The sequence below is a fragment of the Variovorax sp. 3319 genome, assembly GCF_031456585.1.
GTDB lineage: Bacteria > Pseudomonadota > Gammaproteobacteria > Burkholderiales > Burkholderiaceae_C > Variovorax > Variovorax paradoxus_P.
In genome coordinates, this window is the sequence record NZ_JAVDUZ010000002.1 from 109,242 (window position 1) to 157,500 (window position 48,259).

At 66.3% G+C, this 48,259-nt stretch carries 40 protein-coding genes and 1 pseudogene (2 of these 41 only partly in view); 24 read left to right on the forward strand and 17 right to left on the reverse strand.

The window, feature by feature from the left end:
* The 3 genes from J2X67_RS04865 to J2X67_RS04875 all read left to right on the forward strand — a co-directional run.
* Positions 1-347 carry the 3' portion of a Glu/Leu/Phe/Val dehydrogenase gene (locus J2X67_RS04865; RefSeq protein ID WP_309951039.1) on the forward strand. 925 nt of this gene lie to the left of the window's left edge, so 347 of the gene's 1,272 nt are visible here — the last part of the coding sequence; its start codon lies off the left edge, out of view; the stop codon is at positions 345-347.
* 30 nt (positions 348-377) lie between these two features.
* Positions 378-1,031, forward strand: a complete 654-nt coding sequence (locus tag J2X67_RS04870) for a nucleoside/nucleotide kinase family protein (protein WP_309951041.1) — start codon at positions 378-380, stop codon at positions 1,029-1,031.
* 106 nt (positions 1,032-1,137) lie between these two features.
* Positions 1,138-1,821 carry a DUF2242 domain-containing protein gene (locus tag J2X67_RS04875; RefSeq protein ID WP_309951043.1) on the forward strand — a complete coding sequence of 228 codons (684 nt, stop codon included), beginning with the start codon at positions 1,138-1,140 and terminating at the stop codon, positions 1,819-1,821.
* A gap of 22 nt (positions 1,822-1,843) precedes the next feature.
* Here J2X67_RS04875 and rocF read toward each other — a convergent pair whose 3' ends face one another.
* Together rocF and J2X67_RS04885 are read right to left on the reverse strand one after the other, a co-directional pair.
* A complete protein-coding gene (gene rocF / locus J2X67_RS04880; RefSeq protein ID WP_309951045.1) occupies positions 1,844-2,767 on the reverse strand; it encodes an arginase in 924 nt (307 codons plus the stop codon).
* Positions 2,764-4,812 (reverse strand): prolyl oligopeptidase family serine peptidase, encoded by a 2,049-nt coding sequence (locus tag J2X67_RS04885; protein ID WP_309951047.1) that lies wholly within the window; start codon positions 4,810-4,812, stop codon positions 2,764-2,766. Before J2X67_RS04885 ends, rocF begins: the two co-directional genes overlap by 4 nt.
* A 188-nt stretch (positions 4,813-5,000) precedes the next feature.
* Between J2X67_RS04885 and J2X67_RS04890 the strand changes: the two genes are divergently transcribed.
* The 5 genes from J2X67_RS04890 (at position 5,001) to J2X67_RS04910 (ending at position 9,482) form a co-directional block, all read left to right on the forward strand.
* Complete coding sequence (locus J2X67_RS04890; protein ID WP_309951049.1) at positions 5,001-6,692, forward strand: wax ester/triacylglycerol synthase family O-acyltransferase; 1,692 nt, start codon at positions 5,001-5,003, stop codon at positions 6,690-6,692.
* Positions 6,693-6,827: 135 nt separating this feature from the next.
* A complete protein-coding gene (locus tag J2X67_RS04895) occupies positions 6,828-7,382 on the forward strand; it encodes a hypothetical protein (RefSeq protein WP_309951053.1) in 555 nt (184 codons plus the stop codon).
* 23 nt (positions 7,383-7,405) lie between these two features.
* On the forward strand, positions 7,406-7,939 hold the full coding sequence (locus J2X67_RS04900; protein WP_309951056.1) for a phasin family protein: 534 nt from the start codon (positions 7,406-7,408) through the stop codon (positions 7,937-7,939).
* Between the two features lie 40 nt (positions 7,940-7,979).
* On the forward strand, positions 7,980-8,615 hold the full coding sequence (locus J2X67_RS04905; RefSeq protein WP_126748319.1) for a TetR/AcrR family transcriptional regulator: 636 nt from the start codon (positions 7,980-7,982) through the stop codon (positions 8,613-8,615).
* Between the two features lie 93 nt (positions 8,616-8,708).
* The gene (locus J2X67_RS04910; protein ID WP_309951058.1) at positions 8,709-9,482 is read left to right on the forward strand and encodes an alpha/beta hydrolase; all 774 of its coding nucleotides are present in this window, start codon (positions 8,709-8,711) and stop codon (positions 9,480-9,482) included.
* A gap of 18 nt (positions 9,483-9,500) precedes the next feature.
* On the opposite strand, the gene J2X67_RS04915 is transcribed toward J2X67_RS04910, so the two are convergent.
* From J2X67_RS04915 to J2X67_RS04925, 3 genes are all read right to left on the reverse strand, one after another.
* Entirely contained in the window at positions 9,501-12,722 is a 3,222-nt protein-coding gene (locus J2X67_RS04915) for a cytochrome P450 (RefSeq protein WP_309951060.1), read from the reverse strand.
* A gap of 227 nt (positions 12,723-12,949) precedes the next feature.
* The gene (locus J2X67_RS04920) at positions 12,950-14,197 is read right to left on the reverse strand and encodes a branched-chain amino acid ABC transporter substrate-binding protein (protein WP_309951062.1); all 1,248 of its coding nucleotides are present in this window, start codon (positions 14,195-14,197) and stop codon (positions 12,950-12,952) included.
* A gap of 64 nt (positions 14,198-14,261) precedes the next feature.
* Complete coding sequence (locus J2X67_RS04925) at positions 14,262-14,966, reverse strand: TetR/AcrR family transcriptional regulator (protein WP_309951064.1); 705 nt, start codon at positions 14,964-14,966, stop codon at positions 14,262-14,264.
* A 113-nt stretch (positions 14,967-15,079) separates the two neighbouring features.
* On the opposite strand from J2X67_RS04925, the gene J2X67_RS04930 reads away from it, so the two are divergent.
* From J2X67_RS04930 to J2X67_RS04945, 4 genes are all read left to right on the forward strand, one after another.
* On the forward strand, positions 15,080-16,693 hold the full coding sequence (locus tag J2X67_RS04930) for an AMP-binding protein (protein ID WP_309951800.1): 1,614 nt from the start codon (positions 15,080-15,082) through the stop codon (positions 16,691-16,693).
* Between the two features lie 11 nt (positions 16,694-16,704).
* The gene (locus tag J2X67_RS04935; RefSeq protein WP_309951065.1) at positions 16,705-20,010 is read left to right on the forward strand and encodes a carboxyl transferase domain-containing protein; all 3,306 of its coding nucleotides are present in this window, start codon (positions 16,705-16,707) and stop codon (positions 20,008-20,010) included.
* A gap of 122 nt (positions 20,011-20,132) precedes the next feature.
* Complete coding sequence (locus tag J2X67_RS04940; protein WP_309951067.1) at positions 20,133-21,404, forward strand: GDSL-type esterase/lipase family protein; 1,272 nt, start codon at positions 20,133-20,135, stop codon at positions 21,402-21,404.
* Positions 21,405-21,524: 120 nt separating this feature from the next.
* On the forward strand, positions 21,525-21,905 hold the full coding sequence (locus J2X67_RS04945; protein ID WP_309951068.1) for a YXWGXW repeat-containing protein: 381 nt from the start codon (positions 21,525-21,527) through the stop codon (positions 21,903-21,905).
* Between the two features lie 40 nt (positions 21,906-21,945).
* On the opposite strand, the gene J2X67_RS04950 is transcribed toward J2X67_RS04945, so the two are convergent.
* The 4 genes from J2X67_RS04950 to J2X67_RS04965 all read right to left on the reverse strand — a co-directional run bounded on the left by J2X67_RS04950 (position 21,946) and on the right by J2X67_RS04965 (position 25,901).
* Entirely contained in the window at positions 21,946-23,223 is a 1,278-nt protein-coding gene (locus tag J2X67_RS04950; RefSeq protein WP_309951070.1) for a serine protease, read from the reverse strand.
* The gene (locus tag J2X67_RS04955) at positions 23,220-23,927 is read right to left on the reverse strand and encodes a DUF2846 domain-containing protein (RefSeq protein ID WP_309951071.1); all 708 of its coding nucleotides are present in this window, start codon (positions 23,925-23,927) and stop codon (positions 23,220-23,222) included. The genes J2X67_RS04950 and J2X67_RS04955 overlap by 4 nt, the downstream gene beginning before the upstream one ends.
* A gap of 84 nt (positions 23,928-24,011) precedes the next feature.
* The gene (gene purU, locus J2X67_RS04960) at positions 24,012-24,857 is read right to left on the reverse strand and encodes a formyltetrahydrofolate deformylase (protein ID WP_309951073.1); all 846 of its coding nucleotides are present in this window, start codon (positions 24,855-24,857) and stop codon (positions 24,012-24,014) included.
* A gap of 48 nt (positions 24,858-24,905) precedes the next feature.
* Entirely contained in the window at positions 24,906-25,901 is a 996-nt protein-coding gene (locus J2X67_RS04965) for a LuxR C-terminal-related transcriptional regulator (protein WP_309951076.1), read from the reverse strand.
* 329 nt (positions 25,902-26,230) lie between these two features.
* Between J2X67_RS04965 and J2X67_RS04970 the strand changes: the two are divergent.
* The 3 genes and pseudogenes from J2X67_RS04970 to J2X67_RS04975 form a co-directional block, all read left to right on the forward strand.
* Positions 26,231-27,700, forward strand: a pseudogene (locus tag J2X67_RS04970) (hypothetical protein); the annotation flags it as partial.
* A gap of 76 nt (positions 27,701-27,776) precedes the next feature.
* Entirely contained in the window at positions 27,777-27,959 is a 183-nt protein-coding gene (locus J2X67_RS27735; RefSeq protein ID WP_354328503.1) for a YadA-like family protein, read from the forward strand.
* A gap of 122 nt (positions 27,960-28,081) precedes the next feature.
* Entirely contained in the window at positions 28,082-29,416 is a 1,335-nt protein-coding gene (locus tag J2X67_RS04975; RefSeq protein ID WP_309951082.1) for an aminotransferase class III-fold pyridoxal phosphate-dependent enzyme, read from the forward strand.
* 17 nt (positions 29,417-29,433) lie between these two features.
* On the opposite strand, the gene J2X67_RS04980 is transcribed toward J2X67_RS04975, so the two are convergent.
* Positions 29,434-30,270: a ChaN family lipoprotein gene (locus tag J2X67_RS04980; RefSeq protein ID WP_309951085.1), complete on the reverse strand. Its 837-nt coding sequence runs from the start codon at positions 30,268-30,270 to the stop codon at positions 29,434-29,436.
* A 61-nt stretch (positions 30,271-30,331) separates the two neighbouring features.
* Here J2X67_RS04980 and J2X67_RS04985 point away from each other — a divergent pair, with 61 nt between their 5' ends.
* On the forward strand, positions 30,332-31,393 hold the full coding sequence (locus tag J2X67_RS04985; protein WP_309951088.1) for an AbrB family transcriptional regulator: 1,062 nt from the start codon (positions 30,332-30,334) through the stop codon (positions 31,391-31,393).
* A gap of 83 nt (positions 31,394-31,476) precedes the next feature.
* Here the strand turns inward: J2X67_RS04985 and J2X67_RS04990 are convergent, their stop codons facing one another.
* Together J2X67_RS04990 and J2X67_RS04995 are read right to left on the reverse strand one after the other, a co-directional pair.
* Complete coding sequence (locus J2X67_RS04990) at positions 31,477-31,788, reverse strand: DUF3567 domain-containing protein (RefSeq protein ID WP_093017097.1); 312 nt, start codon at positions 31,786-31,788, stop codon at positions 31,477-31,479.
* A 97-nt stretch (positions 31,789-31,885) separates the two neighbouring features.
* Positions 31,886-33,091, reverse strand: a complete 1,206-nt coding sequence (locus J2X67_RS04995; RefSeq protein ID WP_309951091.1) for a DUF3108 domain-containing protein — start codon at positions 33,089-33,091, stop codon at positions 31,886-31,888.
* A 133-nt stretch (positions 33,092-33,224) separates the two neighbouring features.
* Here J2X67_RS04995 and J2X67_RS05000 point away from each other — a divergent pair, with 133 nt between their 5' ends.
* The gene (locus J2X67_RS05000) at positions 33,225-34,322 is read left to right on the forward strand and encodes a fumarylacetoacetate hydrolase family protein (RefSeq protein ID WP_309951093.1); all 1,098 of its coding nucleotides are present in this window, start codon (positions 33,225-33,227) and stop codon (positions 34,320-34,322) included.
* 27 nt (positions 34,323-34,349) lie between these two features.
* Here the strand turns inward: J2X67_RS05000 and J2X67_RS05005 are convergent, their stop codons facing one another.
* On the reverse strand, positions 34,350-35,129 hold the full coding sequence (locus tag J2X67_RS05005) for a helix-turn-helix transcriptional regulator (RefSeq protein ID WP_309951096.1): 780 nt from the start codon (positions 35,127-35,129) through the stop codon (positions 34,350-34,352).
* Positions 35,130-35,207: 78 nt separating this feature from the next.
* On the opposite strand from J2X67_RS05005, the gene J2X67_RS05010 reads away from it, so the two are divergent.
* From J2X67_RS05010 to J2X67_RS05020, 3 genes are read left to right on the forward strand one after another with little or no spacing between them, the layout of a single operon-like run.
* Positions 35,208-36,962 (forward strand): FAD-dependent monooxygenase, encoded by a 1,755-nt coding sequence (locus J2X67_RS05010; protein WP_309951098.1) that lies wholly within the window; start codon positions 35,208-35,210, stop codon positions 36,960-36,962.
* Positions 36,959-37,189: a hypothetical protein gene (locus tag J2X67_RS05015; RefSeq protein ID WP_309951099.1), complete on the forward strand. Its 231-nt coding sequence runs from the start codon at positions 36,959-36,961 to the stop codon at positions 37,187-37,189. The genes J2X67_RS05010 and J2X67_RS05015 overlap by 4 nt, the downstream gene beginning before the upstream one ends.
* A gap of 5 nt (positions 37,190-37,194) precedes the next feature.
* On the forward strand, positions 37,195-38,169 hold the full coding sequence (locus J2X67_RS05020; RefSeq protein ID WP_309951101.1) for a tripartite tricarboxylate transporter substrate binding protein: 975 nt from the start codon (positions 37,195-37,197) through the stop codon (positions 38,167-38,169).
* A gap of 34 nt (positions 38,170-38,203) precedes the next feature.
* Here the strand turns inward: J2X67_RS05020 and J2X67_RS05025 are convergent, their stop codons facing one another.
* Both J2X67_RS05025 and J2X67_RS05030 read right to left on the reverse strand, forming a co-directional pair.
* The gene (locus tag J2X67_RS05025; protein ID WP_309951103.1) at positions 38,204-39,400 is read right to left on the reverse strand and encodes a hypothetical protein; all 1,197 of its coding nucleotides are present in this window, start codon (positions 39,398-39,400) and stop codon (positions 38,204-38,206) included.
* Positions 39,397-39,810 (reverse strand): VOC family protein, encoded by a 414-nt coding sequence (locus J2X67_RS05030; RefSeq protein ID WP_309951106.1) that lies wholly within the window; start codon positions 39,808-39,810, stop codon positions 39,397-39,399. Before J2X67_RS05030 ends, J2X67_RS05025 begins: the two co-directional genes overlap by 4 nt.
* Before the next feature lie 64 nt (positions 39,811-39,874).
* Between J2X67_RS05030 and J2X67_RS05035 the strand changes: the two genes are divergently transcribed.
* From J2X67_RS05035 to J2X67_RS05050, 4 genes are all read left to right on the forward strand, one after another.
* Positions 39,875-41,104 carry a TraB/GumN family protein gene (locus J2X67_RS05035; protein ID WP_309951107.1) on the forward strand — a complete coding sequence of 410 codons (1,230 nt, stop codon included), beginning with the start codon at positions 39,875-39,877 and terminating at the stop codon, positions 41,102-41,104.
* A 14-nt stretch (positions 41,105-41,118) separates the two neighbouring features.
* Positions 41,119-41,490 (forward strand): DUF2946 family protein, encoded by a 372-nt coding sequence (locus J2X67_RS05040; protein WP_309951108.1) that lies wholly within the window; start codon positions 41,119-41,121, stop codon positions 41,488-41,490.
* Between the two features lie 113 nt (positions 41,491-41,603).
* The gene (locus J2X67_RS05045) at positions 41,604-43,889 is read left to right on the forward strand and encodes a TonB-dependent receptor (protein ID WP_309951109.1); all 2,286 of its coding nucleotides are present in this window, start codon (positions 41,604-41,606) and stop codon (positions 43,887-43,889) included.
* Positions 43,890-43,924: 35 nt separating this feature from the next.
* Complete coding sequence (locus tag J2X67_RS05050) at positions 43,925-44,833, forward strand: copper chaperone PCu(A)C (RefSeq protein WP_309951110.1); 909 nt, start codon at positions 43,925-43,927, stop codon at positions 44,831-44,833.
* A gap of 8 nt (positions 44,834-44,841) precedes the next feature.
* Here J2X67_RS05050 and J2X67_RS05055 read toward each other — a convergent pair whose 3' ends face one another.
* Positions 44,842-46,575, reverse strand: coding sequence for a phospholipase D family protein (locus J2X67_RS05055; protein WP_309951111.1), 1,734 nt, complete (start codon positions 46,573-46,575; stop codon positions 44,842-44,844).
* Positions 46,576-46,668: 93 nt separating this feature from the next.
* Positions 46,669-48,259, reverse strand: the 3' portion of a protein-coding gene (locus J2X67_RS05060) for an ATP-binding cassette domain-containing protein (protein ID WP_309951803.1). 311 nt of this gene lie beyond the right edge of the window; the window shows 1,591 of its 1,902 coding nt (coding positions 312-1,902); its start codon lies beyond the right edge, outside the window; its stop codon occupies positions 46,669-46,671.

Here is a 48,259-nt window from a genome sequence, read left to right on the forward strand (position 1 = left end):
AGCGCGCGCAGAAAACATCGGCCAAGCTGGTGCTCGAAGGCGCCAACGGTCCCACGGTGCCGCAGGCCGACGACATCCTTGCCGAACGCGGCGTGCTGGTGGTGCCCGACGTGATCTGCAATGCCGGTGGCGTAACGGTGAGCTACTTCGAATGGGTGCAAGACTTCTCGTCTTTCTTCTGGGACGAGGACGAGATCAACGTGCGGCTCGACCGCATCATGATGAACGCGCTCAACCAGATCTGGGACACGGCCGACAAGCACAAGATCACGCTGCGCACGGCCACTTATGCAGTCGCCTGCGAACGCATCCTGATGGCTCGTCAAGAGCGCGGCCTGTACCCCTGATTCGCTGAGGCAAGGTTGTACGCTCGGGGGATGAGCACCACCCCCGAGCCACAACTCTCTACGATTCCCGCAGACGGCCTGGCCCGCCTGCAGGCCCTGATGGCCGGCGGCCAGCGCAAGCTGCTCGGCCTCGTCGGCGCGCCCGGTGCGGGCAAGTCCACCCTTGCATCGGCACTGCTCCGGGCCGTGGGCACCGATCGCGCGCAGGTCGTGCCGATGGACGGTTTTCACCTGGCCAATGTCGAGCTGCAACGGCTCGGCCGCGCCAGCCGCAAGGGCGCCCCAGACACCTTCGACAGCGCCGGCTACGTTGCGCTGCTGCAGCGGCTGCGCGAGCAGGGGCCGGGCGACCCCATCGTCTACGCGCCCGAGTTCCGCCGCGAGATCGAGGAGCCGATTGCCGGCGCCATCGCGGTGCTGCCTGAGACCCGGCTGGTCATCACCGAAGGCAACTACCTGCTGCACGATGCAGGCCCCTGGGCGGGCGCCACGGCCATGCTCGACGAGGTCTGGTATGTGGACATCGACGATGCGGTGCGCGAAGAACGCCTGCTGAAGCGCCACCAGCAGTTCGGCCGCAGCCCCGAGGCCGCGCGCGACTGGGTGGCCGCCACCGATGCACCCAACGCCCGGCTCATTGCCGCAACGCGCGGGCGCGCGCACTTCGTGCTGCACTGGTCCTGAAAATTCTCTTGCGTTGCCGGGAACACTGGCGCCGCGCAATGCTCGAAGCTTCGCCGGCGGCGCTGCAAGGCCAGCCGGTTAGCATTCGCCGCCCTTCTTGACGACCATGCATCCCAATCTCTCTTCCGCCTTTTCTGCCTTTCGTGTTCCGGTTCTCGTTCTCGGGTTGTTGTCTGCCCTGGTGCTCGCCGGCTGCGGCAGCAGCGGCTCGCGCCGCGTGTCCTACGAAACCGAGGAGTTCGACTCCACCACCACCCACACGCGCACCTACACGGCCACCGAAGCCCAGACCTGCGAAGCCGCGCGGCGCGCGCTGCTGAGCCAGGGCTACATGATCAACGCGGCCAACACCGACCTGGTGACGGGCCGCAAGAGCTTCCAGCCGGCGGCCGAAGTGCATGTGGAGGTCGAGTTTCGCGTGGTGTGCGCGCGCGAAGGCGGCAAGTCGGGCAAGCGCAGCACCGTGGCCTTTGCCACCGCGCTGCAAGACCGCTACGGCATCAAGAAGGTCAACAACTCGGCCAGCCTGGGCGTGGGCGCCATCGGCTCGCTCTCGCTGCCCTTTGCGGGCAGCGACGACGCCATGGTCAAGGTGGCCAGCGAAACCCTTACTGACGAGCTGTTCTACGACCGCTTCTTTGCATTGCTCGACCGCTTTCTTGAAGGCCAGGGCGGCGAAGAGCCCGAGGCGCCCAGCGTGGCACCCGAAGCGCCGCGGCCGGCTGCGCCGCTGAACCCCGGAGCGCCCGCCACCACCTTTCCGGTGAAGCCGGTGCCCAGCCCGGGCTGATCGCGGGCCCGCGCCAGCGCGGTCAGCGCACCAGCGTCGATTTTCCGAACAGGCTCTCGATCAGCTCCACGGCCACTTCCCCCGTCTGGTTGCGCACATCGAGTGCGGGGTTGAGTTCCACCACATCGAGCGAGCCGAGCCGGCCGGTGTCGGCGATCATTTCCATGCACAGCTGCATTTCGCGGTAGGTGGGGCCGCCGCGCACGCCGGTGCCCACGCCGGGCGCAATGTTGGGGTCGAGGCAGTCGAGGTCGAAGCTCACGTGCAGATGGGTGTCTTCGTCCACGTCCTGCAGCGCCTCGGTCATGGTGGTGCGCATGCCGTGCTCGTCGATGTGGCGCATGTCGAACACGTTGAGCCCCAGCGTGCGAATGGCCTCCTTCTCGTCGGCATCGACGCTGCGGATGCCGATGAAGCGGATGGCGTCGTGCTCCAGCGCCGCCCGCTCGCCGCTCCAGCCGGTGAGCACTGCCGGCCCGTGGCCCAGCAGGCATGAAACCGGCATGCCGTGCAGGTTGCCGCTAGGGCTGGTGGTTTCGGTGTTGACGTCGGAGTGCGCGTCCAGCCACAGCACGCGCAGCTTCTTGCCGCGTTTGCGCGCATGCCAGGCTACCGCGCTGATGGAGCCGATGGCAAGGCAATGGTCGCCGCCCATCATGAGCGGCACATGGCCGATGCCCAGCGCGGTGTCCACCGCGGCATACACCGAGCGGTTCCACGCAATCACTTCGTCCAGGTGCCGCAGGCCGTTGGCCGGCGCGGTCCACGGCGTGGCCGGGCCGGCGAGGTTGCCGCGGTCGAGCACCGCAAAGCCCTGGCGCGCCAACGCCTCCGGAAGGCCCGCCACGCGCAGGGCGTCGGGCCCCATGCCGGCGCCGCGCACGCTGGCGCCGATGTCGGTGGGTGCGCCGATCAGTTCGAGGGTGATTCCGTTGCCGTTGCTCATGTCGATGGCCCGATGTGCTTCCACAGGTAGGCGTAGCCCAAGGCGTCCATGAAGGCGGACTCCTTGTTGTCGGTGGCCGCGCTGTGGCCGCCTTCCATGTTCTCGTAAAAGCTGGCGTCGTAGCCCATGGCAGCCAGCTTTGCGTACATCTTGCGCGCATGCACCGGGCCCACGCGGTCGTCGCGGGTCGATGTGGTGAAGAGTGCGGGAGGGTAGGGCTGGCCCTTCTGCGCGTTCTCATACGGCGAGAAGGCCTTGATCCACGCCCATTCCTCCGGCTGGTCGGGATCGCCGTATTCGGCAATCCACGATGCGCCGGCCGAGAGATGCGTGTAGCGCTTCATGTCGAGCAGCGCCACCTCGCTCACGATGGCGCCGTAGAGCTGCGGGTACAGCGTGAGCATGTTGCCCATCAGCAGGCCGCCGTTGCTGCCCCCCATGGCGCCCAGGTGCGGCGGCGACGTGATGTTGCGTGCAATGAGGTGCTCTGAAACGGCCGCGAAGTCTTCGCAGGTGCGCAGGCGGTTTTGCTGCAGTGCGGCCTGGTGCCAGCGCGGGCCGTACTCGCCGCCGCCGCGGATGTTGGCGACCACGTACACGCCGCCCTGCTCGAGCCATGCGCGGCCGATGGCGCCGCTGTAGCTGGGTTGCAGCGATATCTCGAAGCCGCCGTAGGCGTATTGCAGCGTGGGGTTCTTGCCGTTGGCCTCAAGGTTCTTCGGAGCGATTTCGAAATACGGCACGCGCGTGCCGTCCTTCGACGTGGCGAAGTGCTGGCTCACGCGGTAGCGCGAGGCGTCGAAGAAACCGGGGCTGTCTTTCAGCGGTTCGGGCTCGCCCTTGCCGATGGTGCCCATGTAGAGCGTGGTCGGCTGCAGGAAGCCGCTCACGGTCAGAAAATAGTCGTCGTTCTCGTCTTCGTCGATGCCGCCGGCCGCAATGGTCGAAAGCTCGGGCGGGCCGCCCAGGCTCTCCCGCTTCCATTCGCCGGCTTGCGGGGTGAGCACTTCGAGCTTGTTCACCACGTCGTGCATCACGTTGAGAATCAGGTGGTTGCGCGTCCACGAATGGTCGTCGAGCGCGGTGGTGTCGTTGGGCTCGAACAGCACGGTGAGCTCGCGCTTGCCGGCCATGTAGTCGTCGAACCTTGCGGCCAGCAGCGAGCCCGGCTTGTAGGTGGTGCCGCCCACGGCCCAGGGGCTGCGCGGTTCGACCAGCATCCACTCGCGGGTGATGTCGGCGTTGGAATCGTCGGGCACGTCGATCTTCACAAGGCGGCCGTCGGCATGGCGCAGCCACGTCTCGCTGTCGTAGAAGTCCATCTGGCGCGAGACGAAGTCGCGCTCGAAGCCCGGCGTGTTGTCGCGCCAGGCGCTCACGGTCATGTCGTCGGCGCTGCCTTCGTACACGGTCGATGCGCTTTCGAGCGGCGTGCCACGCTTCCATTCCTTGACGATGCGCGGGTAGCTTGAACTGGTCATCGAGCCGTGGCCGAAGTCGGTGGCTACGTAGAGGTGGTCGATGTCCTTCCACGCCACGTTGCTCTTGGCCTCGGGCAAAGTGAAGCCGCCTTCGACAAACTGCTTGAGCTCCAGGTCGAACTCGCGCACCACGTTGGCGTCGGCGCCGCCTCGAGAGAGCGAAACCAGGCAGCGCTTGTATTCGGGCTGCAGGCATTGCGCGCCGTGCCACACCCAGTTCTCCTTGTCGGCTTCGGCCAGCGCGTCGAGGTCGATCACGGTTTCCCAGACGGGCTGCGGCTTGCGGTATTCGGCCAGCGTGGTGCGCCGCCACAGGCCCTTGGGGTTCTTCTTGTCGCGCCAGAAGTTGTAGAACAGCGGGCCGATCTTGCGCACCATCGGAATGCGGTCGTCCGAATCGAGCACTTCGAGAATGCCCTTCTCCAGACGCTCGAAGGCAGGCGACTGCGCATAGCGCTGCACCGTCTTCGCGTTGTGCTGGCGCGCCCAGTCGAGCTGTTCGGCGCCGTCGATGTCTTCGAGCCAAAGGAACTCGTCGGTCTGCATGGAAGAGGTTGAAGTCATTGCCGCAGTGTACGAATCCGGCGTGAAAGAAGAGATGTCCCTGGCGGCCCGTCGGAAGCTATTGAATTCATAGCGCAATGCACCGGGGGCTCGGGACAAACCCGCGTTCGACGGATTCGCCCCTGTGCGCAGGGCTGCCCACGGGTATCCTGCCGAACGGCGCCTGCGCACACAAGGAGACATGTCACATGAAACACCTGAGCGGTCTTGATGCCACCTTCCTGCACCTTGAGACCCCCGAGATGCCGATGCACGTGGGCTCGCTCAACGTGCTCGACCTGCCCAAGGGCTACAAGGGCGACTTCTACGAGGACGCCAAGCAGTTCATGGCCAGCCGCATCCACCTGGCCGACGTGTTCACGCGCAAGCTCGCGCTCATGCCCTTCGACATGACCAACCCGGTGTGGGTGGAAGACGACGATATCGATCTCGACTACCACGTGCGCCACATCACCCTGCCCAAGCCCGGCACCAACCGGCAGTTGCAGCAATACGTGGCGCGGCTGCATTCCACGCTCATCGACCGCAGCCGCCCGATGTGGGAGTTTTTCATCATCGACGGGCTCAAGAGCGGCCAGGTGGCGCTGTACACCAAGGTGCACCATGCGGGCATCGACGGGCAGGCCGGCGTGGCGCTCGGCAAGGCCATCTTCGACCTGGAGGCGACGGGGCGCGTGGTGAAGCCGCCGCGCGCACGCCCGCGCAGCAGCGGCTACCAGCTTGGCATGGCCGAGCTCGCGACCGCGGCGCTGCGCAACACGGCGCAGCAATACGTCAAGCTCTTCAAGATGGCGCCGGCCATTGCGCGGGCGCTCGGCGGCCTGGCCAAGCCCGACGAAAAAGCGGCCGAGAAAGACGCCGCCACCGCGCCGAAGAAGTTCAACCTGTTTGCGCCGCGCACATCGCTGAACGTGTCGATCACCAACCAGCGCACCTTTGCAGGCCGCACCATTTCGCTGGCCGAGACCAAGCACATTGCCAGGCACTTCGGCGTGTCGCTCAACGACGTGGTCATGGCCACGGTGGCCGGCGCACTGCGCCACTACCTGGCCGACAACAACGAGTTGCCCGCCAAGCCGCTGGTGGCGGGCGTGCCGGTGAGCCTGCGCGAAGCGGGCGACGACACGGCCAACAACCAGGCCAGCATGATCCTGGTGAGCCTGGCGACGGACATCACCGACCCGGTGCAGCGCCTGAAGGCCATCAATACCTCGTCGAACGCATCTAAGTCGACGATGAACCGCTTCAAGGCCATGATCCTGGACGACTTTCCGACCTTCGCGGCGCCCTGGCTGGTGTCGGGCATTGCGTCGATGGTCGGCCGCTCGGGCTTGGTGAACCTGCTGCCGCCGGCCGCCAACGTGGCCATTTCGAACGTGGCGGGCGCTCCGTTCCCCATGTACTTTGCGGGGGCACTGGTCACCAGTTACTACCCGGTGTCAATTGCGAGCCACGGCACGGCGCTGAACGTGACGGTGCAGAGCTACAACGGGCGCATGGACTACGGCCTCATCGCCTGCCGGCGGGCGGTGCCCGACATCACCGAGATTGGCGACTACATGCTGGCCGAGCACAAGCTGCTGATGGACCTGACTCAGACGCATCCTGCGGCTGCAGGCGCAGCGCCGGCGAAGGCGGCTGCTGCTCCCGAACCGGCGCCCGCGGTGAAGGCTGCGGCCAAGCCCGCTGCAAAGGCTGCCCCGAAGGCGGTGCCGAAGCCCGCGGCAAAAAAGGTGGCGGTGAAGAAGCCGGCGGCGGTAAAGACCGCGGCCGCCAAGGCCCCGGCCAGGAAAGCGCCAACCAAGACGCCCCCGGCCAAGGCTGCGCCCCGCAAGCCCGCCGCGCCGGCCAAGCGCGCCAGGGTGGTTGCTGCGGCATGATTGGCAGGCCTTTGGCCGGAATTGGGGCAGTTGGACTAGTTTTCCCACAGTTCTAGCTTTTCAGGCCTAGGCACTCCGGAAGAAGATCAACCCATCGCGAATCCCGCGAACGTTCAACTTCCAGGAAATCGACACATGACCACGCAAGCCTCTTTCTCTTCCGCCGCCATCCACGTCATCGGCCAGTACAACGACGCCGGCAAGACTCTGGTGGGTGCCTACCGCGCCGGCGTGCATCGCCTGCTTGGCGGCGCTGCTTCGCGCTACACCGAGTTTCTGGGCAGCCGCCAGATTCCGCTGGTGAGCGAACAGGTCAAGGCCAACCTGATCGGCGCGCAAGAAAAGATCAACGGCTTCCTGGCCAACCGCCTGGACATCGACACCGGCCGCATCGTCTCGGTGATGGACCGCATGGCCGCGGGCACCACCACCGGCATCGAAGCCGTGGCCGGCCGCGTGGCGGGCGTCGAGTCGCCAGTCGTCACCTCGGTGGTCAAGACCTTCAACGCGCTGAACCAGCCGATCGCCAACGTGTCGGTGCAAATTGCCGACAAGATCGTGGCCGGCGCCAAGCAGATCGAAGTGCGCGTGAGCGGCACTGAAGAAGCCAAGCCCGTGCGCACCGTGAAGGCCAAGGCGGCTGCCGCCAAGAAGCCGGTTCGCCGCACCACCGCCCGCAAGGCGGCCTGACCTGACCCTGGAGCAAACAACGCATGGCGACCCGACCCCGTTCGACCGATCCGACTGACGATCTGAAGAAGAAGAGGGCGGCGCCTGCGAAGAAAGCCTCCGCGGCCAAGAAGGTGCACGCAGTCAGTAAAACGGCTGCGGCAGCCAGAAAAAAACCTGCTGCCACCGCACCCAAGGCCCGGCCGGCCGAAAAGACCGGCGGGGCCGAGGGCCTGCTTCGCGCGGGCCTGAAGGCGCTCGGCAATGTGCGCGACGACGTCGCCAAGCGCCAGGCCAATGTGATCGAAGGCTTGCTCGGCATCGGCCAGGGCAAGCTCGACGCAACCGCTGGCGCTGCCAAGGCCCCGCTCACGCGCGGCTTTCCGAGCCTCGACAGTTTCGGCCTGCGCAAATTCGAGGACGTGTTCGACCAGCGCGTGGCTACCGCCCTGGAGCGGCTCGGCATGCCCAGCGCGCAAGAGGTGCAGGCACTGCGCGCCGAAGTGGCCCGGCTGCGCGAACGCCTTGCCGAGCTCGAACCAAAGAACGCCAGCCCGCGCGCCAGCGGCAAGCGCTGAGCCCCGGCCCAGCGAACACCGACGCACGCACCAGCCGGTTGTGGCCAGTTCCAACACCACGCGCGATCGCATCCTGCAGACCAGCCTTGCGCTGTTCAATGCGGAGGGCCTTGCGGCGGTGTCCACCCACAAGATTGCGGCCGAGCTCGGCATGAGCCCGGGCAACCTGCACTACCACTTCAAGGCCAAGCAGCTGATCGTCGAGTGGCTGTTCAGGCGCTTCGAGCAGCGGCTCGAAGTGCTCAATGGATCTTCGGATTCGATTGCGGCCATCGACGACCTCTGGCTTGCGCTGCACCTGCGCTTCGAGGCCATCGACGAGTACCGCTTCATCTACCGCGACATGGCTTTCCTGGCCGGCGAATACCCCGCGCTCGGACAGCGCGCGCAGGCGCTCACCGCTCAGAACCTTCTGGCGGCCCAGGCGCTTTGCGAAGGGCTGGTGGCCTCGGGCGTCATCCAGACCAGCGCAGAGCAGGCGCGCATTCTGGCGCTGCAGATGGTTTTCACCACCACTTGCTGGCTCTCGTTCGAGCGCCTGGTGCCGGGGCGCGATGCGCTCGCGCAGGCGGACCCGGGACTGGCGGCTTTTTATACGCTCACTTTGATTTCCCCGTATGTTTCGAGCGAATCGAGGGCTTACCTCGATTACCTGCGGGGCAAATACCTCGGATAAACATCGCAGTTGTCCGACGAGTCGGTGAAACTTTGGTTCGCCATGCTCGTCCCACACAACAGTGAAACAGAGATAAACAGGAAAGCCGCCCCCATGACCACCGCCACCCGAGAACACATTGCGCCACCATCGGGCCTGCTGATGCTGGCCGAAGCACGCGCACTTTGGGAAACAGGTGCCGGCGTCGCGATGTGGCCGCTGCTGCAGCTCACGCCGCGCGGCGATGGGCACCCCGTGATCGTATTGCCGGGGCTCGTGGCGGGCGACGGCTCCACGTTGCTGCTGCGCCGCTACCTTCGCAGCCGCGGCTACGACGCACACGGCTGGGGCCTGGGCCGCAACTTCGGCCCGCGCGAGGGCGTCGAAGACGGCATGCTTGCGCTGCTCAAGTCGCTGAATGAAAAGAGCGGCCAGAAGGTCAGCGTGATCGGCTGGAGCCTTGGCGGCATCTATGCGCGGCTTCTCGCGTCCGCACAGCCAGACCTGGTGCGCAACGTTATCACTTTGGGCAGCCCGTTTTCCGGCAGCCCGCGCGCCACCAATGCATGGCGCGTGTACGAGGGCGTGAGCGGCCAGAGCTCGCACGACCCGCGCCGCATGAAGTTCGTGCAGCCCACGCCGCCGGTGCCCACCACGTCGATCTTCAGCCGCACCGACGGTGTCGTTGCATGGCGCTGCAGCCTCGAAAAGCCCGGGCCCAAGGCGGAAAACATCGAAGTGGTGGCAAGCCACCTGGGGCTTGGCGGCCACCCCGCCGTGCTTTACGCGGTGGCCGACCGCCTTGCGCAGCCCGAGGGCAAGTGGAAGCCCTTCAACCGCGGCCTGCTCGGGCCGCTGGTCTATCCCGATCCAGACCGCGAGGTCTGATGAGCTGAGCCGCTGGGGCTAGGCCCCCGCCCACACGTCCAGCACGTAGCGCTGGTCGGCAATCATCTTGTCCATCCAGGCATTGCTGTCGTGGCCATGCTCGCGGGCCAGGTCGGCGAGCGTGCGGCGCACGTCGGGCTCCATGCGCGAACCGTCGCCGCACACGTAGATCACCGCGCCCGCTTCGAGCAGCTTCCACACGGCCGCGCCCTGCTCGCGGATGAGGTCTTGCACATACACCTTGCGCTCGCCCGAGCGTGAGAAGGCCGTGTGCAGCTTCATCAGCTCGCGGTGCGACCAGGCCTTGAGTTCTTCTGCATAAATGAAATCTTGCTCCGGGTGCCGGCAGCCGAAGAACAGCATTGCATCGCCCAGCGCTTCGCCCCGCTCGACCCGCGCCGCGCGCTCTTGCAGAAAGCCGCGGAACGGCGCCAGGCCGGTGCCGGGGCCGATCATGACGAGCGGGCGCTGCGCGTCCTCAGGCAGGCGAAAGCCTTCGGCCGTGGTTTCGCGGATCACGCCGTGCACCGTGTCGCCAGCTTCGGCGCGCGCAAGGTAGTTGGAGCACACGCCCTCGAAGGTGCCATTGCCCGAAAGCGCCGGTGCACTCACCACGCCCACTGTGACGCTGCATCGCCCCGGCGTCATCGAGGGCGAAGAAGAAATCGAGTAGTAGCGCGGCGACAGCGGCGACAGCATTTCAAGAAACACCGCAAACGGCACCTGGCATGCGCGGTGCTCCTCGAGCAGGTCGAGCAGCGACTTGCGCTTGTGCAGCACCTCGGCCCTGTAGGCGGCCTGCGAAGCCTCGTCGCTGCCCGAGAGTGCCATGAGCCTGGGCTTGGTGAAAGGGCATTCGGTGTAGGCCGCGAGCGTGGCAATCTGCTTGCGCGTGGCCACGTCCTGCAGCTCGACGTAGTCGCCCAGCAGGCGGTCGACGGCCACCACCTGGTCGACCGGCAGGGCCGCCTTGCGGCCCGCAGCGGCATGCAGCCGCACGTGCGCGGAGCGGTCGAAGCCGAAGCGGGCCATTGCGCGCTCTACCTGCGCGGGGCTGTTGCGCGGCACCACGCTCAGGTGATCGCCGGGCACATAGTCGACGCCTTCAGGCAGCATCAGCTCCACGTGGCGCGTGGAGCGGCTGCTCCCCGCATCGCCGCCGGGGCTTTGCAGCTCGCGGTTCTCCACGACGCGCAGCGCCACGGCGCCGAGTGCATCGACCAGCGCGTTCTTCTGCGGCGGCGGCAGTTCTTCGAGCGTGTAGAGCGGCTCGGCCTCGGCGGGCGTGTCGGCACCGGCCTGGATGCCGAAGGTCTTCACCAGCTCGGGCCAGAGCGCGTCGCTCCAGTCCTGGAAGGCGCCGTCCATGTCTTCGCGCGCATCGCCTTCGCCGCGCGGATGCACGCGCGTGGCGCCAAGTGCCTGGAGCCGCTCGTCGATGCGCCGCGGCACCGCCTGGTAGGTGGCGGCCCAATCGGTATTGCCGCAGCCGAACACGCTGAAGCGCACGCCGTTGAGCGAGTCGTCGGCCTTGTCGAGCCAGCGATGGAACTCGGCCGCGTTGTCGGGTGCCACGCCGTTGTAAGAGGCGCAGACGATCGCCACCGCGCCGTTCGCGGGCAGCCGCTCGGCATAGTCGTCGAGCGAAGCCACCTGCGTGGAAAAGCCGCGCAGCTCGCCGGCCTCGGCCAGCTGGCGCGCCAGGTCTTCGGCGGTGCCAAGGTTGGAGCCCTGCAGCACCAGCAGCGAGGTGCTGTGGCGCGCAGCCTGTGGCTTGCGCGCCGCGGGTTTGGCGGGCGCATCCGGCGCGGCGGCGGTGGTCTCGCCGTTGCCACGCGGGCGCGAGGCGGGGTCGCGCAGCAGCGCCTTGATCTTGAAGCCTTCGGGCTTGATCGTCAGCGCCTCCTTGATCTTGAGCTTGTAGCCGGTGTGGTCGACCAGGTTGAAGCGCTGCAGGATCATGCCCAGCGTAAGCACCGCCTCTTGCAGTGCAAACTGCCGCCCGATGCAGGCGCGCTGCCCGTTGCCGAAGGGTTTGAATGCGTTGACCGGCCGTTCGCGTTCGGCTTCGCGGCTGAAGTTGTCTGGGTTGAACTGGTCTGCGTTATCACCCCAGATGCCCTTGTCGCGATGCAGCGCGAGCGCATGCATGATGACCATGTTGTTCTTCTTGATCGTGTACTGGCCGCCGATCGTCGTGTCCTCCTTCGCGCGCATCGAGATTGCGGGCGCGGTGGGGTACAGGCGCAGCGACTCCTTCAGCACCTGCAGCACGTAGGTCAGCCGGTTCACCTGCGCATAAGTGGGCTTCTGCGAGGTGTCGCCGCCCAGCACGCTGTCCACCTCGGCCTGGGCCTTGGCCATTGCCTCGGGGTTGTTGAGCAGGAAGTAGATGGCAAACGAGAGCAGGCCGCTCGTGGTTTCATGTCCCGCGATGAGGAATTCGATGCACTCGTCGCGGATCATCTTGTCGGTGAGCTGCTCACCGCTCTTCTTGTCGACGCCCGCGATCATGTAGCTCAAGAGATCGGGCTTGGTGGCAATGTCGGCGCCGCTCGCCCGCCGCTCCTCGATGATGTCTTCCACCATCTTGTGCATGTAGCGGATGTCCTTGCGCTGCTGCGCAAGCTCTTTCTTGAGCATGAGCTCTTCGAGCGGAAGGCCGCGGCGGTTCTGCACCGTTTCGAGCGTGCGCACCATCGCATCGACGAAGGGATGAAAACCTTCGCGGTAAAACGAATTGAAGCGGTAGCCAAAGCCGCAAAGACCGATGGTGTCGAGGGTGAGCGCGGTCATGTCGCGCACCACGTCCACCTCTTCGTCAAAGTTCAGGCGCTCCCATTTGGTGACCAGCTGGCTCGCAATGTCCAGCATCATCGGGTGGTAGGCCTGCATTGCGCGCTGGCTGAAATTGGCCAACAGAATGTTGTGCGGCTTGGACCACGTTTCCTCGTGCGTGTCCGAGGTAAAGAGCCCGTGCGATGCCGCCCGCAGCCGGCGCAGCGCACCGCGCGTGCTCTTGTCGAAGCGCGGCTCTTCGCACAGTTCGTCGACCAGCGCGGGCGACGACACCACGATCACAGGCATGCCCGGCATGTCGAGCCAGTAGATTCCGCCAAGCTCCTGCGCAATGCGCCACATGTCCAGCACGGGCGAATCAGATCCGATCGACAGAAGGTTGCCTACGAAAGGCTTCTTTGCCGGATGCGGTATCGGATGGAGCGAGTTCTTGCCTGCCATGGGTTTGCGCCTTTGGAGTGCACCCGCTTCGGGATGTCCGGGGTGTGACTCCACGGAGTATCTCGGCGGCATGGGGACAAGGCAGACGGGGTTTCCCTTAGGCTTGATCGGTGCTCGGGCGCCGCTTGTTCAGGGCGGCGCACCCGCCGACGGGGTACCTTGCTCCGCGAATGTCCCCCGGCCTGCGGGCTTCCGCCCCACCCGCCCTGAAAAAGCTCAACGAACCGTCAAGGCCGAACCATCTTGCACTCGGTCCCCTGAGCCAGTTCGTTCCCCGTATACACAGCATCCGTCCGGAACCCGTAGCTGGTGCCTTCCCAGCCCACCTTCACGCTCTTGCCATCCACAGGCGCAATGGTGTTGACTACTTGCGGCAGCAGCAATTGATGGTCCTCGCCGCGCATGCGCACAGGTCCCACCACCGAATCGAAGCTCAGGTCCTCGAGCGCACGCGCCACCTTCACAGTGTCCGTGCTGCCGGCCTTGTTGATAGCCGCTGCCAAAAGACGCGGCGTGAAGTCGATGCGCGGCGCGAGAAAGTCCTTGCCCGTTTTCGCCTTGTAGGCCTTTGCGAGTGCATCGGCGCGTGGCGTATCGGCTTGGCCCGGATGCCACTCGGCCACCCACGTCAGCTGCCCCAGCTTGGCTTGCGACACCGCCAACACCGTTCCCGGCACCGAGCCCGCGCTGTGGTTGAAGTAGCGCAGGTCGTAGCCCGCGTCTCCCGCGGCCTTGAGCAGCAGCGTCATGTCTTGCCCCCAATTGCCGGTAATCACCGAATCGGCACCGCTCTGCTTGATGTTCGCGATATACGGCGAGAAGTCTTTCACCCGGCCGATCGGATGCAGCGTTTCGCCGACAAACTGCACATCGGGTCGTGCAAGCCCTACCAGCTGCCGTCCGTAGCTCGCCCATTGCTTGCCGTGCGCGTACTCCTGGTTCAGCAGGTACACCTTTTTCACGTCGGGCGTCTTCTTGATGTAGTTGGCCAGCGCCTTCATCTTCATCGCCGTGTTCGCCTCGGTCTGAAAGTGCCAGAAGCTGCAGGTCTTGCCAGTCATCTCCGGGTCGATCGACGAATGGTTCAGCACGATCAGTTCCTTGCCCGGATTGCGCTGGTTCCACCGCGTCACCGACTGGACGAGCGCCGCCACAACCGAAGAGCCCGACCCGCCTGTGACGATCGCCTTCGCGCCCTGGTCGATGGCTGCCTGCAATGCGCTCTGGCTTTCTTGTGCCGAGAGCTTGCTGTCGAACTGAAGCAACTGCAGCTTGGTTCCGCCGAGCACACCGCCCTTGGCGTTGATCTCTTCGATGGCGTATTGCGTGTGCGTCAGCATCAACTCGCCCACGTTCGCGAACGGGCCCGAGAGCGGGTCGATGTACGCAATCTTGTACGTTTGCTGCTGGGCCTGCGCCGTGCCTGCAAGGGCCAGCAGCACCGCGAGGGCGATGGGGGCGTGCCTGGATTTCATGTCAGTGTGTCTCCGATATCGTTTGAAAAAACTTGCGCGGAGGGCGCCGTGCGCGCCTTTCGCTTCAATGCGGTTCTTTGGTGCGAAGCCCGATCACGCGGCCTGCCAGCTTCGTGAGTTCGGCGACCACTTCGTCGGCCGAAAGGCGGCCATCGGGCCGGTACCAGCTGTAGAGGAAACCCGGCAGGCTGCAGGCGGCCAGCGCCGTGAGCTTGGTTTCGGTGAAGTCCAGGTCGCCGTCGCGGCGCGCTTCTTCGAGCAGCGGGCACAGCAGGTCGTAGAAGTGGTGCGCAAGCTTTTTTTGCGCGGCAATGTATTCGGGCCGGTACACCTGCGGTTCGCGGTACGGAAAAAACGCGCAGGGGTGGTGCGAAATGGTGGCGCGAATCAGCCGCTCGATGCCTTCGATCACCTTTTCGCTCGCGCGGCGCGGATCGCCCGCGGCAAAGTCGAGCGCGGTAAAACAATCGACCGCGGGGCGCCAGGAGAGCGTCTCGAAGATCTCCTGCTTGTCGCGAAAGTAGTAGTACACGAACGGCTTGGTCACGCCCAGTGCGCGAACGATCTGCGCCATGGTGGTGTTGGCATAGCCCTGCGCCGCAAAGAGCTGCGCCGCCGCCTGCAGGATGCGCTCGCGCTGAAGATCGGTGCCCTGCGTGGCGGCGCGCTGGCGCCCTGTGCCCTGGGGCAGGTGCGGCTGTGCCGTGGTGGATGCCGAAGCATCGGCATTGCCAGAGGGTTTGTGCCGTGTCGCCGAAGTTATACCCATGGGTAGGATTGTTGGTGCACCATGCACTCATTGGCAAGCGCCGGCCCCGCGCAGGCGGCTATCGATAACCCTGAGAAAGTGACGCCATGGAGACAACCGCAACGGCTCGCGGGTTGAGCGAGCTTCCACCCCGTCCGCAGCAACCCCTGCACGAGTACCTGCGCGCCCATGTGCGCGAGCGCGGCGACAGCGCAGCATGCATCTGGTACGGCCATGCCATGACATGGGCGCAACTCGATCTTGCGAGCGATGCCTTTGCGGCGCGACTGCAAGCCATAGGCGTGAAGAAGGGCGAGCCTGTGGTGCTCTTCCTCAACAACTGTCCGCAGTACCTGGTGGCGCACTTCGGCATACAGAAGGTCGGCGCCATCGTCTGCCCCAGCGGACCGCTCAACAAGGAGCACGAGCTGGCCTACCAGGTCAACGACCTCAAGGCGCGCGCGATCGTCGTGGCCGCGCCGCTGCTGCCGGTGGTGCGCAAGGTGCAGCCCGAAAGCGCACTCGAGCATGTGTTCCTGGTGCACTATGCCGACCTGCTGCCCGCCAACCCCGCGCTCGATCTGCCCGCCGAGCTGCTGGCAGAACGCAGTTCGGTTCGCAGCGTGCCCGAGGGGTGCGAAGACTTTCTCTCCGTAATGCAAAGCGGCGCAGTGCCGCAGCCCGTGACCATCGGCCTGGACGACGTGGCGCTCATGACCTACACCTCGGGCACCACCGGCTTGCCGAAGGGCGCGATGCTCACCTACGGCAACGCCCTCTTCAAGACGCGAGCCGCGGCCGACTGCAACGGCGTGACTGGCGACGATGTGCTGCTTTCCATTGCGCCGCTCTATCACATCGCCGGCATGCTGATGGGTGTGAACGTGCCGGTGCTCAGCGGGGCTGCATCGGTGCTGCTGCATCGCTTCGATCCGCGCGCCGCACTGCAAGCCATTGCGCTGCACAAGGTGAGCTGGTGGTACAGCATTGCGCCAATGAACGTGGCATGCATGCAGGTGCCGGACATCGCAAGCTTCGATCTTGCGAGCCTCAAGCGCAATCCGGTCACCAGCTTCGGCATTACCTTCACCGAGCCGCTGGCCGCGCAATGGCGCTCGCATGCGCCCAATTGCGTTTCGTTCGAAGCCGCCTACGGCCTTAGCGAAACCCACACCTGCGACACCTACACGCCGCACCATGCGCCCCGCTGGGGCACGCAGGGCATTGCGGTGCCGGGCGTGACCATTCGCATCGTCGATCCCGAGACACAGGCCGACGTGCCAACGGGCGAGGTCGGCGAAATCGTGCTGACGAGCCTCGGTTGCTTCAAGGGCTACTGGAACAAGCCCGAGGCCACTGCGGCCACGCTGCGCGGCAAATGGGTGCACACGGGCGACATGGGCAAGCTCGATGCGGAGGGGTACCTCACCTTCATCGGCCGCTTCAAGGAAATGATCAAGGTCTCGGGCTACAGCGTGTTTCCCGAAGAGGTCGAGACCATTCTCATCAAGCACCCGGCGGTGGCGCAGGCCGCCGTCATTGCGCAGCCCGATGCGGAAAAAGGCGAGGTGGTCAAGGCCTTCATCGTGCGCAAGGCCGGAGCGGCGCTCGAAGCCGATGCGCTCATTGCCTGGTCGCGCGACAACATGGCGAGCTACAAGGCGCCGCGCGCGGTGAGCTTTATCGATGCCCTGCCGACCACTGGCGCCGGCAAGGTGCTGCGGCGCCTGCTGAAAGACAAAGCCTGAAAGGTTCTCCCTTGTTTTCCAAGATTCTGATTGCCAACCGCGGCGAGATTGCCGTGCGCCTGGTGCGCGCGCTGCGCGACCTGGGCATTGCCAGCGTGGCGGTGCATGCGCGCGACGATGCATCGGCACTGCATGTGCAGCTGGCCGATGCGGCGGTTGCGCTCGACGCAACAGGTCCCGCGGCGTACCTCGACATCGGTGCGCTGATTGCCATTGCGCGCGCGCAGGGCTGCGACGCGGTGCACCCCGGCTACGGGTTTCTCAGCGAGCGTGCGGACTTTGCGCAGGCCTGCGCCGAGGCCGGCCTGGCGTTTGTTGGGCCGACGCCCGAGCAGCTTGCGCTGTTCGGCGACAAGGCCCGCGCACGCACGCTGGCGGCGCAGTGCGAAGTGCCCGTCATGCCCGGCAGTACCGGCGCGGTAACGCTCGCGCAGGCGCAAGCGTTTTTCGACGAGCAGCATGCGCAAGGCGCGGGCGTGATGATCAAGGCCATTGGCGGTGGAGGCGGGCGCGGCATGCGCGCCGTGCTCCACGCCGACGATCTGGCTGAAGCACACGCGCGCTGTACGTCCGAGGCCAGGGCCGCATTCGGCGTGGAGGGCGTGTATGTGGAGCGCCTGATGCGCAATGCGCGGCACATCGAAGTGCAGGTGCTGGGCGACGGCAACGCGGTGGCAAGCCTCGGCGAACGCGAATGCACATTGCAGCGGCGCTTTCAGAAGCTGGTCGAAATTGCGCCCAGCCCTTCGTTGCCCGATTCGCTGCGCGCGCAGATCACGCATGCCGCGCTGCGCATGGCCAAGGCTGTCGGCTATCGCAGCCTGGGCACTTTCGAATTTCTCGTCGATACCGAATCGGCCACGCTGCCCTTCGTTTTCATCGAGGCCAATCCGCGCCTGCAGGTGGAACACACGGTGACCGAAGCCGTGACCGGGCTCGACCTTGTCCAGCTGCAGGTTGCGGTGGCCGCGGGCCAGCCCCTGAATGCGCTGGGCGTGGACGCGGACCGTACCGCGCCGCAGCGCGGCTTTGCGGTGCAATGGCGCATCAATGCAGAAACGCTCGATGCGCACGGCAACGCGCGGCCCTCGGGCGGCACGCTCGCGCGCTTCGACCTGCCGGCCGGGCCGGGCGTGCGCATCGACACGCATGGCTACGCAGGGCTTGCACCTTCGCCGCACTACGACACGCTGCTTGCCAAGCTGATCGTGCACTCGCCGTCGCCGCATTTCGCCGATGCGCTGCGCCGCTCGCTGCGCGCGCTGGATGAATGCCACATCGACGGTATTGCCACCAACCTTGCATTGCTGCGTGCCATTGCGGCACGGCCCGAGTTTGCGAGCCAGGCGGTGCACACGCGCTTCGTCGAAGCGCATCTTGGCGACCTGCTCGCATCGGCAGTCGCGTTCGAGAAGAAGAGCCCGAGAAACACTGCACCGGCTTCGGATGCCGCAAATGCCGCACCGGCAGGTTCTTCGAGTGACGAAGACGGCCTCACGGTCAAGGCGCCCATGCCCGCGAAGCTGGTGCAGTTCGAGGTGGCCCTGGGCGATGTACTGCCTGCCGGTGCGCAGCTCGGCGTGCTCGAAGCCATGAAGATGGAGCACCTGCTGCATGCGCCCGTCGCCGGCAGAGTGGTCGCGCTGCTGGCCGAGCCTGGCGACTATCTGGTGGAGGGGCAGTCGCTTGTGCGCCTGGAGCCCGTCGATGCGCAGGCAGTCGAAGCCGAGGCGCATGCCGGGCACGATCTCGATGCCATCCGTCCCGACCTGCAGAAGGTGCTCGACCGCCATGCCTACACGCTCGACGTCAACCGCGAGCCGGCGGTGGCAAAGCGGCATGCGCAGGGTGGGCGCACCGCGCGCGAGAACATTGCCGACCTGTGCGACACCGCATCGGACCCCGGCAATTTCATCGAATACGGCGCGCTGGCCATTGCCGCGCAAACGAGACGCCGCACGCTCGAAGACCTGATTGCCAACACGCCGGCAGACGGCATGGTGACGGGCCTTGGCAGCATCAACGCGAAGCTGTTCGGGCCGGAGGCTTCGCGCTGCGCCGTGCTGGCCTACGACTACACGGTGCTGGCCGGCACGCAAGGCATGCGCAACCACCACAAGACCGACCGGCTGCTGGCGGTGGCGCACCAGCTGAAGCTGCCGGTGGTGCTGTTCGCCGAAGGCGGCGGCGGACGGCCGGGCGATACCGACATGCCCATTGTTGCGGGCCTCAACAACCACACCTTCAGCCAGTTCGCGGCGCTTTCGGGCAAGGTGCCGGTGGTGGGCATCGTGCATGGGCGCTGCTTTGCAGGCAACGCGGCGCTGCTGGGTTGCGCAGACGTAATCATTGCGACCAAGGCAAGCAACATCGGCATGAGTGGCCCCGCGATGATCGAGGGTGGCGGGCTCGGTACCTTTGCGCCGGAGCAGATCGGGCCCAGCAGCGTGCAGTCGCGCAACGGGGTGATCGACATCCTGGTCGAAGACGAAGCCGCCGCGGTGGCTGCGGCCAGGCAATATCTTTCGTACTTCCAGGGGCCGGTGGCGGAGTGGCATTGCGCGGACCCGCGCGCGCTGCGCCACGTGGTGCCCGAGAACCGGCTGCGCGTGTACGACGTGCGCGCGGCGATGCGCGGCGTGGCCGACACCGGCTCGCTGCTCGAACTGCGCGCCGGCTTTGGCGCGGGCATTGTCACTGCGCTGGCGCGCATCGAGGGCAAGCCGGTGGGGCTGATGGCCAACAACCCGCACCACCTTGGCGGGGCAATCGATGTGGAGGCGGCCGACAAGTCTGCGCGCTTCATGCAGCTGTGCAACGCGCATGGGCTGCCGATCGTTTCGCTGTGCGACACGCCCGGCTTCATGGTCGGGCCGGAGATCGAAGCGCAGGCGCAGGTGCGCCACGTGTGCCGAATGTTCATGGTCGCCTCGCACTTGCGCGTGCCTTTCTTTGCCGTCGTGCTGCGCAAGGGCTATGGCCTGGGTGCGCAAGCCATGACGGCCGGCGGCTTCGACGCACCGGTGTTCACCGTGGCCTGGCCCACGGGCGAGTTCGGCGCCATGGGGCTCGAAGGCGCGGTGCGGCTGGGCTATCGCAAGGAGCTTGCCGCAGAGCCCGAAGGTGCCGCGCGCGATGCGCTGTTCAAGAAGCTCGTTGCGCAGCAGTACGCCAACGGCGAAGCGATTCACATGGCGCAGACGCTGGAGATCGACGCGGTGATCGATCCCGCCGAAACGCGCACCTGGCTGGTGCGCGGACTTGCATCGGCCGGCCGGTCGGTCGAAGCTGCTTCGCCGTATGTAGACACTTGGTAACGATGCACTAGACCTCGTCACACGAGAGGGCAAGGAGGCTCCGTAAACTGAGCCGCTTTGCGCGCATGAATCTGGGTTCCCGTTGGCTTTCCGTTCTTTGCCAAAGTGTGTTGCGGCACGGAGTGGCCGTTGTCGCCGTCTTGCTGCTGGCCGGCGCCGTGGCCGTCCAGGCTGTTCAGCCGGGTGATCGTCCCAAGCAATCGGTAGAGGCGCATTGGGTGGCCAGCTGGGCCGTGGCGCCAGTGGATTTTCGTGAGCTGAGCGCCAATCCGCTCGCAAAGTCTGCGGCCCCCAGGCCCGGCGGCGACCTGTTCCGCGGGCAGACGCTGCGCCAGCAGTTCGAGACTGCGCTGAGCGGAGAGCGCATTCGCATCCGTTTTTCAAACAGGTTCGGCAAGACTCCGCTGCGCATTGCTGCCGCAAGCGTGGGGCACAGCACCGGCGCGGGCGCAATTTCTCCGGCAACGCTGCGCATGCTGCGCTTTGGCGGCCGGGACAACGTGGTCGTGGCACCGGGTGCGGATGTGTGGAGCGACGGTGCCGAACTGAAAGTCGAAGCCGGCCAGGCGGTGGCGGTGAGTGCCTTCTTCGATCGGCCGGTGCCCTACGCCACCGTTCACACGCAGGTGTCCGACACGAGCTGGGTCATCGGCGGCAATGCCGTCGGCACGCCCAAGCTGCAGGGCGCCACGCCGCTGCCGCTCAACCACATCGTCACCGGCCTCGACGTGTTGACCACGCAACCGATTCGCGTGGTGGTCGCGTTCGGAGATTCGATCACTGCCGGGGGCGGCGAGGCGGGCGAAGGCGCCTATCCCGATATTCTTGCCACCCGGCTGCGCAACAGCCCCGCGGCTACGCAACCCTTGTCGGTCATCAACACGGGCATTGGCGGCAACCGCCTGTTGACCGACGGCATCGGCCCCAGCGGCCTTTCGCGCTTTGCACGCGATGCCCTCGGGCAGACCGGCGTGACGCATGTCGTCGTGCTGCTGGGCACCAACGACATCGGCCGCAGCGTGCTGGTCGGCATGGCGCGGCTGCCCACGCCCGAGCACGAGGTACCGACCGCGGAGCGCATCACCGAAGGCCTTCAGCAGCTGATCAAGCAGGCCCGCGCAAAAGGCGTGAAGGTGCTGATCGGCACCGTGCCGCCTTTCAGGAACACGCCTTATTGGAGCGAGGCGTCCGAGGCGATGCGTGGCGAGGTCAACCGCTGGATCCGCAGCCGCCAGGACGTCGACGCGGTGATCGATTTCGATGCCGTGCTGCGCAACCCGGCCGACCCTATGGCGCTGAACCCGCTGTACGACAACGGCGACCACCTGCACCCCAACAAGGCGGGCCATGCCGCCATGGCCGCCGCCGTGGATCTTCGCGAATTACAAGAGTAAGCGCTAACAAAAGCACTACTTCTTGCGATACACGTTTACACAAACTCCGGTGTAGGGCTTACAGGCGGTTCACATGGCCGCGGCAGCATGAAGGCTCCAACAACTCATGAGGGCCAACCCATGAAAAAACTAGCAATCACGCTTTCTATCGGTGCCGCTTCGCTGCTCTCCGCAGGAGGCGCGCTGATGGTGCCGACAGCAGCCCAGGCGCAGCCTGGGGGGGTATACGTCGAGGTGCCGCCTCCGCCGCCGCGCTCGGAGCGCGTGCCGCCGCCACGCCGCGGCTACGTGTGGGCTCCGGGGCACTACGAATGGCGAGGTGGACGCCACGTGTGGGTCCGCGGCACGTATGTGCGCGCGCGGCCGGGCTATGCCTACCGTCCGCCGGAATGGCGTGAACGCGATGGCCGTTGGGAATACCGCCGCGGCCAGTGGGACCGCGACGGCGACGGCGTGCCGAACCGCCATGACCGTCGTCCGAACAATCCCAATCGCAGCTGATTGAGGTAGGCGCGGCGGCGGGCCGCGTGGGCCGGCGCTCCTAGCGCAGGCTTACCAGTTCGAGGGCTTCGTTGACCTGGAACGCCCCGCCGCTCGTGCCGCCTCGCGTCTTCGCCTCGAAGCGGATGACGCGTCCGAGCTCCCGAGAAAACCACACGTCGGCCTGGTAGCGGCCGTACTGGTTGCCTACCACCGCCCCTGCATTCGCAAAGCGCTGCGTGTAGCCGCGGTACTCGATCCGCACCACCTTGTATTCTTGCCCGCCCACCGTCAGGGTGGTGTCTTCCATCACCGCCGCCGAAAGATCCATGTTGATGCGCATTCCGCTCCGCGTGGAGTCGTAGCGCGTTCTCCATGCGGCTTCTTCCGTAAGGTGCTCCCTTGCCCAGCCGCCGGGTGGCATGGCCGTGTCGAATTCGCCGGCAATGGCAGTGGTCAAGCCAACCACTTCGCCGCCCGGCTTCTCGACCCATCCGCCGTTGTTGAAGCTGATGCGGTCGTCCGTGGGGGGATCGGCCCGGTAGATTACCTTTCGGTAGATGTTGGTGAGTCGGTCGTGCAACTGGTATTCGACGACGCTCGGGCGAACCTGATTTGAACTCCCGCCCGTTGCACCCGCTGCGGAAATCGTTGCAGGCTGCGTTCCGAGGCGCTCGATAGCCAACTGCCCGCGCATGGGCAGTTCTGCAATCCACGTTGCCGGCATGGCGAGATTTGCGGAAGCCGAACCGGCAGGCGACACGCCCGCCACGCCTACCAGGCGGCCTTGCGCATCGAAGATTCCCGCTCCGCCGAGGCCGGCCTCGGCCGGCGCAGCCAGCTGCAGGGCTTCGAGTTGGCCGGCGTCGTTGCGCCGCACGCCGGCGAGCATGCCGATGCCAAGCGTCAGTTCCTTGCCCCGCGGCGATCCGACGATGTAGAGCGGCATGCCGACCTGAAGGGCGTTCGAGGGCGCGATGCCGAGCGGCGGTGCCACGAAGTTGGCGATCCGCAGCTGGCACAGGTCGCGTGCGACGTCCGGAAACACCAGCGTCGCGCCATAGCTCACGTTGTCTCTTTTGAGTGCCACCGTGCTGGCCTTGGCGAGTAGCTGGCAACTCGTGACGGCAGTGCCTGCGCCAGTGGCGACCGCGCTCCCGGAGGCGAGCACCTTGCCTTGTGCATCGATGGCTTGCACCACCCAAACGTTCGGCGACACCCGGGCAAACAGCGCGTCGGGTGCCAGCGCTGCGTTGCTTCGCGCATCTTGTGCGGATGCCGCACTGGCGCTCAGGGCGGTTGCGAGGGCCAGGGTGAAGGGCAGGAACAGGTGTTTCATCGGTTGGCCTGCAGGAGCAGCCGCAGATCGTTGATCGAGGTCTTGGCAAAAGGCGTGGCGTCGGACGCGGCGGGCACCGCGGACGTGGACGCGAGTGCCCGCGGCTGCGCAGCCGCCGCAGCCGGGCCTTGCGCGCCGGGAGCGACTGCAACCGGCACGAGCGAAGACGGTCTTGCAACCGGCGTTGCGGTAGCGACTACGGTGGGCGCTGAAGTTGCCGGCGACGCATTCGCCGGTGAACCCCCTCGGGTTGCCTTGGCCGCGAGCGGCAGCTTTCCGCCGTAGGCCAGCGACGGCAGTGCCTTGCGGCCTTCCGGCTCCGCCACGCGCTCGAACGCAGGGCGGCCGACCAGCAAGCCCATGCTGATGCTCATCTCGACATAGGCGGTCTGGCGTGGCCGCAGCACGATGTCGATGCTGCCCTCGGCTTCGGTGCGGGCAGTGGCGCGGTACGAGCCGGCCGGCCGGTCGACGAAGAAGAAGCTGCTGGGCTGTGATTTGCCGACGATCTGCCCGTTGAGCAATACCTCGGGCTGGATTGCCGCGCCGAGGATCGAGTTTCGATAGAAATAGATTCGCCCCTCGTTCTCGCCCAGTGAGGGGAGGCTTTGCTCCATTTCCGAATGCCGGGGTCCCGAGGCGGAACACCCGAACAGGCCGGCCGCCAATACGGCCAGCAGAAAACCACCGATCCAACGTCGCATTGCGCCTTCTCCTCGTTTTGGCGCTGGATGCTACACCCGCTTACACGAGTGTGGTTGATGGCGGGCCGCCCCCGCGGGCATTGGTCAGCGGAAAACGACCGTGCGGTGCCCGTTCAGCAGAACGCGGTGTTCGCTGTGCCACTTCACGGCGCGGGCCAGCACCTGGCTTTCGGTGTCGCGGCCGCGGGCCGTGAGGTCTTCGACCGTGTCGGTGTGGTCGGCGCGTGCCACGTCCTGCTCGATGATCGGGCCTTCGTCCAGGTCGGCCGTGACGTAGTGGGCGGTGGCTCCGATCAGCTTTACGCCGCGGTCGTGCGCCTGGTAGTAGGGCTTGGCGCCCTTGAAGCTCGGCAGAAACGAATGGTGGATGTTGATTGCGCGTCCGGCCAGGCTGGTGCACAGGTCGTTGCTCAAGATTTGCATGTAGCGCGCGAGCACCACGAGTTCGGCGCCCTCGGCCTCGATGATCTCGAGCTGCCTTGCCTCGCCCTGCGCCTTGGTGGCGGCCGTCACCGGAATGTGATGGAACGGCACGTTGTAGCTGGCGGCCAGCTGGTAGAAGTCGCGGTGGTTCGAGATGATGGCGCGCACGTCGATGGCGAGCAGGCCGCTCTTCCAGCGAAACAGCAGGTCGTTCAGGCAGTGGCCTTCCTTGCTGACCAGGATCACCGTCTTCATGGGCTGGGCCGCGGCATGCAGTTGCAGGTTCATGCCGAAGCCGGCGCCGAAGGTGGCGAGCTGTTCGCGCAGCGCCGCCTCGGTGTGGTCGCTGCAGGCAAAGCGCACGCGCATGAAGAACAGGCCCGTGTCGTGGTCGTTGTACTGGGCGGCTTCCTCGATGTTGCCGCCGCGCTCGAGCAGAAAGCCCGAAACGGCATGCACGATGCCCACGCGGTCAGGGCAGGAAAGGGTCAGGATGTATGCACTCATGAGACCCCGATTGTCGCAGTGCGCGCCAAGGCCCGGCGCCGGCCGCGTTCAAAGCCCCAGGGCGCTGCGCAGTGCGCTGCGGCTCGTGACGCCGAGCTTCGAATAGGTTTCGCGCAGGTGCACGCGCACGGTGGCGGGTGACACGGACAGGCGCGTGGCAATGTCCTTGCCTGAGTAGCCGGCGCAATAGAGGCGGCTTATTTCGGACTGGCGCGGCGTGAGCATGGTGCCTGTGCCTGGCGCGTTGCGGCGTAGCGCGACGCGCAGCCCGCCATGTGCCGGTGTGACTTCGCATTGCCATCCGGCCGCATGCAGCTTGCGGATTGCGCCGCGCTCGCCCTCCAGCCATGACTTGGGCAGGCGGGGTTCCGACACCTTTGCAATCGCCGCGAGCCGCGGCCAGGCGCGGCAGAAATCGCCATTGGGGAAGAGTATCCAGCCTTCGTTGTCCGTTACGGCCAGCGGCTGGTCTCCGTTGCCGGTGTCCTCGAGGCCCTGGTGCGCACCGGCGTAGAGGCGGTTGATGAGCAGGGCCTCGCCGATGCCGGGCGCAAGCGCGGTGAGCGCGTCGACCTCGGCCGTACCGTAGCGCGGCGACGCGGCCCCGCGGTTCAGGTAGCAATGCGCGAAGGTCTCGCTGCCTTCGAACGGAATGGACACGCCCAGCTGATGGTGAATGCCGTAGCGCGCCTGGAAGCTGCGCCAGGACGGGTGGCTCTGCTTCCAGCGGGGATCGTCGTCGTTGACGCACACCGCCCGCAGGGGCTGTGCGTGCATTGCGGGGGTGGTGAAGTCGAGTTCGGCGCCGCCGATGGCGTACCAGTCGGCGCTCATTCCGGACAGGTCGTAGCCGACACCGACCGAGGCCACCAAGCTGCGTGGATGCCAGATGTTGATGGCGCCGTGGTCGGCGCCCATCAGTGCAACGAGCCGTTCGAGCAGTTTCTGCGGAAAGCGCTCGCAGGCGGTAGTGCGCGCAAGACGCAGCAGGCCCAGTGCCGCGGAGTCCGGATCAGTAAGTGAAAACGGGGACTTGGGCGCCATCGAACAGCCTGCCGAAACGCGAAGCGGCGGAGGCTACCACAACCCATGGTAGGCGGCGCAGGCGGGCGCGAAGGACGATTCCGGCTTCGGACGGGCGGCATTCACACACACAAGACCGAGGAGAAGAAACCATGCGCTTTCGAAGCAGGCGCCGGCTGGGGGCCGGCATTGCGTTGGCCTTTTGCGCGGCGGCAACCGCACCGGCAGGTGCGCAGGTACTCAACCCGAACACCTGCCCCGGCGGCACGCTCTACAGCAGCACCGACCAGGGCGCGTACTCGGGCTTCAGCGCGCAGCGCGACGCGGTGCAGCAGGACTGCCAAGGCAACATGGCGGGCGGATCGGGCGCGCAGGCCGGCATCGACCTGAGCAGCGCTAACACGGCTCTGGGGCGCGACAGCAGCGCAAGCGGCGGCCAGGCGACGGCGCTCGGGCGCGGCAGCACTGCGGCGGGCATTTCGGCCGCGGCAGTCGGCGCGAACAGCAACGCGACCGGCAACGGCTCGACCTCGATGGGCTCGAATAGCAGTGCGACTGCCAACTCCGCCACGGCCATCGGCTCCAACACCGTGGCCTCGAGCGGCTCGGCCACGGCGGTGGGCAACGTGGCCAACGCCACGGGCGAGGCGGCATCGGCAGTGGGCTATCGCGCGCTGGCATCCGGTTCGGGCTCTGCCGCATTCGGACGCGAAAGCGAGGCCAGCGGCGACGGCAGCACGGCGCTGGGCGACATGGCCACCGCCTCGGGACGCAGCGCAATGGCGCTCGGCCGCGAAGCCCGCGCCACGAGCGATTTCGCGCTGGCGTTTGGCCCCGGCGCAAGGGCGACCGACATGGGTGCCCTGGCCCTCGGAACGGCAAGCTTCGCATCGGGTTTCAACAGCACGGCAATTGGCACGGGCAGCAGCTCGAGCGGTGCGGAGTCGGTAGCCATCGGCGCTGGCAGCACGGACGGCGGGCGCGAGAACGTCGTTTCGTTCGGCAGCACGACGGATCGGCGCAGCCTGATCAACATCGACGGCATCAGCGCGGCGGGTCACGTCGACGCAGGCAGCCTTTCCGTGAACGGCAATGCTTCGGTGGGCGGGCGGCTGACCTCCAGCGGCATCGACAACCTGGGCGGCGGGATCGCCAACGCGGGTCGGATCAGCGGAGTTACCGCCGGTGCGGTTACTGCCACATCGACCGATGCCGTCAACGGAAGCCAGCTCTATGCGGTAAGGAGCACGGCCGAGCAGGCGTTGAACCTGGCGAGCCAGCAGGGCACGCAGGTGCAGCAGATCACCACGCAGGTGACCCAGAACACCCAGCAGATCACTCAGCACACCGAACAGATCGCAGAGCACACGCAGCAGATCACGCAGCACACCCAGCAGATCACGCAGAACACACAGCAGATCGAGCAGCAGGCTGTGCAGATACAAGCCATGGTCAATGGGCAGCTGGGTGTCTGCACCGTCAATGGCGGCGCCCTGCAATGCTCGGTGCAGGGCCAGGCGGCCGCACGCGCGGAGGGCGCGGGCGCTGCTGCAATCGGCAATGGCTCGCAGGCCACCGGCAATGGCGCCCTTGCCGTGGGCCGCAACGCCAAGGCGCTTGCCGCGGGGGCCATGGCGCTGGGCGACGGCAGCACGGCCAGCGCGAGCAATGCGGTAGCGCTGGGCCAGGGCTCGGTGGCCGACCGGCCCGACAGCGTGAGCGTGGGCAACGCGGCCACGGGCTACCAGCGGCAGATCACGAACGTGGCACCCGGTGTGGCCGCCAGCGACGCGGTCAACCTTGCGCAAATGGAGCGCGCAGTGGCCGTGTCGTACGGCCAGGCGCGAGAGTTTGCCGCGCGCGGTGGCGCAGGCCATGGCAATGCCGTCGATCCCCATGCTTGCCCCTGGACGCAAATGGCTGGGCGCGGCAGTGGGGCACTACGCCGGGCAGTCGGCACTGGGGGTGGCCTTTGCCTATCAGCTCGACGAACGGTGGAGCGTGGGCGCGGGCCTGAGCGCGGCGGCGGGCAACGGCGCGCAGCTTGGCGGCAGGCTGCAGGCGGGCTACACGTGGTGAGCGCCGGCTGAGCGCCGGATCGGCGCGGGCCATGAGGCGGGCCCGTGGCAAAAGTGCAAGAATGCCAAGGGCGGCCGCCGCAAGGGCGGCCAGCATCCACCGAGACCAAGAAGGACGCACGCATGGCCTACCAGGACTTCAACATGGGCAACCAGTGGTTGCCCTTTACGCCCAACCGCCACTTCCAGAAAGACCCGCGCGTCTTCGTGGCGGCAGACGGTATGACGTTCACCACGCACGACGGCAAGAAGGTGATCGACGGCATCTCGTCGCTGTGGTGCGTGGGCGCGGGCCACAACCGCAAGCCGATCAACGAGGCGATCAAGAAGCAGCTCGATACGCTCGACTACGCCACTGCCTTCCAGGTCAGCAACGACAAGGCTTTCAAGGCGGCGGAAATGATCGCCTCGCTGGCGCCCGGCGACCTCAACAAGGTGCTGTTCTGCAATTCGGGCTCCGAGGCGGCCGATACTTCGATGAAGGTGGCGCTGGCCTATCACCGCGCCCGCGGCGAAGGCCACCGCAACGTGTTCATCGGCCGCGAGAAGGGCTACCACGGCGTGGGCTTCGGCGGCATGTCGGTGGGCGGCATTCCGGGCAACCGCAAGGTGTTCGGCTCGGCGTTCTTGCCGCGCGTGGACCACATGCGGTTCATTCACGATCCGGTGAACCACGCCTACATACACAATGAAGAGCCGGTGTGGTCCGAAGACCCGCTGGTCGAGCTTGAAAACCGCATCCTGCCGCTGCACGACCCGAGCAACATCGCAGCCATCATCGTGGAGCCGGTGGCCGGTTCGGCCGGCTGGTACCTGCCGCCCAAGGGCTACCTGAAGCGCTTGCGCGAGATCTGCGACAAGCACGGCATCCTGCTGATCTTCGACGAGGTCATTACCGGCTTCGGGCGCATGGGCACCAACTTTGCGTCGGACTATTTCGGCGTGGTGCCCGACATGCTCAACTTTGCCAAGTGCGTGACCAACGGCGTCATTCCGCTGGGCGGGGTGATCTGCCGTGACAAGCTCTACGACGCGATGATGAAGACCGACGCGCCCGAGCATGTGGTGGAGTTCTTCCACGGCTACACCTACTCGGGCCACCCGGTGGCCTGCGCGGCGGCCATTGCCACGCTCGACCTGTTCAAGCAGGAAAACCTGTTTGCGCGCGCGGGCGAAATGGGCAAGGTGCTGGGCGATGCGTTCCACAGCGCGTTCAAGGGCCTGCCGAGCGTGGTCGGCATTCGCAGCCTTGGCCTTGCCGCGGCGGTGGAGCTTGCGCCCATTGCGGGCACGCCGGGCAAGCGGGCCTACGACATCTTCCTGGACTGCTTCCACAAGGGCGCACTGGTGCGGCCCGCGGGCGACGTGCTGGTGATTGCGCCGCCGTACATCGTCGAAAAGCAGCACATCGACACGCTGGTGAACACGCTGGCAGATTCGATCAGGAAATTCGCCTGAACAGTCAGGCGCCCAGGTCAGGCGGGCGCCCGCATTCCTGCGCAGTAGTCTTTGGACGGAAGGGCGGGCGTGCGCCACACGGCGTCATAGGCGCCCTTGTTTTCTTCGTCGGCCTCGGGTGAGCTGCCGGCCTGCAGCCGCACCGTCTTGACCGAAACATCGGTCGGCAGGTGCTGCGGCACGCCGAGCACCTTGGTGGCGTGGCCAGCGCCGCTGATCAGCAGCACCGTCTTGCCCGGCTGCCGGGCCTTGACGATGGCTTGCGCCATGGCGCGGTCGCGGCCGACCTGGATGCGCGTCATCGGCACGATCTGGGGCTCGGGCAGCAGCTTGCAGTGGCCTTCGCGCACGGCGTCCTGCTGGGCTGTATAGGCTTCGCCGTTGAGTTGCACGTCGAGCGAAACGTCGGCCATGGCGTTCTTCATTCGTGCGCGCGGCATGTTGGCTCCGATGACCGGCACCCCGGCGCTCACGGCGGCCATCACCGCCGGACCGTAGCTCCGCCAAGGCCACGCCTTGTCGTTCCAGCCGAGTGCGGCTTGCACCTGTGCTTCGGTGGCCGTGCGGTCGAGGCGGGCGGTGCTGCTGCCTTCTTCCGCCATTTCGAGCAGCAGCGCTGCCAGCTTGCCCTGGTTCGCCAGGGCCTCGACGGTTTCGCGTTCGATCGCCTGGTGCTCGGCCGCATCGTGCTGCTCGCCCAAAATGAGCGCGTCCGCCGGCAACAACGCGGCCGCGCGCCGTGCCACCGGCGCGTCAGGGCCCGGCGGAAAAATGGAGCACCCTGCCAGCACGGCGGCGGCGAGCAAGGTAAACAGAAACCGGGGTGCCCGCACGGGCAGGGGGTGGCATTGCATCGCGCCATACTATGCGTTGGCGCCTGCACGCCGTGCCGTCCAATTTCGCTTCTTTCCTGTGGTGTCTTTCCGCTTTCCGGTTCGCGTGCTGGCCACGCTGTTGCTTGCACTCGCCGCGGCGGGAGTCTGCCTTGCCCTGCACACGCCCCTGCCGTGGATGATCGGTCCGCTGCTTGCGGTGTCGCTGGCGTCGATTGCCGGCGCTCCGACCGCCAGCTACACGCCGCTGCGCAATGCCGGGCAGTGGACGATCGGCACCGCGCTCGGCCTTTACTTCACCCCGCAGGTGGTCGCGCTGGTGGCCGGCGTCTGGTGGGCTATTGCGCTCGCGATTGGCTGGGCCTTGCTGCTCGGCTGGGGCTTCGGGTATTGGCTGCATACGCTGCACGCCAAGCGAATGCCGCATGTGCCGGAAAAATCCATGAGAGCGACGACTTACTTCGCGGGTGCCATCGGAGGCGCGTCGGAAATGACGCTGCTCTCCGAATCGGCCGGCGCGCGCACCGATCTTGTGGCTGCGGCGCACAGCCTGCGCCTGGTGGTGGTCACCATCACCATTCCCTTTGCCATGCAGTGGAGCGGTTTGCATGGGCTTGAAATCAACCCGCCCATGGTGCGCGAAGTGAATGCGGGCGGGCTCATGCTGCTTGCATTGGCCACCGGCCTTGGCGGTCTTGCAATGCGTGCGCTGGGCCGCACCAATCCGTGGTTCATGGGGCCGCTGGTGGTCGCGATGGGGTTCACCATTGCAGGCCAGGCCCTGTCGGCTGTGCCCACCTGGATGTCGAACACCGCCCAGCTCGTTATTGCCGTGAGCCTGGGCGTGCGCTTCAGCCGCGAGTTCTTGCATACGGCGCCCCGGTGGCTGGGCTCGGTCGCCCTCGGCACGGTCGCCATGCTGGTGATTTGCGCCGGCGCCGCATTGTTGCTGGCGTGGGCAACCGGGCTTCATCCGGCCACGATGATTCTGGGCACCTCGCCCGGCGGCATTGCCGAGATGTCGATTACCGCCAAGGTGCTGCAGCTCGGCGTGCCGGTGGTTACGGCGTTTCAGGTGTGCCGGCTGGTGGCCGTGCTGCTGCTGGTGGGGCCGGCGTACCGGTGGATCTACGGAAAAAAATGACCGGCGCGATGGCGCTTGCGGGCGTAAAAAAAGCGCCTCAAAAGGCGCTTTTTGATTTGGCGGGACGAGGCTCAGCGAAGGGCTCAGTGCACCAGCACCGGCGTATGGGCCAGTTCGGCATAGCCCTCGAGCGTGTCTTCGACTTCTTCCTGGGTAGGCGTGTTGAGCTGCCAGGCGGCAATTTGCTGCTGGAACAGTTCGGCCCATGAGCCGTCGAGATAAACCTCTTTGCCCGAGCGTTTGTCGACGATTTCGAAGCCGTGGCGTTCCAGCACCGGCACATTGGGCTGGGCCGGCGTGTCGCTTTCGTTCGGCTGCACGTGCACGACGACGAAGGACTCTGAGTCATAGAGCATGTTCATTGCGGGGCCTGTGAGGATGTCGATGGCGTTCATGGGGGTTAGATAGCAATCAACGCGCCAGTTTCAAGCTCGGTTGTCTTTTTGTAGAGAAAACGCATTAATTCCTACGGTTGTTGCCCTCACTGTCACGCTAACTCGACGGCCCGGCCGGAAGGGATTCGCGCAACTGCATGTCGGCAAAGTCGCCGTTGGCCTGTGTCTGTTTCATCCGTACCGGCAGGTAGCCGAGAGCCGGCGCAAGCCAGATTTCAATCTTGTCGTCGAATTCGCGCCGCGGGCTGCGAGTGAGCTTGCGCACCGCAAAATCGCCGGCGGGCACGGTCATCTGCTCTTCGCCCTCGATATTGAATACCCAGACGCCGGCATCGCGCGGCCCGACCGTCTGGATGGAAATACGGCTGCCGGCCGGGTAGCGCCCCGGGTCGCCCGCCAGCATGCCGCCGAGTTGCATCACCACGCTGAGCCGGTCTTGCGCACCGGGCAGCAGGGGCACGCTGGGCGCGTTGTTGCTGAACATCACCTGTCCCTGGTCGCGCAGGAAATGCGAGGCCACCTCGCCCTTGCGGCTTTCGGAAAAGCGGTCCGGCTCGATGCCGGTGGGGCCGATCTTGCCGGTGCTGTGCTGGCTGCGAATGGTCTTGAACAGGAATTTGAGCGCCAGCCGCGCGTCGTAGCTGCTGCCGTCCTGCAGCCAGGCCAGGTCGCCGAAAACGCCTTGCATCGGCGATGCGCCCTGCTGGCCCGTGACCGCGAAGGCGAGCTTGACCGAACCGGGAATGCGCAGCGCCTCCGGTCCGACGACATTGCCGGCGGTGGCGCTGGCGGCGCCCGCGGCCCCGCCGTCTCCGACACCGGCGCTGGTTGTGCTGCCCGCTCCGCCCAGCGCGGCGGCTGCCGGGGCGCTTGCCGACGGCTCGGGAGCGGTTGCTCCTAAATCGAGAGCATCTTGCGTTGTGAGGGCTCGCGTTTCTGGCGGAGGCTCTTCGAAAACCTGGGGCGCCGGTGCTGGCATGGGCTCAGGCGCCGCCGCCGCTGGCTTGGGCTTGGACGGCTCGCGCGGCCGCCGCGGTTTTGCGGGCGGCGGCGGTTTGGCTTCGGCCGGGGCGGGCGCGGCGGCAGCAGCGGGTTTTTCCGGAGCCGGCGGCGCGATCACGATCGTCCGGGTGATGAACTTGTTTGCGAGCGGTGACGGATCGGGGCCTATGGCCGTGGGTGCCAGCCCCAGCAGCAGAACGTGAGCCAGCCCCACCGCCAGAGTAAGCCCGGCCAGCGCCCGCCACGACGGGCGCGCGGGGGGCGCAACTGGCGGGAGCGGGAGGGCGGCGAGCGTCGGCATGAGGTGTGGAGTGAGCGCCGGCGCCGAGGTTCACAAAGAGCACCTCGGTACACTGCCGCCCGTTCACCCAGTTTAGTGGGCACGGCGCCGGCTCTCGTGTTCGCGCCGTGTCCTTCATCACGCATTTGCCACCATGAAACTCGCCACCCTGAAGGACGGCTCGCGCGACGGCCAGCTCGTCGTCGTCTCGCGCGACCTTACGCTCGCCCACTACGCCACCGGCATTGCCAGCCGGCTGCAGCAGGTGCTGGACGACTGGGGTTTCATGAGCCCTCAGCTGCAAGACCTGTACGACGCGCTGAACAACGGCCGCGCCCGCCATTCTTTTCCGTTCGATCCCTCGATGTGCATGGCGCCGCTGCCGCGCGCCTACCAGTGGGCCGACGGCTCGGCGTACCTGAACCACGTCGAGCTGGTGCGCAAGGCGCGCAACGCGGAAGTGCCTGAAAGTTTCTACCAGGACCCGCTGATGTACCAGGGCGGCAGCGACGACTTTCTTGGCCCGACCGACGACATCGTGGTGCCGAGCGAAGCGATGGGCATCGACTTCGAGGCCGAGATTGCGGTGGTTACCGGCGACGTGAAGATGGGCGCCACGCTCGACCAGGCGCTCGATGGCATTCGCCTGGTGATGCTCGCCAACGACGTGAGCCTGCGCAACCTGATTCCTGCCGAGTTGGCCAAGGGCTTCGGCTTCTTCCAGAGCAAGCCTGCCACGGCGTTCAGCCCCGTGGCCGTGACGCTCGACGAAATTGGCGAGGCCTGGCAGAACGGCCGCGTGCACCTCACGCTGCAAAGCAGCTGGAACGGCCGCAAGGTTGGCATGTGCGACGCGGGGCCGGAAATGACTTTTCACTTCGGCCAGCTGATTGCCCACATCGCCAAGACCCGCAACGTGCGCGCGGGCAGCATCGTCGGCAGCGGCACCGTGAGCAACAAGGGCGTGGAAAAGAACGGCCGCATGGATTGGCCCAAAGGCTATTCGTGCATTGCCGAGAAGCGCTGCATCGAAACCATCCAGGGCGGCGAGCCCGTGACCGAGTTCATGAAGTTCGGCGACACCATCCGTATCGAGATGAAGGGGCTCGACGGCCGCTCGCTGTTCGGCGCGATCGACCAGGAGGTGGTTTCGGTGGCGGGGCGGCCGAAGGTGGCGCCGGTGTCGCTGGTCAACTCGCAGGGTGGGCAGGCTGGGCAGGTCGATCAGGCCGGGGACGCGGCGGAAGGCTGAGGCGGCAAGCGGGCTTTGCGCGCTCACTCACTGCGGCGCGGCAAGCAGCAGCTCTTTCTGGGACCGAATCCCCAGCCGCCGGAACGCGCGGTACTGGTGGGTGCGCACCGTCGTCAGTTCAATCCCGATTTCGCGCGCCGCCTGCTTGGCGGTGCTGCCGGCCATCAGGTGCCCGATGACCTCGCGCTCCCGCAGGCTCAAGGTCAGCAGACGCGAAGCCAGGGGTGGCGCCACCGTTTGCCGGGCGGCCGCCGCGCTGCGGCCGTGGGCCATGGTGGCCTCGGCCAGCAGGGTGGCGTGGCCTTCGATTGCCGCGAAGTCGCGCTCGTCGAATTCGGCTTGCGCCAGGCTTCGGTAGAAGCTCACCGCCACGCGCTGGCCAGTGGGCGTAAGCAGCAGTACAGACGCACGTTCGCGAATGCCCACGTCGCCGTAGCAGGCGGCGCGGTAGGCGGGGTCGGCCACCTCTTCGGCGCGCTGGTGGCCCAGCCACAGCTGTGCGCGCTTGGGCAGTTTGCGCTTTGCGAGCCATGTCATGTTGGGGTCGAGCAAGTCGAAGCGCTGCGCCACATAGCGCTCGGCGGTGCGTTCGGCCGTGGTGCCGTAGCTGCTGGCTGCCGACACGGCCTCGATGCGGCCGGTGGCATCGACCGCGAACACGGTGCAGAAGGTCACGGGCATCACGCGGTGCATGGCCGAGAGGCAACTGGCTGCGAGCTGCGGCGTGCCGATGCCTGCCAGCACGTCGCGGACGATGGCAGCGGACAGTGCAGTGTCGGCAGCGGGTTGAATGCGCCAGCGTCTCATAGGCAACCAGGCTAGGGTAAATACGTCGTACAAAGTTACGACAAAGACCGTGGCCCCGCATCGGGACAATCCCGCTGCATGACCACCTCCACCGCTGCCGATGCCGCGACCGGCCCCGTGCCACCCCCGAGGAGCGCGAGCGCGCTGCCGCCTTCGGTGGGTGCCTTTCACTACACGCGCTACAAGCCGTGGACGCCGCCGCTCGCGCAGGGCGGCGCGGAGCCGGGCCGCCATCCGGTGGTGATTGCGGGCGGCGGCCCGGTCGGCATGGCGCTGGCACTGGGGCTTGCTAACCATGGCGTGCGCTGCGTGGTGCTCGAGGCGGACGACACGGTGTGCGTAGGCAGCCGCGCGGCCTGCATTTCGCGCCGCAGCCTGGAAATCATGGAGCGGCTCGGCGTGCTTCCGGCGTTCATGGCCAAGGGCCTGCCATGGACCGGCGGGCGCAGCTTCTACAAGACGGCCGAGGTCTTCCGCTTCGAGATGCCGCACGACGAGCGGCAGAAGCTGCCGCCGATGATCAACCTGGAGCAGTACTACGCCGAGCACTATCTGCTGGAGGAGATCTTTCGCCGCAACGAAGCGGAGCCGGGGCTCATCGACATTCGCTGGGGCACCGAGCTCACCGGCATTGCGCAAGACGATGACGGCGTGACGCTGGAGGTGCGCAACGCAGAGGGCGCCTACCGGATGCAAGGCCAGTGGCTCGCGGCCTGCGACGGCGGCCAGAGCTTCGTTCGCAAGGCACTGGGGCTTTCGCTGGAGGGCACGGGCTACGAGGGGCGCTACGTCATCATCGACATCGAACTGCACAGCGAACACCCGACCGAGCGGCGCGCATGGTTCGATCCGCCGTGGAACCCGGGCTCGACGGTGCTGATGCACCGGCAGCCCGACGACATCTGGCGCATCGACTACCAGCTGCGCGCAGGCCAGAGCACCGAAGAAGCACTCACGCCGGCCGCGGTGGCCGAATTTGTGCAGCGCCATCTGGACGCCATCGGCGAGGGCCACCTGCCTTGGAAAACGGTGTGGACTTCGGTCTACCGTGCAGGCGCGATGACGCTCGAAAGCTATCGGCATGGCCGCGTTCTCTTCGCCGGAAACGCGGCGCATGCCATGCCCATCTTCGGCGTGCGAGGCCTCAATTCGGGCTTCGACGATGCGGACAACCTTGCCTGGAAGCTCGCGTTCGTGGCACGCGGTCTTTCGGACGCAGCGTTGCTCGACTCGTATTCGCAGGAGCGCATCGAGGCCTTTCATGTGAATGCCGAGAACGCGATGCGCAGCACCGAATTCATGTCGCCGCCTTCGCGTGGTTTCGACCTGATGCGCGAAGCCGCGCTGTCGCTGTCGCAAACGCACCGTGGCATTGCGCAACTGATCAATCCGCGGCAGACGCAAGCCGTGCGCTATGCGGCTTCGGCGCTGTCCAGCGAAGGCGACGCGTTGCCCTCAGGTCCGCTGCCGGGCGAAGTGATGGCCGAGCAGCAACTCGAGCAGGGCCATCTGACGGACTGGATTGGCTCGGTTTTCACATTGCTCGTGCTGCGGCCCGAAGCCGGCACCGCGCTGTTGCCCGAAGACGCCGCGGTGCTGGCTCAGCGCGCCGAGTTGCCGTTCGCGGTTCGCGTCATTGCGGGCATGGGCATCGACGGCGCCGATGCGCATGCGGACGCCGCAGTTTTCGAGGCCCTGGGCGCGCGCGATGGCGCCTTCTATCTGCTGCGGCCCGACGGCCATGTGGCCGCACGCTGGCAGCGCCTGACGGCTGGCGTGTTGGCCAGCGCGCTGAACCGCGCCGCAGCCGCTCTCAAGGAGATTGCCGTATGACGATATCGCTCGACCCCGATGCGCGCGACCGCATTTATGCAGAATGCGCACGCGCCATTACTGAAGCCGGAACGGAGCGCGAATCTCTGTTTCTCTCGCGGCTTGCGCTGCTGCTGTTCGAGCAGGTTGGCGACGAAGCACGCTGTCGCCGCGCATTGGCAGACGCGCTGGAGGCGCTGCCCGTACCATCGCTGTCCGCAACCCAACCACAACAAACCGGAGACTGATCCCTATGGACCGCCGCACTCTTCTCGCCACGCTCGCTTCGGGCGCCGCCATGGCCGCAACCCCGTTTGCCCGCGCGCAGGAATACCCCTCGCAACTCATCAAGTGGGTGGTGCCCTATCCCGCAGGCGGCGGCACCGACGTGATTGCGCGCACCCTCGCCGAGGCCATGCGCCAGACCTTGGGCCAGCAGATCGTCATCGACAACCGGCCCGGCGCTTCGACCAACATCGGCGCCGACCTTGTCGCGAAGAGCAAGCCGGACGGCTACACCGTGATGTCGGCCGACAACGCCGTGCTGGCCTTCAATGAACACCTGTTCGGCAAGCTGCCATTCAACCCCGAAAAAGACTTCACCTACATCGGCGCGATCGGCAAGTTTCCGCTGGCGCTGGTGGTCCACCCGGACTTTCCGGCCAAGAACTTCAAGGAGTTCCTGGCCTATGTGAAGGCCAATCCGGGCAAGGTCAACTACGCCTCGCCGGGCAACGGCTCGCCGCATCACCTGGCAATGGAAATGTTCAAGGTGCGCACCGGCACCTTCATCACGCACATTCCCTACCGCGGCGCGGCACCGGCAATGGCCGACGTGATGGGCGGGCAGGTGCCGTGCATGTTCCTGGACCTGGCCTCGGGCCTGCCGATCATGCAGGGCAACAAGGTGCGCGTTCTCGCCATTGGCTCCGGCGCCCGCAACAAACTGCTGCCCAATGTGCCGACGCTTGCAGAAGTGGGCGTACCCAACACCGAGGTGTTCGCTTTCCAGGGCGTGCTTGGCCCGGCCGGGCTTCCGCCTGCAGCTGTGGCCAAGCTCAACGGCGACCTGAATCGGGCCTTCAGCACGGCTGCGGTGCAAAAGCGTTTCGACGACTTCGGCATGGAAGCCATGCCGGGAACGCCGGCGCAGTTCGAAGCGCTGGCGCGTGCCGAGTCGAAGCGCTGGGGACCGATCATCAAGCAGGCCGGCATCAAGCTGGACTGAGGGTCTGCGAGGGCGCGGGCAGCGCCGGGGCGAGCTATTTTTTCGAGCCGTCTTCCAGAACGTGCTCGTCGCGTTGCAGCTCGCCGTTCTCGTCCCAGCTGCGCTCGCGCGTCACGCGGCCCTTGGCGTCGAAGCTCGATTCCGCAAGAAGTGTTCCTTTCTCGCTGAATCGCTGGTGCTTGCCGACCGGCACCTGCCGGCCGCGCCCCGTTACCAGGTAGCGGCCGTGCGCGGCACGCTGCCCGCTTTCGTAAAACTCGGTGATGTCCACCGCGCGCGCATCGCCGGAACCGCTGTAGACAGATTTGCTGCGGGGCTGTCCATTGAGGTAGTAGCTGTCGTGCCGTACCGGTTGGCCGGCAGGGTTCCAGCGCTGATCGCGGATCAGCGATCCTTTTTCGGAGAATTCCTGCTCGCGCTGCCGCACCGCGTTGCGTTCGATCAGCAGCCATACCGTTTCGCGGCGCTTCACGCCTTCGGATGAAAAGTGGCGCTCGGTGCGCTGGTTGCCGACGATCTCGTCTTGTACCGAGGGCTTGCCGTTGTCATAGAAGTCTTGCGACCGCACGCGCTTGCCGAGCATGTACGAAAGCCGCGAGCGCAGGAAACCCCGTGCATCGAAAAGCTGGACCTGCGAGGGCCCGCCTACGAACCCGCACAGCTGGGCATCGTCGGCCGCGGGAGCGAGCATGGCGGTTTCGCCGCAGCGCAGTGCAGATAGCTGGCCGCGCTCGGTGAACTCGACAAAGGCGCGGTCGGTTCCGGTGCTGGGATAGAAAGTGACGCGGCGCAGCCGGCCACCGGGGTAGAAGCTGCGAACCAGCCCGCGTTCCTGGCCGTCGTCGTAAGTGGCTTCGCGCAGCACCTGCCCCTCGGGCCCGAACTCGCGGGCAAGGCCCTGGATGTTCCCGCTGGTGTTGAGGATGTGCTCCTTGGCGAGCTTGCCTTTCTCGTAGAAGCGGGCGAGACCGTTGAAGACGCCGTTCTGCACCTGCTGCTCGCGCTGGGGCTCGCCGCTCGCCCGGTCCTTGCAGCGCATGAGCCCTGTTGCGCCGAGGAACGTGCTGCCGTCGGAGGGATTCACCCGGCGGCCGTTGAGCTCGCATTCGACTGCGGCATGTGCTGCGCCGGGGGTGAAGAGCGTGAAGAGCGCGACGAGCCACGCAGCTGCGCCAACCCCTGAGCAGGAGGGTGCGAGCCGGCTCGCAGCGGCCCCGCGCCGGCGGATCATTTGTCGTACAGCGCGGCGAGCGAACGGAACCCCTTGACCTCGATCGGATTGCCGAAGGGGTCGCAGAAGAACATGGTCCATTGCTCGCCCGGCTGCCCCTCGAAACGCACCTGGGGTTCCAGCACGAAGTCGGTGTTTGCGGCTTTCAGCCGCTCTGCAAGCGCCTTCCAGTCGGGCAAGGCGAGCACGATGCCGAAGTGCGGCATGGGCACCATTGCGTTGCCGACCTGGCCGGTGCGCGTGGTGGCGAAGGGTTCGCCCAGGTGCAGGGAGATCTGGTGGCCGAAAAAGTCGAAGTCGACCCAGGTGTCGGTGCTGCGGCCTTCGGCGCAGCCGAGGACATTTCCGTAGAAGCGGCGGGCCGCATCGAGGTCGCGAACGTGAAAGGCAAGATGGAAGATGCTCTGCATGGTTCCGGATTATGGGCAGCGGTGCTGTGAGAATGCCGGACTTTCTTTCATCATGGAGCAAGCCTTGCGGATACTCCGGACCCTCTTTGCGCCAGTGCGCAATTTCGATTTGAAAGCGCCTGCGCGTTCATGGTTTCTTTCTTGCCTGCCGCGCCTTGCGTTGGCGGGCGCTTGCTCGGTGCTTGCGGCCGCGGCGCATGCTGCCTGCCCGCCTTCGGCGATTGCCAGCCTTGGCAAACCGGGCTCGGCGGTCGGCCAGTGGAATGCGGTCGACCGCGGCCTGCTGTGGCGTGCCGACCGGGACGGGCGGACTTCGTGGCTCTATGGAACCATTCATCTTGGCCGGGCCGAGTGGGTGCGGCCAGGGCCCACGGTGCAAAAGGCGCTGGAGCAGAGCGACGCACTCGCGCTGGAACTCGATACGCGCGATCCGGCGACCATGCGCTCGATGACCCAGCCGGCAGACCCGGCGCTGGTGGCCCGGATTCTGAGCGGCGCGCGTGCGCAACGGCTCGCCCGCCAGAACGAAGCGGCTTGCGTGCCGCCCGGAACCATGGAGGGGCTGCAGCCCATCTTGCAGGTCACGGCGCTGGCGGGGCTGGTGGCGCGCGCCGACGGCCTGTACCCCGAATTCGGCGTTGACGAGACGCTGGCCGTTTCGGCCCGCAATAACAACAAGCCTGTGTTCGCCCTGGAAAGCGCGGCATCCCAGTTGAAGATGCTGACGGGTGATTCCGAAACCGAAGAGGCGGAACAGATCGACGCCGCCCTCGACGAACTGGAGTCGGGCCAGCTACGCGCGCAGATGAAAGAGCTGGCCGATGCCTGGGCCCGCGGCGACGCGGACAAGCTGGGCCGCTATCCCGAATGGTGCAACTGCGTCAACACGCCAGCCGAGCGGCGGCTGATGAAGCGCCTCCTCGACGATCGCAATCCGGGCCTGGCGGACGGCATCGAACGCATGCACGTGGGTGGGCGGCGCGTGTTTGCGGCCGTGGGTGCGCTGCACATGGTGGGGCCGCAAGGGCTGCCTGCGCTGTTGGCGGCGCGTGGGTTTACCGTTGCCGCGGTGCCGCTCTCGGCGCAGCCGCCGCTGGCGGTGCCCGCAGCGCCGGCAGCGGCGCCCCCCAAGGCGGAAGGCCGGAACGTAAGAGGCGCCCGCAATTCCCGCAATGCCCGTGACGCCCGCGGCACGCGCAGCAGCCAGGCCGCCAAGAGCAGCGGCGCCAAGGGTTCCAAGGGCAGTGCCAAGCCCGCGCAACGCTCGCCCGCCACCAAGGGCAAACAGCGCTGATAATCGCGAACACCATGCACCTGCTGCGCAACCACCCCCGCTTCCTCGGCCTTGTCGGCCGCTGGGCGCTGCTGTGGTTCGTGCTCTCGCTCGGGGTGGCGGTGGCGTCGCCCATCGTGCACCCTCAGGCTGTGGAACTGGTGTGTTCGAGCGTCGGTTCCGTCAAGGTGGTGGTTCACACCGAAGACGGCGTGCAGGAAGTGGGCGCCTCGCACATGGATTGCCCGCTGTGCGTGCTGACTGCCGCACCGCCACCATCGGCGGATCCCGCTGGTTTCGAGCTTCCCTTGCCACTGGGCCGCGTAGTCCAGTCGATTCCCGCCGCGCGCCTTGCCGCGGCCACCGCCGCGCCGTTACCTGCGCGCGGGCCGCCAGCCTTCTCCTGAAACTCAAAACCGTAGCCGCATGCGCCGATCGACGGGTGCGTGCGGTCTGTCTGGCTTGAAGTTCGTGGAGCAGGTTTCCAGTGAAAAAGCATTCCCGTGCCTTGGCGATTGCCATGGCATTTCCTTTTGGCGCGCCCTTGTGGGCGCAAGACGCGCCCGAGCCGCCTGAAAGCGGCGGCAGCGCGCGCACGCTCAGCACCGTCACGGTGAGTGACGGCCGCCCAACCTCGCTGCCGACGCAGATCCCCACCACCATCGAGGGCGTGACGGGCGAGCAGATTTCCGAAACGGTCAATGCGACCGACAGCGAGGACGCGCTCAAATACTTGCCCAGCCTCGTGGTGCGCAAGCGCTACATCGGCGACTTCAACCATGCGGTGCTGGCCACCCGCGCCTCGGGCACGGGCAACAGCGCACGCTCGATGGTGTACGCCGACGGCATCATGCTGTCGAACCCGCTAGGCAACGGCGCCACCTACGCGCCGCGCTGGGGCATGGTGTCGCCGGAAGAAATCGAGCGGGTCGACGTGCTGTACGGGCCGTTCTCGGCAGCCTACCCGGGCAACTCGGTCGGCGCTGTGGTCGACTACGTGACCCGCATGCCGACCAGGCTTGAAGCGCACGTCAAGCTCAGCGGCTTTGCCTCCAATTTCGACCTGTACAACAGCCACTCGTCGCCCGCGGGCCAGCAGCTCGATTTGTCGCTTGGGAGCCGCAGTGGCAACTGGTCCTGGTGGCTCAGCGCCTCGCGCACCCACAGCAAGGGGCAGGCGCTGGTGTTCGGCAACCGGCTGGTGAGCGCGGGCACGGTGGGCAATGCGGGCACTCCGGTGACCGGCGCGGTGCTGGGGCTGAACCCATCGAACCAGCCGTGGTGGCTGGTGGGCGGCTCCACCATCTACGACACCACGCAAGAGCAGGCCAAGCTGAAGGTGGCTTACGACTTTTCGCCCACCTTGCGCGCAACGTACACCCTTGGCGCGTGGAACAACACCACGCACGGCAGCGTCGACACCTATCTGCGCGATTCGCTCGGGCGGCCTGTGTATTCGGGGCGCGTGAACATCGCGGGGCGCACCTACAACCTCGATTCGCCGAGCGCCGCCCTGGCGCCGACCGAGACCGCGCTCACGCACTACATGCATGGCCTTTCGGTGAAGAGCCACACCGGCGGCGTGTTCGACTGGGAGGTAGCAGCAAGCCTGTTCGACTATTCGAGCGACACCTCGCGCACGCCCACCACCCCATTGCCGGGCGCATTCAACGGCGGGCCGGGGCGAACCACCGACATGGGCGGCTCCGGCTGGCACACCTTCAAGGCCGCGGGCACCTGGCGGCCCACCGGCTCCGCCGAAGGCGTGGGCGCCCACGTGGTCGACTTCGGCTTTCAGCAGGACACGGCGCGCCTGCGCACCAGCGTCGGCAACACGCTTGACTGGATCGGCGGGCCGGTGGTGGCGCCGTTTTCCGCCTTCAACGGCAACACGCGATTGCAGTCGCTGTATGTGCAGGACACTTGGCGCTTTGCCGAGAAGTGGAAGGCCACGTTCGGCCTGCGCCGCGAGCGATGGGAGGCCTACGGCGGCCAGCTGGGCAATGCGACGAGGCTGCTCGACTTTGCACCGCGCAAGAACAGCTACGACTCGCCCAAGGCGGCCATCGCCTGGCAAGCGACGCCCGATTGGCTGTTCAAGGCGTCGACCGGCCGTGGAGTGCGCATGCCGACAGTAAGCGAGCTCTACCAGGGGTCGATCGAAGGCAACCGCATCGTCAATACCAACCCGAACCTGCGGCCGGAGCGCTCCTGGACCACCGAGCTCAGCGCCGAGCGCGACCTGAAAGGCTGGGGCGTCGACGGCGTGCTGCGTACCACGTTGTTCGTCGAGAACACGAAGGACGCGCTGTACAGCCAGGCGCTCACCAACCTGGTGAGCACGGTGCAGAACGTCGATGCGATTCGCACGCGCGGCCTGGAGGTGGCGCTGAATGCCGTGGACGTGGGCATCAAGGGGCTGGACCTGGGCGGCAGCCTTACGCTGACCCGCTCGAAGATCGCCGCCAACAGCGGCTTTCCGGCCAGCGTGGGCCGCGAACAGCCGCGCGTGCCCAAGGTGCGCGCCACACTGCTTGCAACCTACCGGCCCGACGCGAGATGGAGCTACACGGTCGGCGCACGATACAGCGGCAAGCAGTACGGCACGCTCGACAACAGCGATCCGAACGGCGCGGCGTACATGGGCTTTTCGAAGTTCTTCGTGGTCGACGCGCGCGTTCGCTACCGCATCGACCGGCAATGGAGCGCCGCCGTGGGCATAGACAACCTGAACAACAACAAGTACTGGGCCTTCCACCCGTATCCGCAACGCACCTTCGTGGCCGAACTCAAGTTCGACCTCTGATTTTTTTCATCCGCTTTTTTCAAGGAGTTCCATCAATGAACCATCCGCGCATCAACCTCAAGACTGTTGCCGCATACGCCATGCTGGCAAGTGCGTCCACCGCCTTTGCCCATGTGACCCTGCCGCGGGGCGGGGTGACCGTGGGCAGCGACTACAACGCCGCCTTCCGCGTGGGCCATGCCTGCGAGGGCGCCAAGGCCACCACCGGCCTGGCCGTTCGCCTGCCGAAGGGTTTTGTTCTGAGCGACGCCCAGGCGCGCAAGGGATGGAAGCTCGACGTGCAGAAAAACGCCGGCGACGGCGAAGTGCGCTGGACCGCCGAGAGCGCGCAAACCGCACTGCCCGCCAGCGAACGCGCCGAGTTCGTGCTGCGCGGCAAAGTGCCCGGCACGCCCGGTGCGCTGTGGTTCAAGGTGCTGCAGACCTGCGATGTCGGCAGCGTCGACTGGGCGGAAGTCCCGGCATCGGGCAACTCGACAGCGGGCCTCAAGACGCCCGCCGCCAAGCTCGATGTGGTGGCGCAGGGCGTGGCCACGGTGGACGTGCGCGACGGCTGGGTGCGCCAGTCGGTGCCGGGGCAGAGCGGTACGGGTGCTTTCATGAAGCTCACCGCGCCCATGGGCGCCAAGCTGGTCGGCATCTCGACGCCGGCGGCCGGTGTGGCCGAGGTGCACGAGATGAAGATGGAAGGCGACACCATGAAGATGCGCGAGCTGCCGGGTGGGTTGGATCTTCCAGTGGGCCAGACGGTGGAACTCAAGCCGGGCGGCTATCACGTGATGATGATGGACCTGAAGCAGGCACTGGCCAAGGGAGCGACGGTGCCGATGACGCTCCGCTTCGAGGACGCCAAGGGCCAGAAGACGTCGCTCGAGGTCAAGCTGCCGGTGGGCGCACCGGAAGGCGCCGATGCGGCCGCGCCGGCTCACCAGCACAAGCACTGATCTGCCGGCTACAGCAACTGGTCGGGCGCCAGGGGGCCGAACAGCCTGAGCAGCAGGCGCAGGGTCCTGCTGGCGTCGGGTTCGGTGGCCGTGTCTTTCAGGCCGCTGCCTTCGGGGGCGCGCCAGAGCAGCGAACCATCGTTCAGCTCGACGCGCCATGAGCCTTCGCGCATGCCGCGCTCGATTTGCTCGGAGGCAGCGCGGGAGAGCTCGGCGCTTCGTACCAGCAGCGCAATTTCGGTGTTCTGCAATTGCGAGCGCAAGTCGAGATTCATCGATCCGACCACCAGCAACCTGCCGTCCATCACCAGCACCTTCGAGTGCAGCATGGCGCGCGATTCGCCCAGATTGCCGCTGCCGGACGAGCCGAATGCGCTGCTCACGCCGGCCTGCTCGCTGCGCAGTTCGTAGAGCTCGACACCGAGCTTGAGCAGGTCTTCCCGATGCCGGGCATAGCCCACGTGCGCCACCGGTGCGTCGTTGGAAGCCAGGGAGTTGGTGAGCACCCTGATTCGAACCCCGCGCCCACGGGCGGCCGCGAAGGCTTGCTTCATGTCGGGACCGGGCACGAAATAGGGCGAGATGATGAGCAGATCGCTGCGCGCCTGCCCGATCAGCTGCAGCAAGCCTTCAACCACCGTCTCGCTGCCCGCGGCAAGGTCGGAACTGGCCTGGAGCGATGCCGCTCGCCGCGACGAACCGGCCGCGTCTCCGGGGTGGCTTACCACCAGGCCGGGCGACTTTGTCTGCTCGGGTCCTTTGTCGGCCGGGATCTTTCCGGGCTCGTCGGCGAGCATGACCGCAGGGGCCCAGACGAATCGGGCGGTCTTCAGGTCGAGCGGCTTTTCGTCCCACGCGCGGGCGAGTTGTGCGGAGGTGGGGGCGGCGCCCGGCTTCGGTTCGCCATTGGCTGGTGCCGGCGGTGCATTTTGTGCACGGGTCGATTCGTCGGCCAACTCGCGGTCGGCCTGCTCCGCGCGCTCTCGGATGGCTTTCAGCTCTTCTCGCTTGACCAGCGATTGCACGGGGTAGGCACGCTCGTTGTTCCAATAACTGTCGAAGCTGCGCGACAGGTCCTGCACGATCGGCCCGGCAGCCAGGATGTCGACATCGATGAAATTGCCCTTCAGCGCGTTGCCGAAATAGGCGTCTCCCAAGTTGCGCCCGCCGGTGACGCCGAGCACGTTGTCCGCGATAAAAAGCTTGTTGTGCATCCGTTGCTGGATGCGTGAGGCATCGCCGACGGAATTGAGCATGCGCGCGAACGAAGAGCGGCGCGCGCCCGCAAGCGGGTTGAACAGCCGCATTTCTATGTTGGGCACGAAGGCCATTCCCAGCACCAGCGCATCCCTGCCGGTGCTGTGGAGGTCGTCGAGCAGGATTCGCACCCTAACGCCGCGCTGGGCTGCCGACCGGATGCTGCGCAGCAACCGGCCGGTGCTGGCGTCTGCGTGGATGGCGTAGTACTGCAAGTCGAGCGTTTTCTGAGCCCCTTCGATCAAGGCGAGCCGGCTGCCGTAGGCGGCGGGGGCGCCTCCGAGCAGCAGAAAACCTGATTCGAACCGTGCCGCGTCGGCTTTTCGCCGCTGCTGGACCAAGGCTTCCAGGGGTGTGCCGGTTGGGGGAGGGATTGCGGTCGAAACCGGACGGTCGACGTTCTCGGGCAGTTGCGCGCAGGCGCCTTGCAGCAAGATGGCCAGGAGTACGAGAGACCGGCCCACGAACGCGGAAATGGAAGACATGCGGCTTTCCAGGAATTTGGAAGCCGCATGTATAGCCTAGTCGGCGCTGTCCGCGCGTGGGACGGCGGGACAGTTTTTTGGAGAACTAACGCACTAACGACCGGCGGAGAGTTCTTCCTGGCGCTCCAGGGCGGCGAGCAATTCGTCGTCGATCTGGGCGTGGCGCTGGCTCAGTTCGGCGGCGCGCGAGGCGTCGGTGGCGTAAATCGCTCCGCCGTCGAGTTCGAGCATTTCGCTGATGCGCTTTTGTTCGGCTTCGAGCGCTTCGATCACGGCGGGGAGGGCATCGAGTTCGCGCTGCTCCTTGTAGCTGAGCTTCTTGCGCGCGGCCGTCGGGCGAACAGTGGCAGGTTCGGCGGGCGCTGGGGCTGGCATTGCCGCTGGCGCCGGAGGGTTGGCGGCTTGCCGTTGCTCGGCAATCTCGCGGGCGCGCTTCGATTGGATCAACCAGTCTTGCACGCTGCCTTCGTATTCGCGCCAGCGGCCGTCGCCTTCGAACGCGATGGTGCTGGTCACCACGTTGTCCAGGAAGGTGCGGTCATGGCTGACCAGGAAGACGGTTCCGTCGTAGTCCTGCAGCAGGCCTTCGAGCAGTTCGAGCGTATCGATGTCCAGGTCGTTGGTCGGTTCGTCGAGCACCAGCACGTTGGCCGGGCGAGCGAAGAGCCGCGCCAGCAGCAGCCGGTTGCGCTCGCCGCCGCTGAGCGAGCGAACCGGGGAGTTCGCGCGTGCAGGGGAGAAGAGAAAGTCGGAAAGGTAGCTTTTGACGTGCTTGCGCTGGTTGCCGATTTCGATCCACTCGCTGCCGGGACTGATGAAGTCTTCCAGCGTGGCGTCGAGGTCGAGCTTGTCGCGCATCTGGTCGAAGTACGCCACCTGCAGGTTGGTGCCGCGGCGGATCTTGCCGCTATCCGGCTCGAGTTCGCCGAGGATGAGCTTGAGCAGCGTGGTCTTGCCCGCACCGTTGGGGCCGAGCAGGCCGACTTTGTCGCCGCGCAGGATGGTGCCGGTAAAGTTGCGGATCACCGTCTTTTCGCCGAAGGCCTTGGTTGCTTCGGTGAGTTCGGCCACGATCTTGCCGCTTGATTGGCCGGATGCCACGTCCATGTTGACGCTGCCCTGGACTTCCCGGCGCGCGGCGCGGCTTGCCCGCAGGGCTTCGAGCCGGCTGATGCGGCTTTGGCTGCGGGTGCGGCGGGCTTCGACACCCTTGCGGATCCAGACCTCTTCCTGCGCGAGCAGCTTGTCGGCCTTGGCGCTGATGATGGCTTCCTGGGCGAGTTGCTCCTCCTTCTGCAGGAGGTATTGCTCGAAATTGCCGGGGTAAGAACCGAGTTTGCCCCGGTCCAGCTCCACGATGCGGGTTGCGACACGGTTCAGGAAGCTGCGGTCGTGCGTCACCGTGACAACGCTTCCCTTGAAGTCGATCAGCAGTTGCTCGAGCCATTCGATGGAGTCCAGATCCAGATGGTTGGTGGGCTCATCTAATAGGAGCACGTCTGGCGCGGCTACCAGGGCCTGTGCCAAGGCGACACGCTTGCGGGTGCCGCCGGAAAGAGAGCCGACGCGGGCGTTGCGGTCCAAATGGAGCCGATGCAACGTTTCTTCTACGCGCTGCTCCCAGTTCCAGGCGTCGAATGCTTCAATCTGCGACTGAAGGGCGTCCAGATCCAGGCCATCCGCA

Excerpts from the sequence above, each read along its gene's own strand:
- J2X67_RS04870 (WP_309951041.1), top strand. The coding sequence starts at position 378 with ATGAGCACCACCCCCGAGCCACAACTCTCTACGATTCCCGCAGACGGC.
- J2X67_RS04875 (WP_309951043.1), top strand. The coding sequence starts at position 1,138 with ATGCATCCCAATCTCTCTTCCGCCTTTTCTGCCTTTCGTGTTCCGGTT.
- rocF (WP_309951045.1), bottom strand. The coding sequence starts at position 2,767 with ATGAGCAACGGCAACGGAATCACCCTCGAACTGATCGGCGCACCCACC.
- J2X67_RS04885 (WP_309951047.1), bottom strand. The coding sequence starts at position 4,812 with ATGACTTCAACCTCTTCCATGCAGACCGACGAGTTCCTTTGGCTCGAA.
- J2X67_RS04890 (WP_309951049.1), top strand. The coding sequence starts at position 5,001 with ATGAAACACCTGAGCGGTCTTGATGCCACCTTCCTGCACCTTGAGACC.
- J2X67_RS04895 (WP_309951053.1), top strand. The coding sequence starts at position 6,828 with ATGACCACGCAAGCCTCTTTCTCTTCCGCCGCCATCCACGTCATCGGC.
- J2X67_RS04900 (WP_309951056.1), top strand. The coding sequence starts at position 7,406 with ATGGCGACCCGACCCCGTTCGACCGATCCGACTGACGATCTGAAGAAG.
- J2X67_RS04910 (WP_309951058.1), top strand. The coding sequence starts at position 8,709 with ATGACCACCGCCACCCGAGAACACATTGCGCCACCATCGGGCCTGCTG.
- J2X67_RS04915 (WP_309951060.1), bottom strand. The coding sequence starts at position 12,722 with ATGGCAGGCAAGAACTCGCTCCATCCGATACCGCATCCGGCAAAGAAG.
- J2X67_RS04920 (WP_309951062.1), bottom strand. The coding sequence starts at position 14,197 with ATGAAATCCAGGCACGCCCCCATCGCCCTCGCGGTGCTGCTGGCCCTT.
- J2X67_RS04925 (WP_309951064.1), bottom strand. The coding sequence starts at position 14,966 with ATGGGTATAACTTCGGCGACACGGCACAAACCCTCTGGCAATGCCGAT.
- J2X67_RS04945 (WP_309951068.1), top strand. The coding sequence starts at position 21,525 with ATGAAAAAACTAGCAATCACGCTTTCTATCGGTGCCGCTTCGCTGCTC.
- J2X67_RS04950 (WP_309951070.1), bottom strand. The coding sequence starts at position 23,223 with ATGAAACACCTGTTCCTGCCCTTCACCCTGGCCCTCGCAACCGCCCTG.
- J2X67_RS04955 (WP_309951071.1), bottom strand. The coding sequence starts at position 23,927 with ATGCGACGTTGGATCGGTGGTTTTCTGCTGGCCGTATTGGCGGCCGGC.
- purU (WP_309951073.1), bottom strand. The coding sequence starts at position 24,857 with ATGAGTGCATACATCCTGACCCTTTCCTGCCCTGACCGCGTGGGCATC.
- J2X67_RS04965 (WP_309951076.1), bottom strand. The coding sequence starts at position 25,901 with ATGGCGCCCAAGTCCCCGTTTTCACTTACTGATCCGGACTCCGCGGCA.
- J2X67_RS27735 (WP_354328503.1), top strand. The coding sequence starts at position 27,777 with ATGCTTGCCCCTGGACGCAAATGGCTGGGCGCGGCAGTGGGGCACTAC.
- J2X67_RS04975 (WP_309951082.1), top strand. The coding sequence starts at position 28,082 with ATGGCCTACCAGGACTTCAACATGGGCAACCAGTGGTTGCCCTTTACG.
- J2X67_RS04980 (WP_309951085.1), bottom strand. The coding sequence starts at position 30,270 with ATGCAATGCCACCCCCTGCCCGTGCGGGCACCCCGGTTTCTGTTTACC.
- J2X67_RS04990 (WP_093017097.1), bottom strand. The coding sequence starts at position 31,788 with ATGAACGCCATCGACATCCTCACAGGCCCCGCAATGAACATGCTCTAT.
- J2X67_RS04995 (WP_309951091.1), bottom strand. The coding sequence starts at position 33,091 with ATGCCGACGCTCGCCGCCCTCCCGCTCCCGCCAGTTGCGCCCCCCGCG.
- J2X67_RS05000 (WP_309951093.1), top strand. The coding sequence starts at position 33,225 with ATGAAACTCGCCACCCTGAAGGACGGCTCGCGCGACGGCCAGCTCGTC.
- J2X67_RS05005 (WP_309951096.1), bottom strand. The coding sequence starts at position 35,129 with ATGAGACGCTGGCGCATTCAACCCGCTGCCGACACTGCACTGTCCGCT.
- J2X67_RS05010 (WP_309951098.1), top strand. The coding sequence starts at position 35,208 with ATGACCACCTCCACCGCTGCCGATGCCGCGACCGGCCCCGTGCCACCC.
- J2X67_RS05015 (WP_309951099.1), top strand. The coding sequence starts at position 36,959 with ATGACGATATCGCTCGACCCCGATGCGCGCGACCGCATTTATGCAGAA.
- J2X67_RS05020 (WP_309951101.1), top strand. The coding sequence starts at position 37,195 with ATGGACCGCCGCACTCTTCTCGCCACGCTCGCTTCGGGCGCCGCCATG.
- J2X67_RS05025 (WP_309951103.1), bottom strand. The coding sequence starts at position 39,400 with ATGATCCGCCGGCGCGGGGCCGCTGCGAGCCGGCTCGCACCCTCCTGC.
- J2X67_RS05030 (WP_309951106.1), bottom strand. The coding sequence starts at position 39,810 with ATGCAGAGCATCTTCCATCTTGCCTTTCACGTTCGCGACCTCGATGCG.
- J2X67_RS05040 (WP_309951108.1), top strand. The coding sequence starts at position 41,119 with ATGCACCTGCTGCGCAACCACCCCCGCTTCCTCGGCCTTGTCGGCCGC.
- J2X67_RS05045 (WP_309951109.1), top strand. The coding sequence starts at position 41,604 with ATGGCATTTCCTTTTGGCGCGCCCTTGTGGGCGCAAGACGCGCCCGAG.
- J2X67_RS05050 (WP_309951110.1), top strand. The coding sequence starts at position 43,925 with ATGAACCATCCGCGCATCAACCTCAAGACTGTTGCCGCATACGCCATG.
- J2X67_RS05055 (WP_309951111.1), bottom strand. The coding sequence starts at position 46,575 with ATGTCTTCCATTTCCGCGTTCGTGGGCCGGTCTCTCGTACTCCTGGCC.